The sequence below is a fragment of the Wenzhouxiangella sp. 15190 genome, assembly GCF_003417465.1.
GTDB lineage: Bacteria > Pseudomonadota > Gammaproteobacteria > Xanthomonadales > Wenzhouxiangellaceae > Wenzhouxiangella.
The window spans coordinates 1-57467 of sequence record NZ_QVMV01000028.1 but is presented as its reverse complement, the minus strand read 5'-3'; the positions used below and the strand labels follow the sequence as shown (position 1 = coordinate 57467).

The following is a 57467-nucleotide window of genomic DNA, read 5'->3' as shown; positions in this document are numbered from 1 at the left end:
CCGTGTTGCGCGTATCGGTCGGCTTCACGTGAAGGAACTCCTTCGGGTCGCCCTCGTGGGCCAAGCATACATAAAATCGCCCGAGCGGACCAGAGACGGCGACATTCCGGCGTGGCCTCAGCCGCCGCCTTCCTGTTCCTCCAGGTCACGCTTGTGCTTGTCGGCCGCATCCTGAAGCTGGTCTTCGACGTTGCGAGCCTTGTCGAGCGGGCGCTGGTAGACGCCCCCGCCCTCTTCCCGCGATTCGGAGTCGTTCGCCTCCACCCGGTCGGGCGCGGTGCCGTCGCTGCACGCGCAAGCCAGAAGCAAACCGAGGGCGGCCACTAGAGCGGTCTTGTTGATCATGGCGGTACCGGTGTGTCTGAAAGAAGGCTTCTTCTCCGTTATCGGCAAGCGTACCGCAATTCCTCTTGCCCGCACAGGCGTTCCGATGCTCGAGCGCCCGCCATACTTAATGACGGGCGCCAATATCGCCGACCCTCAGGGTGTGACGCGTTCGACCTCTCCGTTGACGGTACCGGCAACGATCAGCTCAACCCGGCTGTCGATGCGAAGGTTGCCGGTCACGACGGCGTCGCTGCCGATTTCAACCGTGGGCATCGCTTCGTCATAGTCGGCGTCGAGCACGAGCACAATGTCGCCATCGACTTCGCTGCCATCGAGAACGCGGATATCGCCGGCCTCGGGCCAGGTCTTGCTACCCCCCAGACCGAAAAAGCTGCCGCCGCTGCCCGCGTCATTCTTCTTGATCTCGATGACCAGATCACCGCCCGAGCGACTGCCTGCCTCGAGCAGGATGTCACCGGTCAGGGTCTGGATGCCCTCTTCTGCCGTGGCACCGCTGAGTTTGACGCGACCGTTGCGCGTGGCGATGCGTCCGGTAACCCGGCTGCCCTTCTCGAGCGAGATGCCGCCATTGCGCGTCTCGGCCGTCCCTTCAACGACAGCTTCGGAAGCGACGTTGATGCCGCCGTTTCTGGAGAGCAGCTTTCCGGTTCGGGCCCGGGAGCCGACCACGATGCTGCCGTTGCGCGTCTCCAGTGCGTCGGCGGTTGTGCCGTCACCCAGCTTGATCTGTCCGTTGCGGGACTCGACACGGCCGTATTGGCCGTTCTCGCCCAGGACGATGGACCCGTTGCGCGAATAGACATCGCTCGCGGTAACCGACTTGCCGGTTGTAATGTGGCCGTTGCGGCTGTCCAGGGAGCCCTCGATGACTGCTTCATCGCCAACCCGAATGGCGCCATTGCGGGTCTCGAGGTTGCCCTCGTGCGTAGCACCGGGGGGAATGGAAATGCTTTCATTGGACGCTGCCAGTGAAGATGTGGCCATAAGGATGGCCGCGACCGTAATGAATGTTCTGTGGATGGACATGGGACTGCCTCTTTTGAATGATCAGTACGCCTGTATTCAAGCACAGGCTGGGCCCGGAATACACGTGCCAGAGGTCATGTCCCGGTAAGTGGTACAGCGATCGTTCCCGCTCGTTTGACCTGTATCAATGCGTCATGGCCCGACTCGGCGTATCGTGAGAATTGCCGGCTCCAATCAATGCTGGCTCCAATCAATGCTGGCTCCAATCAAGGAGGCTTGATTATGGCACTTCCCCGCAAACGCACACGCAGCAACCAACCCACCACGGGCAACGCCCTTCGACACTTGATGTCCCTGGCCGACTGGCCGTTCGAGGAACTTCCCGATGAAGCTTTCTTCGGCGAGGCCTGGGCCCCGGCCGTTGATCTCAAGGAAAACAAGAAGGGTTATGTCGTCCAGGCCGATATCCCCGGTGTCGATCCCAATGATATCGACGTCACTCTGGAGAAAGGTGTTCTGACGATCCGGGGCAACCGCAAGGAAGAGCACCGCGACGAAGGTGACGATTTTCACCGCGTCGAGCGCTTCTCCGGAAGTTTTTCCCGCCAGTTCTCGCTGCCCGATGCCGACGAAGACGGCGTCGAAGCCAGGATGAAGGACGGCGTACTGGAAATCCACGTTCCCAAGTCCGAGAAAGCGGCGGCCCGCAAGATCGAAATCAAGGGCTGACGCAATCATTAAAGGACACCACTCGCACCGAGGAGATAGATCCATGAGTGTCGCAAAGGTCGTAGAAATTACATCCGACTCCAACGAAAGTTTCGAGGACGCCATTCGCCGTGGTATCGAGCGCGCCGAGAAGTCGCTGAAGAACGTGCGCGGCGCCTGGATCGCGGAGCAGAAGGTTATGGTCGAAGACGGCAATATCATCCGCTACAGGGTGAACATGCGCGTCAGCTTCGTTCTCGAATAGCGCGAGTGCACCGCTGATGAGCGATTGTTGGGTCGTCGTTGCAGACAGTTCGCGCGTGCGGTTATTCCGCAAGGGTTCGGGACAGGCACTCGAGGAATTCGATGTGATGCTCAATCCGGACTCGCGCCTGCGTGAACAGGATCTCGTGACGGATGGGCCCGGCCGGGGCTTGAATCGTTCCCGCGCCGGACGTTTTGCGATGTCCGAGTCGGAAAGCCAGCGCGAGCATTCCGAGAAGGCGATGGCGGCGGAGCTGGCCGGGCGACTACGTCAGGCTCGCCTCGACGGCAGCCTGGACCGGCTGCACGTGCTGGCTGCCCCGCACTTCCTGGGTGAACTTCGCAACCACCTGGACGACGAAACCCGCGAACTCATTCGCAGCGAGACCGACAAGAACGTTTCGAGGCTGGATCCCGCGGCCATTCGCGACCAGTTGCCCGAGTACCTGTAAGGGCAGCTGGTCGCTCACTCGCAGTGATGGCCCAGCATCTCGAGCCCTTCGTTGAGGTGGTCGGCTAGCAGCGGATGCGCCAGCAGGTAATCGGCCGTGTACTCGGTCCACTGCGCGTCGGCCTCCGCAGCCGCGTCGCTCCATTCGACCAGGTCGTAATCACCGCGTCCGACCCACAGCAGCGTGACAAGCTGCACCTGCTGGCCACGATCCAGATCGGCGATGATATTGCGAAATTCGCCGACGATGGGATCTTCACCGTGCTGCTCCAGCGCATTGAATACCAGGTCGTCGGTCAGGCTGTCTGGCTCATCCTCGACCACGACCGAATCCTGAGCGTGAAAATCACGCGCGAGCTGAATGAGCTGGCACACGTCATCGGGATTGACCCGGAGCGTCGGTGTCGTCTCGTTCCTGTCGGCGGATTGTTTCCTGCCGTCCATGACAGACTCCTCCTCGCATCGATGCGTTGTTGCACAACAATTCCATAATAATCGCTTCCCACTCGAGCCGATTTGACCTCGATCACTGAACCGGAACCTTCTTCGCGCGACAAGCCGCGATATCGCCAGCCTGGCCCGTCATGAAAGTCAACGGTGTCGGGGACAGTGTCAGGAAATTGCGCTTTTGTTGATTTATGTCACGAGCCTGAAGTCGAGTGAGACCTAATATGGGTGTTTACCCATCATTTTAAGAGGGTCCAAAACAGTGAAGACCATCTTGTCAGTCTTCGTGCTGACGCTGATATTGACACTTCCGGGTTGCGCCACCGGCCCCAAGGAAGAAGTGGGCATGGTCATCGGAGGGGTGCTCGGCGGGGTCCTCGGCAGCCAGGTCGGCAGTGGTCGCGGCCGGACCACGGCCACCGTCATCGGCGCCCTCGCCGGCAGTGCTATCGGCGGCTCCATCGGCCGCGAAATGGACGAACTCGACCGCATGAAGATGTCTGCTACGCTGGAGACCACCCGCACCGGTGTGGCCACCACCTGGACCAATCCCGATACCGGCTACGACTACCGCATGGAGCCCACCCGAACCTACGAGTCGGCCGAGGGCCCCTGTCGCGAATACGTCCTGGACGCCGAAATCGGCGGCCGGACCGAGCAGGTCTATGGAACCGCCTGCCGCCAGGCCGACGGGAGTTGGCGGATTGTTGATTAGGGCAAGAGTCGCAAAATCACATCAAGGAGAAATTTTAGGTGACTGAAAGTCGAATCGCATTTTCTGGAAAAAACGCCACCTCGTATACGCCACCCGGGATGCGGGGTCGAACCTGGACCAGCAAAGTCTTGGTCGGTCTTCTGACCTGGCTGGTGGCTTGCGGCGTATCGGCCCAGGAACCCGAACCCGAAACTTACGTCGACGTACCGGTTCCTCGGCTCACCGAGTGGAACAACGTCAATGCACGAACCGTCATCGAGGACACCGCATCGACGACCGCCATCTTCCGCCATACGCGACAGGCCGAGGAAGTGCTGGGCCGGACCTACATTTATCCGGACCAGGCCACCAAGGACGCGGATCCCGATGGCACTGGCGCGGGCAGCGTGGCATTCATCGGCTGGGCGCTGGATGACGGCAGCGGTCGCCCGCCAGGGATCCAGGCGGTCACCGACGATTACGAGTTTCCCGTGGCCAACTGCATCATGGCCTCGGGCGAGCGGATCGACGAGGAGTTCGGTGAACTCGTTCCCAAGACCTGTAGCGATCCCCAGGGCAGCTCCAAGCGCTACTTCCTGGAAGTGACCCAGGCCGATGTGCCGATCGACCTGGTCTTCGACACCGGCATGAAGGATATTCGCTACAAGGGCGTCAAGGACCCCGAAGACGACGGTGGCGCAGCACTGGAAGCGTTCCGTGAGGAATACGGCATCGGCCGCATCTACCGGGTCATCCAGAAATTCATTAACAATACCGACGAGCGCATCGTAAGCCTTCGCGTGGAACTCGGCACCGGTGTCGGTGACGATTTCGTGCCGCTTTCCTTCGAGGAAGATGGCGTCGCCTTCGAGATGCGCCCCCTGGTACCGCGCGAGTTTTTCGAGGGTGAAACCGGCGCCCCGGATCGGGAAGTTTGGCAGGAGAATCGATACGCCACATTTGCACCCAAGCTGTTCGACGACGGCCTGCGGCCGCGATTCGATCCCGGCTTCTTCAGCGATGCAGCTGCCGGCATCTTCCCGCCGCAGGATGTGGAGGGCCCCGAAAAGAGCCAGTACATCGAAAGTGGCTACCAAGTGACAGACGGTCGTATCGGCGCCATAACCCTCAACTACTTCGACATGCCCAACCAGCAGGCGGCCGGTGCAGGACTGACTGGCAACCTGTTCGGCTACATGATGCCCGACCTGCTGGTACCCACGGTAATCGCCTTGCACGAAGACGGCGATCCGGAAACCGAGTCGGATGCCGTGGTCGCCTGGTGGGATGGCAGCGACTGGCGCTATGGCCAGGCCGGTGATCCGGATACCGGTGCCGACCCGTGGTCCGTGGTGCCTCTGGATGAGCTCGAACAGTGGGCATCATTTCTGCTGGGGCAAAACATCCCGGACTCCGATCCGGGACGCTTCGAAAGTCTCCTCAGCGACGATCTCAGCGGCGCCAACATGGACACCTACATTTATATCGGCGAAGAGATTGTCGACGAAACGACGGGGATGCCGCGCTACGACAGTCTCACCCTGCGCTTGATTCCGACATCCGTCAGTAGCCTGGGACTGGGCGACATCGCCGGCAGCGAGGATCCGGAATGGACACTGCCCGGCAACGAGCCGCCGACGCTGGAAAGCTACATGCCGGCAACGGGTGAACCGGTGGCCATCAACGATATCGCCGTCACCGATTTCGAGCAGCCGGTAACCATCAATATTCTGGCCAATGACCTGCTGGACGGCGCGCTGATCGATCCCGACCCCGCGGTATCAACGGTCGTGATCACCTCCCAGCCGGCCAATGGAACGGCCACGCTGGATGGCACCGACAATACCGTGGATTTCGTGCCGGATGCTGGTTTCGAGGGTGACAACACGTTCAACTACACCGTCGAGATCGACGGCGTGGTCTCCAACGAGGCGACGGTCAAGGTAACGGTCAATCCCGAGCCGGTGCCGAATGCGCCGGTGGCCGAGAACGATTTTGCCGAGACCTTCCGGGAGATTCCGGCCACCATCGATGTGCTCGCCAACGATACCTTCCAGGACGGACCGATTCCCGTAGACCTCTCGACCATCACGATCGTTGATCAGCCCCTTTCGGGTACGGCCTCGGTCGAGAACGATGCCATCGTCTACACGCCGGACGAAGGATTCCTGGGCTTCGAGCGCTTCACCTATCGGGTGACCACCGACGGCAACGATTCGAACCTGGCCCTGATCACCGTGCGCGTGGATGAATGGCCGGCAGACTTCGACTTCATCTTCAGCGATCGTTTCGAAGCCGTAATCGAATGATCAGGCAAGGTCTCCCGCCCCGCGCGGGCGGGAGACCGCCCTGCTCTGGTCTTGCCGGAGTCATGACCGTGCATGTCCGTTTCGTGGTGCTTGCTTGCTGGCTTTTAGTGCCCGCTCAGCTTGTTCATGCCAACTCCTACGGCGTCATCAACACCACTCTACGACCCGGCGATTCGGGCAATGGTTGTGCAAGCTGTCACGGTGCCTTACCCGGCGTGGTCGACGTGCAAGTCCAGGGTGACAGCGGCGTGCTTCCGGGAGCGAGCGCACGTTACTCGGTCATCATCGACAACATCAGCAATGCGTCGGCCCGGGGCGGCTTTACCGCTGCCGTCACGGAGCAAGGTTCCTGAACTGGATGTCTACTCCGCCGGCAGCAGCCAAGCCGTCTGGATCGAACTGATCCATGCCGATCGCTTCGAGGACGCACCTTGACGGGGCAAGATATCTGTAGTTCTATCGGGTGAAAACCCAACACTGGGAGGATCGACATGGGAATCTGTGCAACCTGTGGCAACGACTACGAAAACACGATACTGGTCGTCAAGGATGGCAAGGAATACGAGTTCGACTGTTTCGAGTGTGCCGTCCAGGAGTTGGCCCCGGTGTGCGGCCAGTGCGGCGTCCGAGTGATCGGACATGGTGTGGAGCACGAAGGCAACATCTTTTGCGGTGCTCATTGCGCCCATCGGGCGGGCATCACGGTGTTGGTGGACCACGGCTGATCGACATTCCCTTCCGGACGACTGTGAACTGAACCATGTCGACCGGCCGTTTTATTCTGGGCACCTCGGGCTGGGACTACGGGCACTGGTCGGGGGTCTTCTATCCGGACGGCCTGCCCCGCCGGGAATGGTTCGACTTTTACGCCGGGCAGTTCCAGACGGTGGAAATCAACAATACCTTCTATCGCCTGCCCGGGGAAGCCACCTTCGACAGTTGGCGCGACAAGGCGCCTGCAGGCTTTGCCTATACGCTCAAGTTCAGCCGCTACGGCAGCCACATCAAGCGCCTGCGCGATCCGGCCGACACCATCAGCGTCTTCATGGCGCGTGCCGAACGCCTGGGCAGCCATCTTGGAGCGATTCTGGTGCAACTGCCGCCACATTGGCGGGCCAATCCCCAGCGCCTGGATCGATTCCTCGCTGCGACACCCCGTCACCGGCGCTGGGCTGTCGAGTTCCGGGATGCCGACTGGCTGCGGCCCGAGATCTTCGAGGTGCTCGAACGCCACGGAGCTGCCCTGTGCATTCATGACCTGCTGCCCGACCATCCATGGGAACTGACGGCCAACTGGGCCTATCTGCGTTTCCATGGAGCGACCGGGAACGGCGATTTTTCGCCGCAGTTCCTCAGCGCCCGGGCCGATCGCATCGCCAGGCTGCTGCGAGCGGGTCGCGATGTGTATTGCTACTTCAACAACGATTCAGAAGGCTTCGCGCCAAAGAACGCCATGGCCCTCGGGCGTTATGTCCGGCATCGCCTGGAAGGCTGAGCGAATCGCTGCCCCTGTGCAAGGGAAGCGGTTGCTTCTAGGATTCATGCGCACTGCGTTTGCGGATGGCCTTGTAAGCCTCGACCACGACGATAACGGACAGCGTAATCAGGAGGAGGACGCTCCAGGTCTCGAGCGAGACGGGTTGCGTGCCGAGAACGTCGCTCAGGCCCGGAATATACATGGATGCGATGTGTACGCCCTGTGCGAGCACGACCGTGATGATGAGCAACCAGTTTCCGGAAAGGGGAACCTTGAACGCGGAGCGCTCCTCGGAGCGGCAGTTGAAGATATGGATGTTTTCAAATAGCACCATGAGAAGAAGGATGATATTGCGCGCTTCATCCGTCCCCATGCCGACGTGCTGGATCAAGTAGTAGAAGACGCCGTAGCTAACCACGCCGATCCATGCGCCGGACAGAAGCACCTGTTCCATCATGCGCCGGTTGAAGATGGGTTCGTCCGGCCGGCGTGGACGGCGCTTGAGGACGCCCGGCTCGCCCCGCTCGAATGCGAGGGCGACATCCTGTATGCCGTTCGTCACCAGGTTCAGCCAGAGCAGCTGCGCCGCGAAGAGCGGTAGTGGCAATCCGCTGGCCAGTGCGAGCGCAAACAAGGTCAGCTCTGCCACGCTCGTGCTGATCAGCAGCCACACCACCTTTCGCACGTTGTCGTAGGCGATCCGGCCTTGCTCGATGCCCTTGACGATGGAGGCGAAGTTGTCGTCACCGAGAATCAGTTGTGCGGTGCGGCGGGCCACATCCGTGCCGCCCTTGCCCATGGCCACACTGATATGCGCGGCGTTCAGGGCGGGGGCGTCGTTGACGCCGTCGCCGGTGACCGCCACGAACGCGCCGCGATCCTGCAGGTACTCGACGAGACGCGTCTTCTGATGCGGTTCGATGCGGGCAAAAACATGGCTCCGGTCGATCGTGTCGGAAGCCTTGCCGTGTTCCTTTTCGGAGCGTTCCTCGCCCACAGCTTCGATCAGCTCCGGCCCGGTGACCGATTCCTCGTCCTCCTTCGCGATGCCAAGCTTGCGCCCGATTGCGATGGCGGTATCGGGATGATCGCCGGTGACCATGCGGACGTCCACGCCTGCATCGTGGCAAGCGTCGACCGCATCCGGCACTTCGGGGCGCAGCGGATCGATCAACCCGACGAGGGCCTGGAACTCGAGATTCTCGAGAGCGGACTCCTCGCCCTCTTTCGCCGCGTTCTCGTCTTTGACCGGGCCACCCGCGACGGCCAGGACGCGGTAACCCTCGGCTGCCAGCTTTTGCGCTTCCCGGTGGATGGCGTCGCGCTGGTCTTCGGCGCACATCTCGGCAATCGTTTCGGCGGCGCCCTTGACGTGGGCGTGGATCTCGTCGCCGCGGCGGTTGAAGGAGGCGGCGAATTTGCGCTCTGAACTATAGGGAATCTCGCCGACTTGCTCGCGCCCGTCCTCCTCGATCAGGGATTCCCGCCGGATATCCAGTTTTCGACCGGCGATGAGAAAAGCCACATCCAGGGTGTCGCCCTGCGTCTCGAGCGAGCCGTCCTCGCCCTTTTCGATTTCCGCTTCGTTGGCGAGCACGGCCGAGCCGATTGCCTCCGCGATGCGTTCTCCGGACTTGTCCGGGGGCGGTTCGTCGGAATCGCCCTTGCGGAGTTCCCCCTCGGTTTCGAGGCCCTCGCCGGTGAGGTCGAAGACACCCTCGTCGAGGAGAGCGAAACATTTCACGGTCAGGCGGTTTTCCGTCAGGGTGCCGGTTTTGTCGCTGCAAATCTCGGTGCAAGAGCCCAGCCCCTCGACCGCCGGCAACTGGCGGATGATGACCTGTTGCCGGGCCATGCGGTAGGAAGCGACCGAGAGTGCGACCGTAACCGCGACGGGCAGTCCGGCCGGGATCGCGGAGACCGCGAGCGCAACGGCAAGCAGGAAGGTCTCCCCCCAACTGCTGCCGGCCGCGATCTGGGCCGCTCCGAGCGCAAGGACTGCCACGACGATGAAGACCGCGATCAGGCGCGTGAGCCGGCGCATCCGCTGAACCAGCGGCGGGTCCTCCGACTCCTCGGTGAGGGAGCGCGCAATCTGCCCGACCTCCGTCCGCCCGCCGGTGGCGCACACGACACCGCGCCCGCGCCCGCTGGTGACGGTAGTGCCCGCATAGAGCATGTTGTCGCGGTCGCCGAGCGGGGTGTCTTCCGCCAGCTCCGTTTCGCTGTCCTTGTCGACCTGTTCCGACTCGCCCGTCAGCAGGGACTCGTCCACACGCAGTTCGTCTTCGTCCGCCAGTCGAATGTCGGCGGGCACGGCGTCACCGGATGTGACCGCCACGATATCGCCCGGAACCAATTCCTCGGCATTGATTTGGCGCTTCTTGCCCGCCCGGATCACCCGGGCCGTCTTCTGGATCACACCTTGCAGGGACTGGGCGCTGATCTGCGCCTTGTACTCCTGGATAGTGCCCAAAGTCGCGTTGAAGGCGAGCACCGCGAAAATGAAGATCGCATCGCTCCAATGCTGAATCGCGAGCGAGACCGCGCCGGCGAACAGCAGCACGTAGATGAGCGGATCGCGGAACTGCTTGAGAAACACGATCAGGACACTGTCCAGCTTTTTCTCGGGCAGCTTGTTGGGGCCGAACTTTTCCTGCCGTTCGGCAACCTGGTCTTGGGTCAGCCCCTCACGATCGCCGTCGAGCCGGTCGAGGCAATCCTCGTATCCGAGGGCATGCCAGGCCTCGTTCTTGTTGCCTTCCCGCTTGGTGTTTGCCGCCATCGGCTGGTCCCCGTTCAGGAAAAATTTCGCCACTGCGGCGCCGATCGGACATCAGAGGTTCACCGCCTTACCACTCTGACATAATGTGATCTGTGGAGCTCGAATAGTTGCACTTTAACCCGACCCACCCGGAGGGTGTCATCAATGAAAAATGTGTTCGTCATGGGGATGGATCCCTTCAATCAGGAGCTGCTCGAAACCATTTCCGATTCCCGGGATGGCGACGAGAAATACCGTTTTCACTGCCTGTTCGATTACTCGGAAATCGTCGAACCCGAGGACGGTGAATACCCCTCCCTGGACGATCTGCGCAAGCGGGCCAAAAGCCGGTTTGCCGAAGTCGAAGGCGGCCCTGACGCTGTCATGGGGTACTGGGATTTTCCCACCAGCGGGTTTGTTCCGGTCATTGCCCACGATGCCGGTTTGCCGGCACAACCGCTGGAATCGGTAGGGCGTTGCGAACACAAGTACTGGTCGCGCCTGGAGCAGAAGGCCGTTCTGCCGGACATGGTTCCGAATTTTCAGGCCTTGAATCCATTCGCCGATGATCCGGTCGCGGATATACGCATTAACTATCCATTCTGGCTCAAGCCGATCAAGTCGCATTCCTCATTCCTGGGTTACTACATCAAAACCCCGGACGACCTTCGCTCGCACCTGCCGGAAATTCGAGACAACATCGGCATATTCGGCCGTCCCTTCAATGAGTTCCTGAGCCTGCTCGAGATGCCCGAGGAGGTCGAGGCGGTCGACGGCTATCATTGCATTGCCGAGGAAATCATATCGAGCGGAACCCAGGCCACTGTGGAGGGCTATTGCTGGAACGGCGAAATCCAGATCTTCGGTGTCATCGATTCGATCAGGGCCGGCCGTCATCATTCCAGTTTCTCGCGCTATCAATATCCGTCGAAACTGCCACCCGAAGTGCAGGAGCGCATGATCGGAGCAGCACGCCAGGTCATGCGCCAGTTCGACTACGACCAGGGCACCTTCAATATCGAGTTTTTCTGGAACAAGGCTGACAACAGCATGAAATTGCTGGAAATCAATTCCAGGATCTCCAAGTCGCATTCGCCGCTATTCCTGCTGGTGGACGGGGCGACCAATCAAAAGGTGGTTCTGGACCTGGCGCTCGGTCGCGAACCGGAGTTTCCGCATCGCCGGGGCGACTACAGCCTGTCGGGCAAGTTCATGATGCGCGTATTCAAGGACGATATCAGTGACGGCGTGATCAAGCGCGTGCCCGACAAGGACGACATGGAACGGGTGAAGCAGGCGTTTCCCCATACCTATATTCACCTGTTGGCTGAAGAAGGCATGCGCCTGAGCGACCTGAACTTCCAGGACAGTTACAGTTACGAGATTGCCGTGGTATTTGTGGGCGCACACTCCCAGAAGGAACTTCTTGACCACTTCGATGAGATCGAAAAGCTCTTGCCTTTCGAGTTCGACGAGGATTGAAGCCTGTGGAGCAAGGCTGGCCCGTTTACTCGCCGGCGGCGGCGACCAGGGCTTCGTTGTCGATGATGTGAATCTCGCGGTTGTCGACCGAAAGGATGCCACGCTCCTGGAACCGGCTGAATGTCCGCGACAGGGTTTCGGGTGCCAGGCCCAGAAAACAAGCCAGGTCGCGACGGTTGAAGGGAAGCATCAGGTCGTAATAGCTTCGGCCCCGTTCGCCTTCCTCGCGTGAAAAATCGAGGAGAAATTCGGCCAGTCGCCGTTCGGCCGGGTGGCGGTCCATGTACAGCAACCGGCTGAACCGCTGCAATTCGCGGTACATGCCCTCCAGGACGCTCATGTAGCCGGCGGTGCCCGCGTCCCCGACCTCACCCCGACCCAGATCGACGAGTTCGAGACTGGCGATCTCCAGCGCCACGACGCTGCAACTGGCGGGGCGGCCGATCAGGATATCGAATCCCAGCACATCGCCCGGACCATGCATGCCCAGGATCTGCTCCTCTCCATCTCGATGAACGCGATAACTCTTGAGGTGACCACTACGGACGATAAAAGCGTCGCTTTGTGCGTCGCCCGCCTCGAACAAATGGTCCCCGGTCTGGAGAATCCGGCGCGGGGCGATCCCGTTCCGGAAACGTCCAGGCCAAGTCGCCGGTCGTGCCGAGGCTGCTTTTGCCTTCCCCCCCAAAGCCCGTAGACTCTGATCCATCTGTGCTCCCTCCCGGGGATTGCCCGGATGGTGCCAACCGAATGCCTGCACCCGTCATGAACTGGGTGCTTCCGGGTCAATTTAACGGATCAGGGGAAACCTACAAATAAGGGAACCCCCTTATGCGGGGATCAGTGATTCCTCGACCGCGTTCAGCCAGTCTCTGGGAGAAAAGGGCTTGGCGAGTATGCGTCTGGCGCCGGCTTGCGCGGCGCGGCGGGCGAGATCACCATCTGGCCAGGCCGTCAGAACCACCGCGGGAGGATGTTTTCCGGACGAACTGAGCGTCTCAAGGAGCTCCGCGCCGTTCATGCCCGGCATCTGAAGATCAAGAACGAGGCATTCCGGCCGCCCTTCCCCCGAAAAAGAGGTGGCCAGGTAATCCTGTGCGCTGGCATAGCCTCTGACACGCCAGCCGCGCGCCTCACCCAGCAGCGTCAGACTGCTTCGCACGGCTTCGTCATCATCCACGACATGGATCAAGGGCTGTACCCGCCAAGTGTTCATGTTCGTTTCCCGGGTGGTTACACCAACCAGCAGGAATGGCAGTCAATTGGAGCATAATGCACGGAACAGCTTCATGATGCTGGTCAACGATTTCTTATTTTATTTCACTTTTATGAATCGGGCGCGCTGCTTTCGAATGCCGGTTTCATTCGCGCCAGGTCGGCGGCCGTGCGCAAAGCCAGCTTCTTCATGGCGCGGCCGCGGTGAATTTCGACGGTCCGTTCGCTGATGCCCAGCTCCAGCCCGATCGCCTTGTTTGTCAGCCCCGAAGATGCCAGCTGCGCCACTTCGAACTCGCGCACGGTCAGCCGGGAAATCCTCTCCTTCTCGCTATTGCTGGCTTCCAGGTCGAGCATTCGGCGCTTGTGCTCGGCCACGCCCTTTTCAATCCGGTCCAAAAGGATTCCGGGCTTAAGCTGGTTCTTCTGCAGGAAATCCACCGCGCCGGTCTTCAGGGCATTGACTGCTGCGGGCACGTCACCGTGGCCGGTCAGGAAGACGATCGGGATACTCCAGTCCGCATCCGCCAATCTCTTCTGTACCTCGGTGCCCTTCATCCCGGGCATTTCAAGATCCAGCAACAAGCAGGCCGGACCGTCCGGCGGTCCGCAATCGAGCAAGTCCTCGCCGCTGCGATGGCAACGCGTATCGAATCCGGCTGTATCGAGCAGTAGCGACAGCGATTCCCGCACCGGCCCGTCGTCGTCGACGATCACGACGGTACCCTTTTCACCTCGCGCTTCAGTTGCCATACTCGTCACTCAGGGGAACGGTAAAAATGAACACTGCGCCCCCTTCCCGACTGTTGACGGCCTCGAGCTCACCGCCGTGACGATCGACGATCGAGCGGCAGATCGACAGCCCCTGCCCCAGCCCCTCGGCTTTGGTGGTGTAGAAGGGATGAAAAAGCTGCGGGATGGCTGCCTCGTCCAGCCCCTTACCCGAGTCCGTAACCTCGATGCGACATCGATCGCCTTCGGGAAGCCGCCGGCTGCGGATGACGATCCGGCGATCGCCGTCGACATCGCGCAGCGCATCGATGGCGTTGCGGATCAGGTTGAACAGCACCTGCTCGATCTGGACGCGATTGACACGAACGTTTTCGATGGCGGGATCGATGTCGGTCTCCACTTCCACTTGCGCGCCACACAGTTCCGATTCCAGCAACAGCAACACGTGGTCCACCAGGGCCGCGGGATCGCAGTCGTCGCGGGAGTCTTCCAGATCTTTGCGCAGGAAATTTCGCAGCTGTTCGATGATCTGACGGGCGCGCTGACCCTGGGCGGCGATCTTCTCCAGGACCGGTTTGAGCGACTCTGTCGCTTCCGGATGATTCTCGAGCCTCATCAGCGAGGCCTCAGCGCTGGCTGCAATGGCGGTCAGCGGCTGGCTGATTTCATGCGCCAGGCCGGTGGCGATTTCGCTCATGGCCGAAAGGCGGGTGGTATGCGCCAGTTCGAGCAGATGTGACTGGGCCTCCCGCCTGGCCCGGTCGCGTTCCTCGCGCAAGCGCTGCTGATCGGTCAGATCAACCGTCACGATATAGAAGCCGTCGATGCGGCCGTTTTCTTCAAAGTTGGGAATATAGCTGCCGTGGATAAAGCGCGGGGGACCGTGCAGGTAGGTGATTTTCCCGTGATAGATCGAGCGCTTGCCGGCCAGGGCATTACTGAAATGAGGCCGCAATGTTTCGAAGGCTGCCTCGCCGATGATCGAGACCAGATGCTCACCGAGCAATTTTTCGGGTTTCAGGCCGAACCATTGCCGGTATCCGTCGTTGGCAAATCGAATGCAGAAGTCAGGGTCGACGTGCGCAATCAGCAGGGGCAGCGAGTCGAGCAGGTAGTGCCTTTCGTGCTCCCAGTGCCACTGCGCCCTCAGCGCGCGCTCGCGGTCGGTTACGTCGATCCCCGTGCCGACGTAACCGAGCGGGGGGCCCACTTTATCCCGCAGCGAGACATTACGCCACTGGATGAGCCGTTTGTCGCCTTTTATCGTGAGCCAGTGATTGATGTGGACATTGCTTGCCTCGCTTTCGCAGAGCCGGCCATGCACGTCCTTCACATCCGGAAGCTCATCTTCCGGAATCAGGCATGACCAGATGGGTTTTCCCAGCACATCAGCGGCCCGAAATCCGGTCAATTCTTCGCAGGCCCGATTGAACAGCTCGATCCGTCCCCTCTCGTCGAGCATGACGACGAGCAGGCCGGAAACATCAAGTAATGCGTCCAGCAAATGCGGTTTGTAGGTCTGCTCGATCTGTTTGTTGTCGGTCTGCCGGTCCATTCAACACGCCTTGCAGCCACTCTCCATGTGACCCCCATCACATCACGGAGTATATCAATGTTTATTGATTTGGATCAGTCGGCTATGACAACTGCAAAACGGCGGCTCGCTGCTTTGCCCTAAACCAGATCCCTGGGAATGGACTCGTCCCAGTTGTCGCTGTAGACGCGTTTCTCGCCTTCGTCGGAAAGCTCGTAGGCGTCGATGTTGGCATGCAGCAGGAAATGCGTGGCAGTCGAGGTGATGAACGTGCGTGTAACGGTTCGAATCTGCCAGTCGCCGCGCGCGAGCGTTCGTTCGGAAACGACTTTAGCCCGGGGTGAATGAAAATCGTCGGCCACCGTGGTGTATGTCTCCACGGTTTTCTTGGCCACCGTCATATCGATGTCGTCCAGGTGAAAGCAGCCGTCGTCATTGATGACCTCGAGCGTCGACTTGTCCAGTGCCAGATCGCGATGCACGAGCCAGTTGTGGTGTCCGGCTTCGATGTGCGTGACCGGACTCGGCGCCGTCCCCTCCGGCGGGTCGAACTCCGGCAGCGCCGCGTCTGCTTGGGTCGGTTGTCGTTGCGGCAGAACCAGGCAACTGTTTTGCGTGTGCACATGCAGGCATACCGGTTCCGGCGGTGGCCAGGCCAGTGGCCAGTAGGAGGTGGAAAGCGACAACCGCAGGCGATGGCCGGCCGGAAAGACCTGGGCGATGGCGTTCAGGGACACACGGACGCGATAGACCTTCCCGGGTTCGAGCGGCTCGGGACACTCGCTGCTGTCGCGATGGGTGAGATTGAGCAAGCCGTAGGTGATGCGCGTGGCCTTGTCGTCCGGCGCCATGTCCGACAGCCGCGCGGCAATCATCGCCACCGGCCGGTCGGATGAAATCTCGAGATCCAGATAGGGTTCACCCATGATCTCGAAGGTTTCCTCCAGCGGCTCGCTCTGGAAAACCAGGGCGCCGCCGTCTTCCTCGCGCTGGTCGTGTGCGAGATCCGGCCCGGCGGCGTAGGAACACCATTTGCCCGCGAACAGGCCCACCGTCAAAGGTGAACGAACGGTGGTCGCGTAAGGTTCGGGTTCGTCTCTAGCCGGCACCAATCCTTCACTGGATAGGGCGAGATGCCGCTCACTCACCCGCTCGGCCGGCCATTCGGACTCGGCTACCCAGCGCCCGGGGCGCTGCTTGTAGTAGGTCACCGGGGGCACGCTGTCCTGCATCCACACGCGCAGCATGGGCTCGTCCATGATGCCGCTGTCCGTATCCTTGAGCCACTGATCCCACCAGCGCACCACTTCCTGGACGAAGCCGATGGCCGGTCCCGGAACGCCCTGGTGCGGGTATTTGTGGCTCCAGGGCCCGATCAGGCCCTTGCGCGGCACCTGGAGATGCTCCATCAGCCGGAACACCACGTTGGAATAGCCGTCCGCCCAGCCGCTGACGGCATAGACCGGGCACTGGATGGCCGAATAGTCCTCGCAGACGGAGGCGTGCTGCCAGTACTCGTCGCGTCGCTGGTGCTGCAACCACTTTTCCAGCCACAGTCCGCTGCCCTCGAGCCGATCGAACCACATCTCGCGCCAGCGATCGCCCACCAGGTCGGGATCCGGCGGCAGCGAGTTGTAGGCGAACATCACCGAGGCCCAGGAAATGTTGTCTCCCAGCAGGCAGCCCCCCATGTGGTGCACGTCGTCGGCGAAGCGGTCGTCGGAGGCGCATACGGCCACCACCGCCTTGAGCTCGGGCGGTTGCAGCGCGGCGATCTGCAGGCCGTTGAATCCACCCCAGGAAATGCCGATCATGCCGATCTTGCCGGTGCACCAGGGCTGGCTCGCCAGCCACTTGAGCACTTCGCAGCCGTCATCGAGTTCCTGCTGCAGGTACTCGTCCTCGAGCACGCCGTCGGATTCGCCCGAGCCGCGCAGGTCGACCCGCACGCAGGCATAGCCGTGACCGGCGACGTAGGGGTGCATCACCTCGTCACGCTGGGCCGTCCCGAAACGCTTGCGGTAGGGAATGTATTCGAGAATAGCCGGCACGGGCTCGCCATCGCGTGGGCGCCAGATGCGCGCGGCGAGTCGGGTGCCGTCGGACATCGGGATCCAGACGTTGGCATCCTCACGGATGGGCCGTGGCAGTTCGTCGATCGTTTTCATCAGCAGATCGTCCTTATTGTCGGCACCAGGAAGAGCCCGTCGACATTCCTGTCGCCGGGGATACGTTCGATGATACCTTCATATTGCAAAATTTACGTCCCTGAAGGTGCGTTCGAAAGATGACTGAAGCGGCAACGATTGCGCAATTGGCCCTGCGACTGATGGACTTGACACGCCTGGAAGCCGACGACGACGAATCGGCGGTCCGGTCCCTGTGCCGCCGTGCGGGAACACCGTTTGGGCCGGTGGCGGCGGTCTGCGTCTATCCCCGCTTCATTCACGTTGCACAGGACGTGCTGAGCGAGGAGAAACTGGCCGGCCGGGTGCGGGTTGCCACCGTCGTCAATTTTCCGGGCGGGAGCGAGAGGCCCGATCGGGTAATCGCCGAGATCCGCGAAGCACTCGAAGCCGGGGCCGATGAAATCGACCTGGTCTTTCCCTGGCGCTCACTTCGCGAAGGCGATGCGGAGGCCGGCCGCAAGCTGGTGATGGCCGCGCGGAAAGCATGCGGCGAACATCTCCTGAAGGTGATTCTCGAAACCGGCGAGCTGGCCGACGCCCAATTGATCCGAAAGGCCGCCGAAATCGCCGTCGAGGCCGGCGCCGATTTTCTCAAGACCTCGACCGGCAAGGTGCCCGTCAACGCCACGCCGGAGGCCGCGCGCATCCTGCTCGAGACCATCCATGACAGTGGAGCCGAGGTGGGCTGCAAGGTCTCGGGCGGTATCCGGACTGCCGGGCAGGCCAGGGAGTATCTGGAAATCGCCGCCGGCATCATGGGGAAGAACTGGATAACCCCCGAGCACTTCCGCTTCGGTGCCTCGGGCCTGCTCGACGATCTGCTGGCCACTCTGGAAGATTGATGCAGTTTCGCGAGATACTCAGACAAAAACGTGATGGCCGTGCGCTCGATGCCGCAGCCATCGAACAACTGGTCGAGGGCATCACCGACGGCTCGCTCGGCGACGAACAGCTCGGTGCTTTTGCCATGGCCGTGTTTCTCAACGGCATGGAAGACGGCGAATGCGTTTCCCTGACCCGGTCCATGCGTGATTCCGGGCAGGTCTTGCGATGGGATGACCCTGCCCTGCCCGGCCCCGTGCTCGACAAGCATTCCACCGGCGGGGTCGGCGACGCGACTTCCTTGCTGGTCGCACCCATCGTTGCCGCCTGCGGCGGGTTCGTGCCCATGATCGCCGGGCGCGGCCTGGGCCATACCGGCGGGACCGTTGACAAGCTGGCGGCCATACCCGGCTACGAAGTCTCGCCGCCCACCGCTCGTTTCCAGGAGATCGTACGTGACATCGGCTGTGCGATGATTGGCCAGACGGCGGACCTCGCGCCGGCCGACCGTCGCCTCTACGCGGTCCGCGACGTCACCGCCACGGTGGAATCGGTGCCCCTGATCGTCGCCTCCATCCTGTCGAAGAAACTGGCCGAGGGGCTCGAAGGCCTGGTGCTCGACATCAAGACCGGTAACGGTGCGGTCATGACCGACCCCGACGAAGCGCGTTACCTGGCCCGTCGGCTGACGGAAGTCGGCACACTCGCCGGCGTGCGCACGCACGCCCTGCTGACCGACATGAGCCAGCCGCTGGCCGACAGCGCCGGTAATGCCCTGGAACTTGCGGAAGTCGTCGATTGCCTGCGCGGCCAACCGCGCCGGGACACGCTCATGACACTGAGCCGGGAGCTGGCGATCGAGACGCTTCTGGCCGGCCGCCTGGCCGAAGATCGTGACACGGCAAGGCAGCAAGTCGAATCGGCGATCGAAAGCGGTCGCGCCGCCGAACGCTTCGCCGCCATGGTCGGCGAGCTCGGTGGACCTTCGGACCTGATCGAGCGGCCGGACAAGTATTTGCCCGAAGCGCCGGTCGTCGAAGACGTGTACGCCGATCGGCCGGGTTTTGTAGCGTCCTGCGACGTTCGCGCCATCGGCATGGCCGTGGTGGATCTCGGCGGCGGGCGCCGCAGTGCCGACGACCGGATCGATCCGGCGGTCGGTCTCAGCGGCCTGGCCCAGATCGGCGACGATGTGGGTACGGATCGTCCGCTGGCTCGAATCCACGCGCGCAGCGCAGACGACGCTGAACGCGCCGCAACAGCCGTTCGAGATGCCTGCCGAATCAGCGAACAACCTGCCGAGCGACCGGAACTGGTCTCGGAAAGACTGACCCCCGGAGAATCCTGATATGCCGCGTGCCCTCGTGATCGTGCTCGACTCCTTCGGCATCGGTGCATCCGCCGACGCCGAACGCTTCGGCGACGCCGGGGCCGACACGCTCGGTCATATCGCCGAGTATCGAAGCCGGAACGGCCGGCCGCTGTCGTTACCCAACATGGCGCGGCTGGGGCTGTTCCATGCCCATCGCGCCAGCACGGGGCAGCTTGCCGCCGGCGTCACCCTGCCGGACCGGGTGGACGGCGCCTGGGGTTATGCAAAAGAGATCTCCAGCGGCAAGGACACGCCCTCGGGCCACTGGGAAATGGCCGGTGTGCCCGTCCGCTTCGAATGGGGCTATTTCAGTGACAGGGAGAACAGTTTTCCGCCCGAGTTGCTCGAAGCCCTGATCGAGCGCGCCGATCTGCCGGGCGTGTTGGGTAATTGCCATGCCTCCGGCACGGAGATCATCGCCAGGCTCGGTGTCGAGCACATCGAGACCGGCAAGCCCATCGTCTACACCTCGGCCGATTCCGTCTTCCAGATCGCCGTCCATGAGCAGTTTTTCGGCCTCGAGCGGCTATACCGGCTGTGTGAAATCGCACGCGAGTTGCTCGACGACTATTGCGGCGACAATCCCATCGGGCGCGTCATCGCGCGTCCTTTCGTGGGCAACCACGCCGGCGACTTCAAGCGCACCGGCAACCGCCGCGACTTCAGCGTGCCGCCGCCCTCGCCCACCGTGCTCGAGCGCCTGGTCGACGACGGCGGCGAAGTCATCGCCGTTGGCAAGATCGCCGACATCTTTGCCCATCGCGGAATCAGCTCGACGATCAAGGCCGACGGCAACGCGGCCCTGATCGAGGCCACGCTCGAGGCGATGGATAAGTCCGCGAATCGCAGCCTTGTGATGACCAACCTGGTCGATTTCGACATGGTCCACGGCCACCGCCGTGATCCGGAAGGCTACGCTGATGCCCTCGAGTACTTTAATAAGAAGCTCCCCCATCTCATTGAAAAAATCGATGATGATGACCTGCTTATCTTGACCGCCGATCACGGCTGCGACCCGACCTTCGCCGGCAGTGATCACACGCGCGAGCACGTTCCGGTCCTGGCCCGGGGCGCGGGCCTTCCTTCGGGGTGTATCGGCGAACGGGCGACTTTTGCCGACATCGGCCAGACGCTGGGGGCATTCTTCGGGCTCGCTCCTCTCCCCGACGGCGAGAGCTTTTTGACAAGCGCCGAGCAGGCAATGGAGACGCCATGAGCGAAGCGATCGAACAGCAGTTGCTCGAAGAACTCAAGCGATTGCGAAAAAACGCCTATGCCCCCTACTCCGATCACCCCGTAGCGGTGATTGTCGAAGCCGCTTCGGGCAAGCGATTCGGTGGCAGCAATGTCGAGGTGGCCCACTTCAAGAGCGTCTGCGCCGAGGCCTCGGCCATTTCGGCAATGATTGCCGCCGGCGAACGCTCCATCCGCAGCGTCTGGGTGCTGGGTCCCAACGATCACCCGTGCACACCCTGCGGGGACTGCCGGCAGAGGCTGCGCGAGTTCGGTGCCGGAACGATGGTCATTCAGGCCGTCGACGAGCACGGCACAGTCACTCGGACCCATACGCTCGATCAACTTCTGCCGGAGGCTTTCGGGCCGCAGAACATCCCCGTCTGACGGACTGGCGGTGCAACTGGATTCCGGGGTACGCTGGAGCCGTAAAAGCAAGGGAGAGCAAGCATTGCGTTGGATGGCAGTTCCTTTACTGCTGCTCTGTCTTCAGGCCGCGGCGGAGGAGGTCGTCGTGGTCGGGGGAGAAGACGGCTACCGCCCCTACGAAACACTCGACAATCGTGGACGCCCGGTCGGATTCAACATCGACCTGATGCGCGCCATTGCCGAGGCCGGCGATTTCGAGGTGCGATTCGAACTCGGCGAATGGGACGAGATGCGGGATGCGCTGGCCACCGGCCGCATCGACGTTCTGGGCATGTTCGTGTCGCCACGACGAGAAAACACCGTGGATTTCGCGCGTCCGCACGTCATCGTCCACCACCGGATCTTCATTCCGAGCGGCGGCACGCCCATCGCACGGATCGAGGATCTCGAGGGCCGGCAGGTCATCGTCCAGCGCCGGGCCTACAGCCATGAATATCTGCTCCAGCACCATCCAGACATCGAGCTCACCCTGGTCGACAGCGATACGGAAGGTCTGGAATTGCTGGCCGGCGGCGAGCACGATGCCGCCCTGCTGACGGAACATCGCGGGCGCTATACGCTCGAACGGCAGAATATCGAGAACCTGGCGGTTTCCGGTCCACCCGTTTTGCCGGTCGAGTACGCCCTGGCCGTCAAGCAAGGCAACGATGAGCTGCTGGATAGGCTCAACGAAGGGCTCGACCAGGTCATGTCGAGTGGTGAATTCGATCGCATCTACGCGCGTTGGTTGCGGCCGTTCGAGGAAGAGGAGCAGGCCACCAGCCGCACGGTAATGGTCACACTCATAATTGTCGCCCTGCTGGCAGCGCTGGCGCTCGTATGGTTGTCCAGAAGGTTGCTGGTTTACCGCCGCGAGATCCATGCCGCACGGCAGCAGCTTGCCTACCTGCGCGAGCACGACACACTCACGGGATTGCTTTCGCGGCACGCCCTGGAGCGGCGCATCGATGAACTCTGCCGCAATCCCGGATCAGGCGAGCACAGCCTGCTCAATATCAACGTCGACCAGTTTCGTCTCGTCAACGAGCGGCTCGGGCATGCCCAGGCGGACAAGCTGTTGCAGAGACTGGCTCATCGCCTGAAGGCGCTGCTGCCGATCCATGCGGAAATCGCCCGCCTCGGCGCCGACGAGTTCGCCGTTCTCCTGACCGACACCGACCAGGAGTCGGCCCGCGAATCGGGTCACGAGATGATTTCGGACCTGGCTTCCCGCCCGCTATCCGATGGCGACGATCATCAGTCGGTCACGCTCAGTATCGGCCTGGTGACCTTTTCCGACGGCGAAGACAGCATCGAACGCATCCTGCGGCGAGCCGATTGCGCCTGTGTGGCAGCCAAGGAGGATGGCGGTAACCAGATCCATGCCTGGCATCCGGAAGACCAGCGACTGGCGGAGAAATATGGTGAACTCGGCTGGGTGCACCGTATCCAGTCGGCCTTGAATGAAGGCCGAATGCTGCTCTACTGGCAGTCGATCGTGCCGACCAGCGAACCCCCTTATCGAACAAACAGTATCGAAATACTGATCCGGATGCAGTCCGAGGACCCGGACGAGGCGACCATTACAGCTGCACAGTTCATGCCCGCAGCAGAGCGCTATTTCATGACTGCACAGATCGATCGCTGGGTTGTAAGCTCGGTGCTTGGCTGGATGGAAAACAATCCCGCTGTGGTCGAGATGCTCGAGCGCGTCAATATCAACCTTTCCGGTCGAAGCCTGGGTGACGCCCGTTTCCTGAACTTCCTCGACCGGCGCACACGAGAACACGCCAGGCTGCTACCGAAGCTGTGCATCGAAGTGACCGAAACGGCATTGATCAGCAATATCGAGGCGGCCAGGGAGCTTCTGGAGCGACTGCACCGTAGCGGATGCCGTATCGCACTCGATGACTTTGGAACAGGCGTGTCGTCGATGAATTACCTGCGTCAGTTGCCGGTGGATTATCTGAAGATCGACGGCAGCTTCGTGCACGGTATCGACCGTGATCCCGAAGCCTTCGAATTCATCAGCGAGGTCAATCGCCTCGGCCATGCCATGGGCAAGATCACGGTTGCCGAATGTGTCGAGTCCGAGTCTCTCGCGCAATGTCTGATGCGGGCCGATGTCGACTACATGCAAGGCTATCTGATCGATTATCCGCAACCACTGGACGATCTCGAGTCCCACCTTTCATCGCAACGAAGCACTGCATCGAAGCGGTCCTGACCTGAACAAAAAATGGCCCCGCCGAAGCGGGGCCCGAATGCTGCAATGGGTCTGTCTGAAGAATGAAGCTTGTGCTTACTGGCCCAGCGGTGCGGTGCGGTCGAGACCGACCGTCCAGCCCCTGGTCCAGTCAGCTCCCGTGCCCGAAATTGCACCGGCGTAGTCGACGTTGTCGAAGAAGTCGTCTTCGAACGGGACGGCGCCGATGCCGATGGCCGGCGAGTTGGCGTTCGGGGCGTAGTTCGACAGTCGCGGGTTGGCTTCGACGTTGCCCGGGAAGCTGAAGAACCAGTTGGAAACGCTGAACAGGTCTTCGCCATCTTCGCTGAAGGTTTCGCCGCAGCCGCCGACGACGCTGTTTTCGATGGTCAGGTTTTCTTCGTTCTCGAAGGTCGACTCGTTGTCGATATCGAGACAGAACTCGCCGAAGCCGGTCACCACGGTGTTGGCGATGTTGGCGCCGGTGCCTTCACGCAGCAGGATGCCGATGTCGGTGTTGGACTGGCCGATGTAGGTCATGTTGGCCAGCATCGGCTTGGCGCGCGGAGTCGAGTCGTTGGCGTCGCCGTTGTTGTCGGCCTCGATACCCTGGTCGCCGTTGTCGGTGTACTGCTTGGCGAGAACGAACTGTGCCTTGCCCTGCCAGCCCTGGGTCCAGTCGAGGCTGTCGTCGCCGATGCCGGTCAGGACCAGGTACTTGGCGTTGACCGTGCCGCCGAAGAACTCGACGCCGTCGTCTTCGTTGAGGTGGACCTGGATGTACTCGACCGTGGTGCCGTCGCCCACGCCCTGGAAGGCGATGCCGTTGAGCTCGTTCTCTTCGCTGAACTGGCGGCCGGCGTTGGAGACGACCATGTAGCGCATGACGCCGCTGTTGTCGTGCGGGTCGTTACCGCCGTAGGTTCCGGAATTGCCCTCGCCTTGCGCGGTGCAGGGATCGGTGCCTTCCGAGCAGCCGTTGATCGGGGCGAAACCGTTGATGACCACACCGCCCCACTCGGCACGCGTGGCGGCGTCCGGGCCGCGCATGATGATCGGGTTGCTGGCCGTGCCTTCGGCAAAGATCTGGCCGCCCTGCTTGACCACCAGCGTGTCGGTATCACCCAGGGTGCCGCCGACCAGTTCGGTGTTGGGCTCGATCGTCAGAGAAGCGCCGTCGTTGATGATGAGCTGGCCCTGGATCAACCAGGTGATTTCGTTGCTCAGTGCGATGTCGGAATTGACCTCGCCGCCGACGATGCACGAGCCCTCGAGCGGCCCGGCGCTGGCAAAATCGGGACAGCCTTCGAATTCACGCTTGACGATACATTCAGCACCCTGGGAAACGGGTGAGAGATCCAGCGTGCCGGTTCCATCGTCACCGTTATAGTCCAGGGTCAACTGGTCGCAGCTGTCGAAGCTCAGCGTGCCGGTGCCCCAAATTTCCTGGCTGGCGTCATCTTCGGTGAACTCCGGGCCAAAACTGCCGCCCTCGAGCTCGTAGAAGTCGAGCTCAGCGATATTGGTGTTCTGATCGATCGAGCCGAAGCCCGTCAGCCACAGCGGAGCTCCATCACGGAAAGTGAACCACTGGGCAATCACGGCATTTCCAAATTCCTGGTTGTTGGAGGGAACGATATCAACGATCACCCCACGGCCACTCTTGCCCTCTTCAAAGTAGTTACCGGTGAATTCTTCATTGACTACGAAAGCGTTTGCCGATCCGATCAGCATTGATCCGGCCGCAAACGCCACAAGGTTGCGCTTCATATGTTTGAGCATGCTTGTTTCCTCTGCTTTCATTTCGCGAGTGAAGGACGATGAACTACCGTCATCATGCTCAGCGTATTGGGCCTGGGTGTCAGATCCGTGACCTGTACATGACCGATTCTTTACAGCCCTTGGGATTTCAGTATTCCCAGCTGACACCCAGGCTGAATTCGCGGCCACGCTTGTAGCGTTGCGTGACCTCCTCGCCCTGGCGGATCTCGAACTCGGAATCCAGAAGGTTGCCGAACTCCGCCTTGAAGTCGAACAGATCGAACCATCGCCACTGAAACACCAGGTCAAGGTCGGGCGCAGGTTGTTCTATCTTGTCGGGCGCGCCCAGCACGCCGACTTCGACGATGCGCTCGCCCACCGTGTTGAGCAGCAGGGTGGCAGAGAAGTCCCGTTCCTCGTCGTCGTAACCGATCTGGACGTTGGCCACATAGGGCGACTGTCCCTGCAGCGGGCGGGATTCATTGGTCAGGATGCCGAGATCCTCGATGAAGATCTCGGACTCGACCCTTGAGTAGTTGCCGGCCAGGTAGAGCCGATCCCACACCGCTTCGTTACCGAGAAAATTGCCGAAGAAGCCGAGGCTCTTGCGCCACTCGAGTTCGACACCGTAGTTTTCGGCTTCGTCGGCATTGGCGTAGGTCAGACGCTGCTCGACGCCGGCTTCGACGGTTACTTCGATCGGGTTGGCGATGGACTTGTAGAAGAGCCCGAGCGAAATCAATTCGGAGGGCTCGGGATAGTATTCCCAACGCAGATCCATGTGCTCGATCCGGGACGGTACGAGTTCGGCGTTACCGATCACTTCGCGATTGAGGACCGGGTCGGTAAACGGTGCCGGTGAGAGCTCCTTGAAGTCCGGGCGCACGATCGTTTCGGCGTAGCTGGCACGAAGTTGCTGGTTTTCAGTCATGTACCAGGTTGCCGAGTAGGCTGGAAGCCGGTCTTCGTCGGACAACTCGGCAACCACCGGAGTGGCGCCGGGGTTGAGCAGCTGGAACGTCGTGACGTTCTGCTCCCAGTCCTCGACGCGAACACCCCCGGTCAGGCGCAGACGTTCGAAGAAAGTCATGTCGAGGTTGGCGTAGCGGGCATCCACTTCGAGCAATGCCGTGTAGTTGTCCGTCTCGCGCGTGGTTTCCTTGAGCACCAACCCGCCCGGGCCGATGAACTCCGGGTTCAGGAAGGTTTCCGGGTTTTCATCACGGCGCAGATCGAACGGCAGGCGGTTCGTGCCATCGAACTGGAAGCGGCGAATGCTGGAGTCGCGTGACTTGTCCAGGCGCCGAGCGCCGAAACTTATGTTGCCGGTCATCCAGTCGAAACCGAACGGCACTTTCAGGTCGATGCCGTAATCAGTCGCATCGTCCTCCAGCTTGGAGAAACGCCGGACGAGATTGTCGGAACGACGCGAAAAGATGAAGTCGGACTCGTTGTCCGGATCGTATCGATAGCGCCGCTGGTCGGGCACGTCACGCCTTGCGCGCGAGTCCGCGTAATCCCACTCCAGCTTGGTCTTTCCCAGTGATTCAAACGTATGTTCACCACGCAGCTGGTGGGAAAGCAGTTCGCGCTCCTCCCACTCCAGTTCGGTGAAGCGGACGATGCCATCCTCGTCCAGGTTGTAGCCTTGCTGGATGAAGGTCTCGTCCTGAGTCTGCCGCAGCAGCATCGAGGTCAGATCGATGCGGTGATTCTCCCTGTACTGCAGGCCGGCCGTGAGGAAGCCACTGAGCTCGATATCGCGCGTGGAGCGCTCGACTTTGTACTCGTCATTCGAACGCAGGCTACCGTCGCCCAGGGGAATGAAACTCCGGCGTTCTTCGCTGCGGGTCTGCCAGGAATCGGACCACATCACCGCCGTGGTGATGCCCGCCGTCCAGTCGTCACTGAATTCGAACAGCTTGCCGCCTTCGACCGACAAGCCCAGGTCCGGCCCGACCTCCTCGCGTTCCGCCTGGTAGATGGCGGGGAAGGATTCGCCGAGCATCTCGAGCTCTTCCTGCGATATACCGTCGGGGTTGAACGGCCCCGCGGCCGTCAGTGTTCCGCCGTCCTCGACGGCATCGGCGATGGCCGACGGCAGTTCACGGGTTCCGTCGTCCATCCCCAGGAAGTCGCGATCGCCGCCTTCATAGGTCAGGCCGTCGGTGAATGTCGTGCCCTGCCGCCCGCCGACGGAGACGCTCATCTCGAGAAAGTCCGCTTCCGGGATACCGCGCGTGCGGATTTCCACAACGCCGCCGCCGAAATCCCCCGGCAGGTCCGGCGAATAGCTTTTCTGCACGCGAATCGACTCGATCACGCCGGTCGGGAAAAGGTCGAGCGGCACGACCTTGCGCGTCGGGTCCGGGCTGGGCACGTTGGCGCCGTTGAGCAGCGTACTCGAGTAACGTTCACCGAGACCGCGAATGAAGATGAACTCCCCGCCGACCAGGGTCAGCCCCGTCACGCGGGCCAGCGCGCTGCCGGCATCGCCGTCGCCCGAGCGCGAGAACTGCTCGGTGCCGATGATATTGGACACACCCGAGGTGTCCCGCTGCTCGGCGATCACGGAGGTCACGCTGCCCTGGATATGCGGCTCGACCACGACGTATTCGGCCAGCTCCAGGCCGGACGGCGGAAGCTCGAAGTCTCGCTGCGTTTCGCTTTCACGCTGGATCCGGACGCCATCGACGGTGCGCGTGGCGAACTCGCTGTGGAGAACGGACACGGCGTATTCACCGGTCGGGACTTCGATGCGGAACTGACCATCCTCGTCGGTGCGCGCCTCGACGGGGGTGCCGCTGACGAACACGCGCGCGCCGGTCACCGGCGAGCCGTCTTCGGTCGAGACGACGCGGCCGGTGAGCAGGCCACTGCCCTGCTCGCCCGCCGGCGCTTCCGGTGCGCCCCGCGGCGCGGGCTGCCGATCGCCCTCGTGAGAACTCTCGATGCTGACCCGGGCCTGCCGGTCCGGGCCGGCCAGGGTGATGATGTAGCGGGCGACTTCACCCTGGCGCACTTCCAGCGGCAGGGCCGCCAGGGCCAGGGCGTGTTCGTAGACGGCCAGACGCGTGCGCCCGGGTTCGACTTGTCCGCGCCAGGCGCCGTCGGCGTTGGTCAGCCCGAACTGCTCGCCGATTTCGACGCGAAGGCCGGGCACCGGCCGCCCGTTTTCGAACACGAGCACGCTGATATCGCCCGCGCTGTCGTCCTGGGCGCTCGCCTGCGCGGCAATCAACAGAAGGAGCACTGTCGCCAGACAGATTGCCCTGGGCAGCATGATCATCGAATACCTCGGAAACATTGGCGGATCAGGTACACAGCCACGGCTCGTCGCGGCACTGCTCCATGGCTCGTCTGAGCTCGTTGGCCTTGCGGAACAGGTCGTCTTGCGTCAGCCGGGCCAGGTGGGATTCGGCCTGCTCGTAACGGCCGGTCTTGAACAGGGCGTAGGCCAGCGCATAGCGAATGTCTTCTTCGTTGAGCAGGCCGGTACGGACCAGGTCCGACTCCATGCCGGCTGCCTGGTCGAAACGGCCCAGCTCGATGAAGATAGCCAGGCGCTGCTTGAGCTTTTTCGACTGGTCGATGACCCGGGCGTTGAGCGTGAGCGCCTGCATCAGCCAGCCGGCCCGGCGATAGAGTTCGGCCGCTTCGGCCATCAGGGCGGGATCCAGCCTTGCGGCTTCGTGAAGGATGTCGGCGGCCGGCAGAACCTTGTCGAGCTCCAGCCAGGTCTGGGCTAGCACCCGCGCCAGGCGCACGTTGTCGCTGTCCTCGAGCCTGGCCGATTCGAGAATGCTCAGCGCCTGCTCGTATTCACCGGCTTCGCGCAGCGCGTTCCCGATGGCCAGGGCGTCATTCGCCGTGGCCTCGCCCTGCGCCATGAAACGCTGGCCGAGCGCGGCCGCCTCCTGGTAGAGCCCCTGCTCGACCAGCAGATGAACCTGCTGGCGCGTGAAGTCCCCGGCGCGATCCGGAAAGCGCCCGGCACCCTTCGAGAGCACCTGCCAGGCGGACTCGAGATCGCCCATCTGCCAGTGCGACTGGGCCCGCATGAGATAAACCGAAGGCAGGTCGGTGGTTTCGGAATCGGCGCCGTCGAGCGCTTCGAGGGTGCCGGCATGATCTTCCCGGCCGAAGCGGGCCTGGGCCAGGTAAAGCCAGACCACGTCGGCGGGCGGCTCCTCGCGCTCGCGCCCGGCCTCGAGCGCGCGCTCGAAAGCGGCCTCGGCCCGGGACAGTTCGTCGAGGTTGAGCGCCACCAGCCCGTCGAGGCTGTGGTACCGGACCCGATCGACATCGGGATCGTCCACGTCGATTGCCGCCAGTACGCCGCGTGCTCGCTCATAGTTGCCGTCGCCGATCAGCAGCGCTGCCAGCGACAGGCGCTCGACTTCGTCTTCCGGCTGTGATGCGGGTTCTTCCTGGGCGCCTGCCGTATTGCCAAGCACCAGGATCAAAATCAGCCACAACATGCGCATGATGGCGGGAATCTCCTTGCCGGCGCCTAGCTGAGATCGAAGCGAATGCGCTGCTTGGCCCACACGCGCACGTTACGCCCCTGGTACTGGGCGGGCTCGAAGCGCCAGTTCTTGATGCCCTGGACCGCCGAATCCTCGAAACGGTCGTCCGGCCCCGATTCCAGCACCTGGACCTTTTCGATCTCGCCGGCGGCGCTGATCAGCAGCGACAGCACCACGTAGCCTTCAACGCCGTCCTTGCGCGCGGAGGACGGGTAAGGCAGCGGTGTCTGGCGGGTCGGCCGCGGCGGCTGATCGACCGAATCGTCGGTCATGACCACGTCCCGGGTGTCGCCCAGCAGCTCATCGCGCAGACTGCCGAGGTCATCGGACGTGATTCCCGGAATGCCCATGTCGATGCCCGACAAAGAGGTATCGAGATCCACCATCGGCGGGTTGATATCGCGCGAGCGCCGGGGTTCGGGCTGTTCGCGCTTGACCACCTTCTTCGGCGGCGGCTCTTCCTTGCGATCGACCTGGAAGCTTGTCTGTTTGGTCAGTTCTTCCGCCTCCGGCCCCTTGGCCAGGCGATTGATCATCAGCAAGGTGCCGATGATGAGAACCGACCCCAAAAACATGAAGGTCAGGCCGTAGGTCCATTTCCTGATTTCTGAAGTCATGCGTCATCCTCCTTGGTATTCAGTTCAACCACGACCGGCTTCTTCGACAGTGGCCACGCCGACGTCGGCGGCGCCGGAGCGGCGCGCCTGGTCGACCACCTCGACCAGCTTGCTGGCCGGTACATTGCTGTCGGTGACGACCAGCACGGATTGGGAAGCAGCGCCCTGCAGCATGTCCCTGAGCTTGCTCTGGATCACCCAGGTACGTATCGGCTGGCCGTCCAGCCAGGTCTCGCCGCTGTTGTCGATGTAGAGACGAATGGCCTTGGTCGACGCCTGCTCCGAGCTCGTGGCACTCGGGCGCTCGAGATCGAGCTTCATGTCCTTGACGAAAGTCGTCGAGACCATGAAGAAGATCAGCAGGATGAACACCATGTCGATCAGGGGCGAAATGTCGACGGCCTGTTCGGTGTTGGCGCGTTCGCGAAATCTCATGCCGGGCTGCCTTTCTGCACGTTGGCGCAGAGGATGTCCTTGACCTGGGCCAGCTCGATGCGGATCACGGTGGCGCGCTTTTCGAGCATGCCGCCGACGATCAGGCCGGGAATGGCCACGGCCAGGCCCATCTGGGTGGTGAAGAGTGCCTGGGAAATGCCGCCGGCAATGCCGCCCGACTGGGCGAACAGCGACATGTCACCAAGCGAATCGAAGGTTTCGATCATGCCCACCACGGTGCCGAGCAGGCCCATCAGGGGGGCGACGGCAACGATGGTCATGATCAGCTTGTGGAAACGCTTGATGTCGCGCTCGATCGGCCAGAAGGCATCGTCGAGCAGTCGCCTCAGGTCGCCGTGATTCGAGCGTGCGATCCGCAGCCCCTGCTCGATGGCCTTTTCGATCACGCCGCGTGGTGGATGACTGAGACCTACGGGGTGCTTCTGGATGATCCGCCGCACCGATCGCAGGTTGCCCCGCTTGAGCGCGGCGAACCGGTAACCGATGGCGAACCACAGCACCACCGTGGCCAGCACCAGCGGCGGCATGACGTAGCCGCCCACTTCGAAGTAGAACCGGAAGTCATTGACCAGTTCGTCGAACATCAGCCGCCGACCTGCTCCGTGTCGCCCCGGGCTTCGAGGTACTGGTTGGTCACGCGAAGCGTGGCCTTTTCCATGTCGTCCTTGATGCGCTCGGCCCAGCTCGAGAGCAGGTTGCCGAACAGCAGCGTCGGGATGGCCACGATCAGGCCGAGCTCGGTGGTCACCAGCGCGATCGAGATACCGCCCGACAGCAACTTGGGATCGCCGGTACCGAACTCGGTGATGACATCGAAGGTCGAGATCATGCCGGTGACCGTGCCGAGCAGGCCCAGCAGCGGCGAGACCGCGGCAATCACCATGATGAAGGCGCCGAAGCGGTTGAGATGCCCGGACTCGTGCAGGATCGACTCGGACACGATGTCTTCGAGATGCTCGCGATCACGATCGAGGCTGCGGATGGCCGAGGCCACGACGCGAGCGGTCGCGCCCTTGCGCTTCTTGAGCATCGACAGCGCGGCTTCACGGTCGCCACGGCGGACCGGTGCGGCCACGTCATCGAGAATTCGGCCGGTCGAGGTGCCGGCACGCCACAGGAACACGGCCCGCAGGGCGACCAGCGCGGCGGCCAGCAGACCCAGGAAGAAGATGATCCAGCCGATCACGCCACCGCTGGAGATGGTCTCGAATACGTCCTTGCTGCCCTTCTCTTCGACTTCCGAGCTGAGCGTTTCATAGATGAAGACCGGCAGGGGCGAGACCATCTTCCCGGCCGCCAGGGCACGGGCAGCCTCAGTCGACTCTTCATTCCATAGCTTGAGTTCGCCCTCGCCGGCCGGCGCCAGGGCGCCCGCACCGCGCTCGCTGACGCCGAAACTGGCGATGCGGCCCACGTGGATGATTTCGCCGTCCACCCGCGTGCCGTCGGCCAGGAAGAACTCACCGCTTTCCCGCTGAACTGCACCGCGCCGGGCCAGCTCCGCCCGGACGTTTTCGAACATCGCAGCCACGTCATCGGCCTGCGGCACCTCGTCGCCTTCGAGCTGCGGGGCTTCCCAGCCATCGATCGTTGCCTCGGCCTGGAGAAAGGTGTTGGCCAGCAGGTTGACGTTGTCGCGGGCCGACTCGACCGAGCGCTCGGACTCGAGCACCTGTTCATCGAGGCGATCACCGCGGCTGGTCAGCTCGACCACCCGACGCTCGAGTGACTGGATATCCGACTGCAGCTGTTGCCGATCGGCTTCGCTGGTTTCCTCGAACTCGGCGATGCGCCGCTCCAGGTCGCGCTTTTGCCCCTGCAGGAAGGCGAACTCCCGCTGAAAGGCCTGTTCCAGCGAAGGGGCCTGGGCTGCCACGGGCGGTGCTTCGGTTTCGGTCTGCTCGGTCTCCGGCTGCACCGGCTCGGACTCCTGCGCGGTCGCCGGCGCCGCCAGCCAGGCGGCGGCGAGCAGGATCAGAATGTGAAAGATGCGGATGCTCATTGTTCGGACTCCAGCCGGATGGCGCCGTTGGGCAGTTCGAAATAGCCGGTGCGGATCTGCTTCTTGAGGGACTCGAACAGCTTGTCGATGCGCTGGATGGCCGCCCTGTCGTCCAGGCGGGCGAAGCGCCAGTCCTCGCCGCTGCGTTCGGCCTGACCGTACTCGCCGTCGCGTGTCTTGAAGTACATCGCCACCGTGCCCAGGCGCGCCACGTCCGCCAGGACCTGTTCGCCGTCGAGCTGGATAACCTGGCTGTGGAGGCCGTTCTCGCGCGTCAGCCGCAGTTCGTCCTCGTAGAAGCCCCAGAGTCGATTGACGGCCCGCGGCGGCGCCAGGGAACCGGTTTCGAGCTGCGTCTGGATTTCCTCCAGCGCATCCATGCGCTCCTGAGGCTTGAACGGCAGGGAGGTTTCGATGTGTCGCCGCAGGGAGGCAATCGCTTCCTCGGCTACGGGCACCAGCGATTCGCCGGCGATGCCCGCCTGCTCGGCACGCTCGCGGTTGGTTTCGAGATCGGCTTCCAGCTGGTCCACGCGCAACTGCTCGCGCCGCAACGTGGCCTCCAGCTCGCCCTTCTGGGCGGCCAGCGAACTCATTTCGTTTCGGTGCCGGTCCTGTTTGCGGTTGAGCTCGGAATTGAGCGATTCGACCTCGCCGCGAATGCGCACCAGCTCTTCGGCCAGTGCTTCCAGGTTATCCCCGTCGCCCGCGGGCTGGGCCGAGAGAATCAGGGGAAACAGCAGCATCCCCACGATTAACCCGGGCTGATAGACTCGCCTGTACATGAAAGCTCTACCCGTGATGTGTGTGGCGTTGAACTAATGTCGGCTACGTTAGCGATGCTTCATTGCACATCGGTGACGCGAATATGACGCCTCTGTTTCAAGTGCTGTCATCGAACTGAAATCATCCGTTTGACCATTCATGAACGTGGAGCTACAAGTCATCGCAAGATCAAGGACTTCAAACGAGTAATGGAAAGAGACTTCTGGCGTGAACGATGGAATCGTGGCGAGATCGGTTTTCATCAATCCGACATCCACTGGGCACTCAAGCGTCACTGGGATGAAATAGCGGATGTGCATGCCGGCCGCGTGCTGGCCCCCCTGTGCGGCAAGAGTCTGGATTTGCGCTGGCTGGCCGAGAATGGTCACGAGGTGACCGGCATCGAGCTTAGCGCCAAGGCAGTCAAGGAATTCTTCGAAGAATGGGGCAAACAGCCAACGCAATCAGCCGTCGCGGAGCTCACGTACTGGCGCGCCGGGGGTGTCGAGTTGGTCGAGGGCGATTTCTTCGCCTACGCGACCAACGAACCTTTCGACCTGTTCTATGACCGTGCCGCCCTCATCGCCCTGCCCCATGACATGCGGCCCGCCTATCTGGACCATTTGCGCACTCTGCTGACTGACAAGGCCCGCGGTTTGTTGGTGACCTTCGAGTATGACCAGACCGAAATGGACGGCCCGCCTTTCGCCGTCCTCGAGGATGAACTGACGGACTATCCCGGCCTGCAGTTCCAGCTGCTCGAACGCCGCGACGTATTGGCTCAGCATGCGCGCTTTGCCGAACGCGGGCTGACCGCCCTGCACGAATGCGCGTGGCTGGCGATGCCGTGACCTCTAGAAAAACCGAGTATGAGTCGACCAGGCACTGTTGTCGTTCACCTTCATTCCTGTCGCTCGATCAGTCGCTGATAGAACACCACTCCGCGGGCGAGTGAATCGATCGGCAGGCGTTCATTCGTGTCATGCGGGTTAAGGGAATCGCCTTCCCTGATAACAACCGGCTCGAATTTCAGCAGTGCATCCGCAATGGGTGCGTAATGCCTGGCATCAGAGGCCGCCAGTCCAAAGCCCGGAATCAGTGGATCGATCGACCCGTAGACCTCGCCGATCACTTCCTTGAAATGTGTCACCTGCGGTGCGGACGGATCGGTCGCCGGGGGCGCTTCAAACGCACGTTCCTGGTGTATGGAAACCTTGATGGAATCATCATTGATTGATTCCCGGACCCAATTTCGGACGAACTCGATGTCGTCGCGTGGATGCACTCTGAAATTGATGAGAGCGTGTGCCGTCTTGGGAAGCACATTGTCTTTCTGGCCACCATCAATCACGGTCGGCGAATGCGTGGTGCGCAGAATCGCGGCGCCTCCCGGCATGGACTCGATGATCCGTTCGACCACTGGTTTGGTGATCCACGTGTTTGCCACGAGCAATCGTTCCAGGTAGGACCGACGCTGCACCCTGGCCTTGACCATTTCCAGCGCGAGGCCCTGCAGACCGCCCGGCATCGTCGAATCCGACAGCCGCATGAGCGCTCGTGAAAGGCGAAGAATTGCATTCGGTCTGAGCGGGAGCGCAGAATGTCCACCGACCCCGGTGGCCTTCAGTTCCAGGGTCACATAGCCACGCTGGGACAAGGTTACCTGTGCCCATTTTCTTGATCCGTCGGCATGGATCGAACCACCACCTGATTCGTCGAGAACCCAATCAAAGTGGATGCCCCGCTCTGCGAGCCTTTGCGACATGGCGCCAGCCCCGTTCGAACCGCCAATTTCCTCGTCATGTCCGAAAAGCAGATAGATATCGCAGGACGGTGTATAGCCGTCCTCGGCAAGTCGCTCCACGGCTTCCATGATCATGACGAGATTCGACTTGGTGTCGACCGATCCACGTCCCCAGACATAGCCGTCGGTGACGGTGCCGCCAAAGGGTGGGTACGACCATTCCTCGATGCTCTCCTCTTCAACCGGAACCACATCGAGATGGCTGATGAAGCCGACGGGCTTGCAGTCGGATCTTCCGGGCCAGCGATAGAGCAGCGACAGTTCGTTGACTCGCTCACGCTCCATCACGCCATGGGCGTCTGGATAAGTCGCCTCGAGCCAGTCATGAAACGCCAGAAAGGGTTCGGCTTCGTTCGGCAGCTGCGTATCGCTGGATATCGTACGAAATCGCACCGCCTCGGCAAGGTGGGTGGCAACCTCGGCCCCATCAATGCCGCTCACCCGCTTTTCAATCTCCTCGCCGGGTGGTTCCGCATCGATTCGCGTCGACGGCATTCGTGCCGTATTCCAGACCATGACGGCAATCAGTCCAAAGCAGGCAATCGTGATTGCCGCCAGGATTACTTTCCAGGGCATCATTCCCTCCTGTACTCATCTCTGAGTACTCCGGCAATCACGTATCCGGTGAAGCGCCTCTGCTGGCCTCGCCCTCGGGCAAGGCGGTCTCATCGCGGTAATGGTTTTCAAGCTTGTTCCGAACGTGCCTGGCGCCATCTTTGGTCAGGTGCCCCAGCTCATCACGAAACTGGCGGCAGCTTTTCACTCTTGCCTCGGGCCCGGCTTCCACCATGCCCCGCTGTGTAACTCGGCGGATGCCTTCGACAATTTCGGGATGGTTGCGGGCCGCAAGAACCTCCTGGCACTCCCCTTCGGATGCCCCCACCACGGGCTGCATCACGATCTGTCGGACGGCCGGGAAGTTCTTTCGGATCAGCTTCGCGACGGATTCAATGACGCTTGCCCACTCGTCCGCTGACCGGGCCGCGCCGGAGACGTTGAAGACCACCCGGTCGACCTCATCACGGTCGCAGTGTGCTGTCTTCTCGTGTGTCGTGGCGGGAGTTGCCGACCAGGCCGGAAATTCGGGATCCGTCCACTTCTCGACGGCCGCGCCCATGTAGAAACCGCCCTGCCACTTAGGCAGGAACGCCCCGGCCTCCAGCGTTGGAGATTGCGGCGGCCCGTCGCCTGCCATGTAATCCGCCAGCGACAGCCCGCCGTACCACTCCAGTGACTGGGAGAATCCGAGTACCTGGGTGCATGAAAATTCATCCGGCGTTTTCTTGCGGCCCCACCGGGCCAGCCCGTTTTCCCACTTGTCGTGGGTCAGTCGAACGGCATCGCCGCCTTCGACTGGGATCGTCCAGAGCTCACCGTAAGGTTGCGGTGCCGGGGCCAGAAGGCGCTCATCGTTCATTCCGCCACGGCCGGATATAAACAGAATCCACTTGCCGTCCGGCGAAAATCTTGGATGCATGTCGCGCCCCGGAGCGCCGACCAGATCCGGCTCCAGGAATCGCCGCTCGCTGCCGTCGAGTCGCTGTATAAGGAGCCGATAGCCGGCACCGCCGCCGTAGCCTTCCTGTCCAATCTGTTCGAGTTGTTCTCCATCTTCGGACTCAAGACGCTCCCGGCCGGTGGCGAATACGATCCACTCGCCGTTCGGTGAAATGTCGGGTGCGGTATCGGTGGCTGGATGACGGGTGAGCCGGCGCGGATTGGCGCCGTCGTCTTCCATGATGTAGATCTCCTTGTTGCCGTCGCGGCCGCTGCGGAAGACGATGTGTTCGCAATCCGACGACCATGCCGGAAAGGCATCGTTGGCGGTCTCGTCATCGGTCAGGTTCTTCAGCTCCGTGCCGTCTGGCTGCATCGTCCAGATATCCACGGGTGCATCCACCGGTGCGAAATCGGGCCCGGCGTTGAATGCAATACGTCCGTCGCGCCGACAGGTGGATGTCGCCCAGCCACCGAGTGAATCGCTGTCGAGCACCACCCGCCGCCCGGAGCCATCAATTCGGGAAGTCACGATCGGTGGAATGCCGTGGTCCTCGACATAGCCCGTCTGCGGGAGGGATTCGCCGTAGGCCAGCCGGCCGTCAGGCAGGAAGTCGGGAAAGTAGCCATGCATGCCGACCAGCTCGACGGTTCTGTCCGGCAGCGGCACGGTGGCCTGTGTGCCGGGCCTGAGAAGAGGATTGCCGTCGGCCTTGGGGCTCAACCTCTCGATGGGGCCCGGGCCGTGACAGGCGACCTGTCCGTCGGGACCGACGGCGGGGGCGAAACAGACCGGTTCGGAGTCGGTGCTCGAAAGTATTGAAGGGTCGGAGCCGCCGGCCGCCAGAGAGTAAATCGTCCCCGATTCGTCCGACAGGGACTGCCGGGGCGGCAACGCCGTCTGGCCGTGGAAAATGACCCGGTCATTTCCGCCGACCGCAGGCGTGAGCATATGCAAGGAATCGGATTGGACCAGGGGACGAGCGTCGTTGCCGTTGGCATTGACTTGCCAGATATCGGCTGACCATTCGGGGCCGGACATCATGCCTGCGATCTCGGCGGTGTGGAAATGGACGGCGTCCCCATCCCGCGACCAGGCCGGCGCTCCGAAGATACGCGCGCCGGGCTGCATGCGAAACGGAACCTCGCCCACCAGCCGCCGCCTGTTCGATCCGTCGGCGTCCATCAGATGGATGTGGGTCACGATCGATTGCGCGCGAGCGGCGCGGGCAGGATTGTCCAACTGGACGTCGGATTGCTCCAGCTGGCGCGAGAACGCGATGGTCGAGCCGTCCGGCGAGAACGCCGGCTGGAAGTCGCCGATTGAATCCCGGGTCAGGTTCACGGCAGCTTCTTCCGCCTCGGCCGGGGCATCCGGCTTAAACGGCATGACGAAGATGTCGGCATGACCATCGCGGGTGCTGACGAACACGATCCTGTCGCCGTCTCTCGAGATGTCGGCGGCATCGTCCATTCCACGACTGCGGGTGAGGCGAACCGGATCGCCGCCATTCTTCAGGTCCAGCGCATGTAGATCGGCGTTGCCGCTTCGCTCGGATGTGAAGACCAGCCACCGGCCATCCGCCGAGAATGCGGGGTTGTAGTCCAGTGCGGGATGATCGGTGATTCGCCTGGGTTCGCTGTCCTTGCCGTCGACAAGGTAGATATCCTGATTGGCCGGGCGAAGGGTGGTGAAGACGATGGTTTCTTTCGGGTCTTCAGGGGGCGAGGCCAGACATGGCCAGCCCGGACCCAGCAAGAGCAGGACAGTCAGGTGCTGGAGGATTTTCGGCATTGCAACGCCTCCCAGCCAAGCCGCAATCCGAGGGTAGCGCCCGAGACTGGCCGGTTCAAGTTTCGGCTTTTCTCCCGTTTACGGAGGATTCGTGCTATTGTGCGTCCCGCACTCGGCCGCTGCGCTTACCTGTAGCGGATGAACCGGTGCCCTCTCGCGGATTGCATTTAGACCAAGGCCTCTCCCCGATTTGTAGCTCGCCCGATTGACGGGCTCTTCTTCGCCTTGGTTTAAACAAGGAACATCCATGAATTTCGATTCCCTCGGCCTCAAGGCCGAATTGCTGCGTGCTGTCAGCGAACAGGGCTATACCCAGCCCACACCCGTCCAGGTAAAAGCCATTCCGGTCATTCTCGAAGGCCGTGACATCATGGCCAGCGCCCAGACCGGCACCGGCAAGACCGCCGCCTTTACCCTGCCCTTGCTGCATCGACTGAGCGAACAAGGCGGTCACCAGCGCCAGCCGCGCGCGCTGATCCTGGCGCCGACGCGCGAACTGGCCGCGCAGGTCAACGAAAACCTGCGCGCCTACGGCCGTCACGTCAAACTGCGCTCACTCGAGATCTTCGGCGGCGTGAACATCAACCCGCAGATCTCCAAGCTGCAGCGCGGCATCGACGTGCTCGTCGCCACGCCGGGTCGTTTGATCGACCACATGCAGCGCGGCACCGTCGATCTGTCCAAGATCGAGTACCTGGTACTCGACGAGGCCGATCGCATGCTCGACATGGGCTTTCGTCCGGCCATCGACCAGATCGTCAAGGCCCTGCCGAAGCAGCGCCAGACCCTGCTGTTCTCCGCCACGTTCTCGAAAGAGATCACGCAGATGGCGCACAACTTCCTCAAGAATCCCGAGCGTGTCGAGACCGCCGCGCCGAACTCGACGGTCGATGCCATCGCCCAGCAGGCCTTCCGCGTCGACCAGAAGCAAAAGCGCGAAGTGCTCTCGTTCCTGATCGGCTCGAACAATTGGCAGCAGGTCTTGGTGTTTACCCGCACCAAGCATGGTGCCAATCGCCTTGCAAAACAGCTCGAGACCGACGGTCTGCCAGCCGTCGCCATCCATGGCAACAAGAGCCAGGGCGCGCGTACCAAGGCACTGAGCGAATTCAAGAAGAACAAGGTGCGCGTGCTGGTCGCCACCGACATCGCCGCGCGCGGTCTCGATATCGATCAGCTGCCACACGTGGTCAACTACGACATTCCCAACGTGCCGGAAGACTACGTGCACCGCATCGGTCGTACCGGTCGCGCCGGACGCGACGGCCTGGCCGTCTCGCTGGTGGCCGGATCCGAGCATGGTCTGTTCGAAGACATCCGCAAGCTGGTCAAGACCGAGATCCCGACTTACGGGGTCGACGGGTACGAACCCACCGAACCGCTCTCGCGGGAAGCCGGCAAGACGCCTGCCCGCGGTGGACGCGGCAAACCCGGCGGAAACCGGGGTGGCGGTGGCGGCAACCGCGGTGGCGGTGGCCGGGGCAACAACGGCGGCAATCGCGGCCAGAAGTCGGCCCGCGGCAACAATCAGAGCCGCAATCGCGGCCGGCGCGGACAGCAATCCAGGGCCGCGTAATCACGGGAAATTGCTTTGGCGACGGGCCTCCGGTCCGTCGCCGCTGTAACCGTGACCCAAGCTGCCCTACGGAATGGAATGCCTTGATTTGAGACAAGGACTTTCCCGGCTCCTTCGTTAGCATGCATCGCTTTACCCGGTAGGAACCCACCCCTGACCATGGACAAATTCCGCCGCGAGCGCGTGTTGAGCGTGCATCACTGGAACGACGGCCTGTTCAGCTTCCGGACCACGCGCGATCCCGGCCTGAGGTTCGAAAGCGGCCAGTTCATCATGATCGGCCTGCCCGTCGACGGCAAGCCGCTGATGCGTGCCTACTCGTTTGCCAGTGCCGCCTGGGAGGAAGAACTGGAGTTCTTTTCCATCAAGGTGCCCGACGGCCCGCTGACCTCCCGCCTGCAGCACCTGCAAGTCGGCGACGAGATCCTGCTGTCGAAAAAGCCCACGGGCACCCTGCTGATCAGCGACCTGCATCCCGGCAAGCGCCTCTACCTGCTGGGAACGGGCACCGGCCTGGCGCCGTATCTGTCCATCATCAAGGACCCTGAAACCTACGAGCGCTTCGACAGCGTCATCGTTGCCCACGGCGTGCGGCTTGTCGAGGATCTGGCCTACCGGGAACACATCACGGATGAACTGCCAAACCATGAGCTGCTTGGCGACATGATCCGGGGGCGCCTACTCTACTACCCCGCCGTTTCCCGGGAGCCGTTTATCCACAGCGGTCGGCTGACGGACCTGCTGGATTCGGGACAAATGACCAGCGATCTCGGGCTGCCGGATCTGGACCCGGAAAACGATCGCGTCATGCTCTGCGGCAGCATGGCCATGCTGAAGGACTTCCGCGAGCTGCTCGATGAGCGCGGATTCCAGGTCAGCCCTTCAATCGGCCAGGCGGGCGATTACGTCTTCGAGCGGGCGTTCGTGGGTTAGGGACCGCCGCCACCAGCCCCGCCCTTGGGCGGAGGTGCCCATCCTCGCAAACGAGCCGTGGCGCCGAAGATTCCCAGTACCGGCAGCAGCACCTCCAGCCAGGAAAGCTTCGTGGTTTCCGCCAGCCAGCCGGCCAACGCCACCGCAATGATCGCCACGCAAGCGGCGATCAGAATCCAGCAGACAACGGCCTCGGATCCGCGGGCCGGGCTGTATTTCATTCGACGACCCGCCCGTCCGGGATCACGTCTCCGAGCGCCTCGAGATACGCTTCCGGCGCCTCGATATGCGGCAGATGGCCGATGCCCTCGAACCGCACGACCTCGACGTCGGGGATCATTCCGGCCACCTTTTCGGTCAATGCCGGGTAATCGCCCATCTTCTCGGCCAGTGCCTCGTCGACCAGGTTGCGGCCGATGGCCGTGCGATCGCGCAGGCCGATCATCAACACGGTGGGTACGGCGAGCTGGTCGAACTGGTACACCACCGGCTGCGACAGCACCATGTCGGCGGTCAATGCCATGTTCCAGGCGAATCGTTCCCCTTCGTCACCTTCGTAGGCTTCGGCCAGCATGCGGGCCCAGGGCTCGTAGCGCTCTTTCCAGTCGCCGTCGTAGTAGCTGGCCCGCTGGTACGCCCGGATCGATTCGAAGTCCTTCTGCAACTCGGCTCGGTAGATCCGCTCGATCGGCACGTACGGCACGCCCATGGCGCGCCAATCTTCCAGACCAATGGGATTGAGCAGCACGAGCTGATCGGCAAACTCGGGATACTGAAGGGCAAAACGCGTGGCCAGCATCCCGCCCATGGAATGTCCGATCACGTGCGCCGCCGACACATCCAGATGCGCCAGCAATGCACGTGTATTGGCAGCGAGCTGGTCGAAGGTGAACTGGTAGTGTGCCGGCATGGATGAGCGGCCGAAACCAATTTGATCTGGTACTACGACGCGAAAGCCGCGTTCGGTCAGGAAGTCGATGGTCTGGTGCCAGTACGCGCCGTTGAAGTTCTTGCCGTGCAAGAGAACAAAGGTGCCGCGGGGCTCGACATCCGGCATCACGTCCATGTAGGCCATCGACAGTTCCTGACGCTGGCTGTCGAAGTCGAACGATTGCACCGGGTGGGGGTAGTCGCCGGCATGAGACAGGCCGATGACGAACAGCAGAACGGTAGCGGTGGCTATGCGCATGAGAATGCTCCGGGGAGAAATCTTCTAGACCGTCGCACAGTCTACAGCCTGTACGCTTACCCTCGGGCCGGCCCCTCGCCAGCCCTTCCCCATTTGCGGATACCCCCTGCAATGTCATGAAACGTTCTATATACGACCTGAAATATGTTCCATAACATCCTGAATAAACAGAATATATATTGACCTCAACCCTTTTCGAGTTGCATAGCATACCCCCTAGGGGTATCATGTTTCCCCATGACTCGGCACCCCTCCCATCATGAACAGCTGCGCCGCCTGAATCGGGCGCGGGGGCAGCTCGACGGTGTCGTCAAGATGATCAACGAGGAGCGCTACTGCGTCGATATCCTCACCCAGCTCCGGGCGGCGCGGTCGGCGTTGCGGGCGGTGGAGGACGGCGTGTTGCGCACGCATGTTCAGCACTGCATTCAGGACGAGCTGGCCAAGGGGCGCACATCCGAGCCGAACGAGCGTATCGACGAACTGGTCGATGTGCTGACCCGTTACGGGCGCTGAGGCGCCCTGCCCCATCTCCTCTTTCTTTCCAATCAATTCGCGAGCTTTGCAATGAGTGAAAACGAGCACCACTGCTGCCACTCGGAACACGAGCATCATCACACCGACGGCAATCAGCCTTCGGGCGACAAGGCGTATTACTGCCCGATGTGCCCGGGCGTGGAATCCGACGAGCCGGGTACCTGCCCCAAGTGCGGGATGGCGCTGGAGAAGGCGCAGTCCGGTCCGTCGACCAAGACCGAGTACACCTGCCCGATGCACCCGGAGATCGTGCGCGACGAACCCGGAGACTGTCCGATCTGCGGCATGGCGCTGGAGCCGCGGACCGTGACTGTCGAAGAAGAGGACAATCCCGAACTGGTCGACATGAGCCGACGCTTCTGGGTGAGCGTGCCGCTGTCGGCCATCGTGCTGTTCCTGGCCATGGGCAAGATGTTCATTCCCGGCCTGGAGGAAGTAATTCCGCATCAGCTCGGCATCTGGCTGGAGCTGGTTCTCGCCACGCCGGTGGTGCTTTGGGCGGGCTGGCCGTTCTTCGTGCGCGGCTGGTTGTCCGTTCGCACCATGAACCTGAACATGTTCACGTTGATCGCGCTGGGTGTTTCGGTCGCCTACATCTACAGCGTGGTCGCAACCGTGGCGCCGGGCATCTTTCCGCCAACCATGGTCAACGAGCAAGGCACGGTGGGCGTGTATTTCGAGGCGGCGGCCGTGATCGTCACCCTGGTGCTGCTCGGCCAGGTGCTGGAACTGAAGGCGCGTTCGAGGACCAGCCAGGCCATTCGCGCCCTGCTCGGCCTGGCGCCGAAAACCGCGCGGCGCATCGACTCCGACGGCAACGAGGAAGACGTCCCGCTCGAGGACGTGCAGATCGGCGACCGGCTGCGCGTGCGTCCCGGCGAGAAGATCCCGGTCGACGGCGAGGTGGTCGAAGGCCGCTCCAACGTGGATGAGTCGATGATTACCGGCGAGCCGGTCAAGGTCGAGAAATCTTCCGGCGAGAAAGTGATCGGGGCGACGGTCAACGACTCGGGCACGCTGGTGATCGAGGCCAAGCAGGTGGGCAACGACACCGTGCTGTCACAGATCGTGCAGATGGTGGCCGAGGCGCAGCGCTCGCGCGCGCCGATCCAGAACCTGGCCGACGTCGTGGCAAAGTATTTCGTGCCGGCGGTCGTTGCGGCAGCGGTGATCGCGTTCTTCGCCTGGCTGAGCTTTGGCCCCGAGCCGAGACTGGCCTACGCCGTCGTCAATGCCGTGGCCGTACTGATCATCGCCTGCCCCTGCGCGCTGGGCCTGGCCACACCGATGTCGATCATGGTCGCCACCGGCCGCGGTGCAGGCATGGGCGTGCTGTTCCGCAATGCCGAGGCGATCGAAGTCTTCCGCGAGGTCGACACCCTGATCGTCGACAAGACCGGCACGCTCACCGAAGGCAGCCCGAAACTCGCCGACATCAAAACCGCCGAAGGCGTGGATGAAGCCGACCTGCTCGGCGCCGTCGCCTCGCTCGAGCGCGCCAGTGAGCACCCGCTGGCCGAATCGATCGTGGAAGGCGCCAAGGCCCGTGATATCGAGCTGACCGATGTGTCCGATTTCGAGTCCGTCACCGGCCAGGGCGTGTACGGCCGCGTCGGCGAGCAGCAGGTCGCCCTGGGTAACCGCAAGCTGATGGACACGCTCGACATCGACGTCGAAGCACTGATCGATACGGCCGAAGAACTGCGCGGCAAGGGCCAGACGGCCATGTTCGCCGCCGTCGACGGCAAGGCTGCCGGCCTGATCGGCGTGGCCGATCCCATCAAGGAAAGCACGCACGATGCGATCGAGGCCTTACATGAAGAGGGCCTGGAGATCGTGATGGTCACCGGCGACAGCGAAACGACAGCCAAGGCGGTGGCGAAGGAGCTGGGCATCGACCGGGTCTTTGCCGACGTCGCGCCGAAGGACAAGGCCGAGAAGGTCAAGGAACTGCAGGAGCAGGGACGCACCGTGGCCATGGCCGGCGACGGCATCAACGACGCCCCGGCCCTGGCGCAGGCGCAGGTCGGCATCGCCATGGGCACGGGTACCGATGTGGCCATGGAATCGGCCGGCGTCACCCTGATCAAGGGGGATCTAAACGGCATCGTCCGCGCCCGTCGCCTGTCGCGCGCGACCCTGGCGAACATCAAGCAGAACCTGTTCTTCGCCTTCGTCTACAACAGTCTGGGCGTGCCCGTCGCCGCCGGCGTGCTCTACCCGTTCTTCGGCCTGTTGCTCAGCCCGATGATCGCCGCGGCCGCCATGAGTTTCAGCTCGGTGTCGGTGATCGGCAATGCCCTGCGGTTGAACAAGGTATCTATTTGAGCGAAACGCCTGCGCGGCCCGGGACCCTCAAGTGATCCACTGTCGGTGGCGCACCCTGAATGCGTTGGGCCCTGGAATCACGGCCTATTCGCGTTCGTCTTGCAGCGGTGGCCATTGGCGATGAGTGTGGACCAACCCGAGAATCCAAATGCGGTCACTCTTCGAGTCGACTTCGTAGATCAAACGGTAGCTTTCGTGAACGATGAACTCCCTTGTACCCGGCACCAGACCATCCTGTCCCAGTTGCGGGTGATCACCGAGCCGATGCACTGCCGTCCCGAAGCGCTCGTCCATTCGGGCCGCAGCGAAAGGGTCCTCCCGTGCAATCCAGGCCCAGATTTCGAATCGGTCTGTCCGCGCCTCCGGCGTCCAGACGACTCTCACGGCTCGGCAACCTTCATGGCCTCGTTTCGAAGGGCGGCAAATTCCGCTTCCACCTGCTCGGTATCCAGCGCGCGGCCGGCGCGCATGGACTCGCGTGCCCGTTCCACCTTGCGCTCCAGCCAGGCTTGGTAATTCTCATGCGCTGTCTGCTTCTCGATATATTCCCGCATCAGTTCGCGCATGACTTGTGATGCCGGACGGCCCTCCTCGCCGGCCGCCGCCACAAAGGCCTCGCGCAGTTCGGGCTCGAGCTTCATTGTGAAAATGGCGTCCTTGCTCATATGAATGCTGCCCAATTGAAGTAATTACTTAGTATATACCTCAGGCCGATCACGGACCAACAACTCGGTTTCGCACAATCCGGACGCCCAGCCTGGGCGTACCCGTCGCCACCGGCGCGCTCCACCCCTTCCTTGGCCCACGGCCTGGAATTCCGGGCTACCAGACGCAGCTTCATTCCAGCTGCATTCGGGACTCGAACTCGCCCTGGCTGCCGCGTTCCAGCGGCGCGATCTCGTCGCGGTCAAACAGCCGCTCGAAATAGCCCTCGGGCCACTCGGACACCTGATCCTTTAACTCTCTATCCATCAATCAACTCCTCCCACACGCGCCGTGCCATCCCGCTCGGCCATCAGCCGCAGCACGGCCCAGGCCAGGCCGTTGAGGTTGTTGTCGGTCTCGAGCGCCTTGGTGGCCAGTTCCTCGTGGTCGGACATGGCGTCGAGCACGATCTGTTCGAGCAGGCGCGGAAACCGGCCGTGCATCACCTGCTCGGGGGTGTGGCTGCGGATCTGATCGACCACGCCCTCGTCGCGGCTCATGCGATCGGCCAGGTTGTCGGCGAACTGGAGCTGGTCGCGGTCGTCGACCTCGGTACCGAACAGGTCGTTGAGCCGCTCGATGATCTCGGCCAGGCGTTCCTTTTTGGGATCTTTCGGCTTTCCGCTACCGACTTCCGAGACCGGATCGAGGCCGTACTCGCCCTGCTCTTCCCCCAGCCGGATGCTCTGTTCGTTCTGCTTGTTGAGCCGGTAGTGGGTCAGGTCCAGTTCGGACAGGTCGAGATCCTCGTCGTCGAGGCGCTCGGTGCGAAGTAGCGGATGCAGATGGCGGGCGAACACGCACAATGCCTCCAGCTCCCGGTCGTCGTAGTCGACGATCTGGGCGAGAAACTCGTAGGTGCGATAGAAGCTCTGCAGGTCGCGCCGGAACAGATCGAGCGCATCGCGCCGTTCACCGGCCTCGGCCAGTTCGTGCTCGGCGCGCTGGCGCCCGTCGCGGTTGCCATTTTCCTCGGCGCGGCGCTTTTCGGCCTGCCAGTGGCGCAGGTCGGCCAGCGCATCGTGATAGCGCTTCCTGAACCGCTCAACGGCCGGCGCCGTGTAATACGAAAGCGTCGAATTCGACGCCTTCTTGTCGTGAAAGGCGCGAAAGAAGGACTCGACCTGGTGCCACTCGTAGACGCGCGCCTCGTTGAGCTTGCGCTGCAGGTCGAAGACGATGTCGGGGTCGGAGACGTCGGTCAGCTCGGCGGTGTTGTAGTAAGGCTCGAAGGACGCGCGCACGTCCTCGGCATCGTTGACGAAATCGAGCACGAACGGCGCTTCCTTGCCCGGGAAGCGGCGATTGAGCCTTGAGAGGGTCTGCACACAGTCGACGCCCTGCAGTTTGCGGTCGACGTACATGGCGCACAGCCGCGGCTGATCGAAACCGGTCTGGAACTTGTTGGCGACGATCATCACGTTGAAATCGCCGGTGTTGAAGGCCTCGCGATGATCGCGCCCCTTCAGCCCGGGGTTCAGTTCGCCACTGGTCTCGGTAACTTCCGCCGGAATGTACTCGTCGGCCGGCACCGAGCCGGAAAACGCCACCAGCGGATGCACGGAATCGTAGTTCTTCTCGTCAATATAGCTACGCATGGCCAACTGATAGCGCACCGCTTCCTGGCGGCTGCCGGTGACCACCATCGCCTTGGCCTGCTTGTCGAGCAGCGGATAGACCTTTTCGCGGAAATGCTCGACGATGACCTCGACCTTCTGCTCGATGTTGTAGGGATGCAGGCGCACCCAGCGCGCGATGCGCGTCGAGGCGCGGCGGGCGTCGACCTCCTGATCATCGGCGTCGGGATGGGCCAGGCGAAAGGCGGTCTTGTAGGTCACGTAGTTGTGCAGCACATCGAGAATGAAACCCTCCTCGATGGCCTGGCGCATGGAATAGACGTGAAACGGCACCGGTTTGTTGTCCTCGGCCGGCGGGCGCTCGGGATCCGGCCGGGTGCCGAACAGCTCCAGGGTCTTGCCCTTGGGCGTGGCGGTGAAGGCGTAGTAGCTGATCGTCTCCGAGGGCTTGCGCGCGGCCACGGCGGCATCGAGCAGTTCCTCGGCACTGAGATCCTCGCCCTCGGGCCGGTCGACGCCCAGCAGCGCCTTGAGTTTGGCCGCCGCCTGGCCGGTCTGGGACGAATGGGCCTCGTCGGCGATGACGGCATAGGTGCCGGCCTTCAGATCCGGATGCTGGTCCAGCGCCTCGAACAGTGCGGGGAAAGTCTGGATGGTCACCACGATGATGCGCGTGCGCGCCTCGAGCGCCGCGGCAAGCTGATCGCGCTTGCTCCGCCCACCCTCGTCGCGGCTGATCGGTTGCACCACGCCGGTGGCATGCTCGAACTGGTAAATGGTGTCCTGCAGCTGGTCGTCGAGCACGGTGCGATCGGTCACCACCACCACCGAGTCGAAGCGCTTGTTGCCGTCGTCGTCGTAGAGCGCGGCCAGTTGGTGCGCCGTCCAGGCAATCGAGTTGGACTTGCCCGAGCCCGCGCTGTGCTGCACCAGGTAGCGCTTGCCCGGACCGTCGCCGCGGGTGGCGTCGAGGAGCTTGTTGACCACGTCCCACTGGTGATAGCGGGGAAAGATCATGGTCTCCTTCTTGTGCCACTTGCCGTGGAAGTCCTGCTCGGACTTGACCTCCAGGTGCAGAAAGCGCCCGAGAATCTTCAGCCAGTTGTCCGGGGCGAAGACCTCGTCCCAGAGATAGCCGGTGGCATAGTCGTCCTCGCTCGCCGGCGGCGGATTGCCCGCCCCACCGTCGGGCGTGCCCTGGTCGAAGGGCAGAAACACCGTGTTGTTGCCGGCCAGCTTCGTGGCCATGGCCACCTGCGCCTGGCTGACGGCGAAATGCACCAGCGCACCGCGCTTGAAGGTCAAAAGCGGCTCGGGCTTGCGGTTGGTCGGGGCGCGCACCGGGCGGTCGCGGCGATACTGGCGCTGGGCGCGTTCCAGGGCCTGCTTGAACTCGCTCTTCAATTCCAGCGTGGCGGTGGGAATGCCGTTGACGAACAGCACCAGGTCCAGGCGCGGGTTGTACTCGCCGGTCCGCGCGTGCGGTGAGTAGGACACCTCCGGCACCACGCGCAAGCGGTTGGCGCGATAGCGCGCCAGGGTATCCTCGTTCATGCCGTGGTCGGGTTTGAAGGTGCACAGGCTCACCCGCGCGCCGGGCACCTTGAAACCGTGACGCAGCACATTCAGCGTGCCGGCCTTGTCCAGTTCGCGCGCGACCTTGTCGAGCAACGCCGATTCCGGGTCGCGCTCGTTGCGCTTGCAAAACCGCTCCCACTGATCCGGATGCGCCTCGCGGTAGTAGCCGACCACGTCCTCGGCATACAGCGCCCGGGCGCGGTCGTACCCCTCCGAACGACCCACCAGCCACCCGCCGGCGGCCATCGCATCAACTATGTCCTGCTGGAATTGCGCTTCGCGCGGATCGGCCAACGTCCCGCCCTTCTTGTTATGGAGGCGCAGCCCATGCTAGCGGGCGCGGACGCGGGGCACAAGCTGGCCCACAGCAACGGGAAGGTACTGTCAATCTCCTGTACATGCAGGGACGATCTAACCCCATGAAATAATGATGATTTCTGGATTTTTGCCCGGCATTACTGTATACTTGTATAGCATTCAGAAGAGGGCCTCATCATGGCGTTGACAACCCCCATCACCCCCACCCTGCCGCAATCGGAAATCCGCCAACTCGAGGACCGGATCACCGAGCTGGCGGCCCATATTCACGCAGCAAACTACCGGCTGCTGACCCTGATCCGGCAGTTCGACGAAGCCGCCGGCTGGGCCGAACCGGATATACGCTCCTGCGCCCACTGGCTCAACTGGAAATGCGGCATCGGCCTGAACGCGGCCCGCGAAAAGATTCGCGTGGCCCATGCGCTCGGCGATCTGCCCAGGATCAGCGCATCGTTCGCCAAAGGCGAGATCAGTTACTCCAAGGTGCGCGCCGTGACCCGGGTGGCGACACCGGAAAACGAGGAATTCCTGCTGATGATCGCACTGCACGGCACGGCGTCCCACGTCGAACGCGCCGTGCGCCAGTACCGCCGGGCAAAGCGCAACGAAGCGCTCGAAGCGGAAAACGATCGACACGAGCGCCGGCGCGTGATCTGGCGGATGGACGAGGACGGTTCCTTCCTGCTCCACGGCCGCTTCACGCCCGAACAGGGCGAGCGCATCATGAAGGCCGTCGACGCCGCCATGGACGAGACCGAGGCCGAGCACCGGGACGTTTCCGCTGAAACGTCACCCGAGCCGGATATGAACAAGCCCCTCCCCTGCCCGATCGAGCAGCGCCGGGCCGATGCGCTGGAACGCCTGTCCGACGCCTTCCTGTCCGGTAACCAGGGCACGGTCAGCGGCGGCGACCGCTGCACGGTGCACGTGCATACCGACGTGGATACCCTGCGCGAGGATGGCGAGGGCGCCGAATCCACGCTGGAAAATGCCGGAAACGTTTCCGCGGAAACGTCCCGGCGCCTGGCCTGCGACTGCGGCGTCGTGCCGTGGACGGAATCCGGCGACGGCGAAACCCTGGACGTGGGCCGCAAGACCCGCTCGATCCCGCCGGCGATTCGCCGCGTACTACAACGACGCGACGGCGGCTGCCGATTTCCAGGCTGCACGGCGCATAAGTACGTCGACGCCCATCACATCATCCACTGGGCCGACGGCGGCGAGACCAAAGTCGACAACCTGGTCACCCTGTGCCGACACCATCACCGCGCCGTGCACGAAGGTGGTTTCGGTGTCCGCATGGGTGCCGACGGGCAACCGGAATTCACCGATCGCCACGGCCGGTACATTCCCGAGGCGCCAAAACCACGTTTCCGCGGTAACGCCTTCGCGCTGATGACGCAGAACCGCCGCGCGGGCGTCGACGTTTCAGCAGAAACGTGTGTGCCAGCCTGGGACGGCGAGCCGATGGATGATGATCTGGTGGTCGAGGTGTTGTACCAGATGGAATCGGCAAGGACTGGCTAGTCGTTCAAGCCCCTTTATTGACGGACAGCGTGAATCGGGCCAGGAGCACGGCTCGGAGGATCGCGACGCCAGCAGCCAGACCGCCGCCGATGGTCAACAACCAGGCCAGGTCCGGTGCGAACAGAAATACGCCCCAAAGCGTCGTGTCATTGAAGTTGGGCAGGACCACCAGCAAGCCATAGCAAATAGCGAGCAGCAGACCGATGGGAACACCCACTCGCCAGAGCAACTCCCGGACATCGAACGGATATTTCAGCGCGCTCAGGGAACCGGTTGCATAGCTTCGAACGAGCCTGATCGCCCATACGGCCAGGGCGCCTATCAGGATCACGAGAAACAGCAAGGCCGCCCAGTCCTTGGGGCCCGGGCCGTCTTTGGCCGGCTCGCTTCCGACGATCATTTGCAGCGGGCCCTGGGTCAATGCTCCAACTCTCGAAAAATGAAACCCGCCACTGCGAGCATTGGCCATGACGGCCAAAGCCGTCCTTTCCTCCGGAAAGATCGCCATGACATTCGTGGCGCCCGGGCATTCTCCGCTATGCCAGAAGGCCGCATTGCCATTCGGCTCCGAGTACCGCCACCCCATTTCACCCGGGCCGGATCGATGCTCACGCACGGTACTGAAAAGCAGCTCGAACGTTTCAGCGGAGAGCAACCGCGAATCCCGATTCATCATGGCGAGCAGATACCGGCCCATATCCCCGGCAGTCGAATAAATCCCGGTCGGCCCGACGGGCCCCTCATCGACCTGGGCATCATATTCAACCGGATAACCAAACCAGAACCGGAAAGAAGCGGCCGGATCCGGATGATCACCGCCCTCCCCGCGCACAAAGCTCCGGTTCATTCCCAGAGGCCCGAAAATGTTTTCCCGGAAATACCGCGCATAGGACATGCCGCTCACTTGCTGAACCAACTGCGCGAGCACCAGGTAATTGGCGTTCGAATAGTCCGCCACACCACCCGCTTGTCTCACGGGCTCCATCCTGGCTATTTCCTCGACCAGCGCTTCCAGGGATTCAGGCTTCGCAAGGTCGAGCCTGCTGGTCTGAATAACCTGATTGCCCTGCAGCGTCGAGAAACCACTGGTATGAGTCAGCAGGTGAAATACGGTAATGGGTTCGGAAGTGCCCGAGCTTGACTGGAAGGAAGAAACATAACGGCCAACCGGCTCATGCAACCGTATCTTCTCGTGATCGATCAGCTGCATAACGGCAAGTGCCGTAAAGGACTTCGTCAAGGACCCGATACACATCGGCACCCGGGAATCAAGCGCGCCCTGCCCGCCACCAGCATGCCCATATCCTTTCTGATAGGAGATGCCGCCGTCATCAACGATCACAAGCGATACGCCAGGAACACCGGAAGATTCCATGCGATCGGTTACGAAAGAATCAATAGTGCTTGTGTCCACTGAAAATGACTGCGCCGCTGGCATCGGCACTGCCAGCAGGCAAAACAGGACTGCGGATAACCCTTTTAGGTACGTGCTAGCCATTCTCATGCAGAGGCTTTGATTTCCTCGCTGCTACTGCGGCCACTGTTGCTCAAAGTAGCGCAAAATCTGCGAAAATTTCAACTTCGGAGCGAGTGGCAATCCGATTTCCTCGACCGCCGTGGCCGGCGCATTCCCCAGGCGCCAAAACCACGTTTCCGCGGTAACGCCTTCGCGCTGATGACGCAGAACCGCCGCGCCGGGGTCGACGTTTCATGACCTTTACGGGATGGACTTCCTGGCGATGTATACACCGTAGCTGAAATATGCCTTGTATTTTTCATAAAGCTCAATTTCATGGCGCTCTGCCTCAACAATTCTGAGGGCCTCTTCGCTATCTCCGTGCCGGTTCAGGAAAGCGCTGAAGTTCCTACGCATTGGCTCGTAATAATTATCGAGCCAGCAATGCTTTGGCAGAATGAAGTAGCCGATAGGTGTATAACCGTTTTCTTCCAGTATCTTTATCTTTGCTGATGCCGTATCTATTTCCGGATATTCATCGTCCCAGTGGTTTTGAAGCTCCGAAGGGCGGGATATAGTAAGCCAGGTAATCTCTGAGGCAATAAGCAGACCGCCTGGCTTCAAGTAGCGCTTCCAATCCGCGACACCTTTTTCAAAACCAATGTTGTAGATGGCGCCTTCAGACCAGATAACATCGAAGTTCTCGTCCTCAAATGGGAGTTGCTCCATCGATGCGCAAAGAGGGGTGATTTTGTCCTCAACACCGTCACTCTGAGCCCTGGCCATCAGAACATCCATAAAGTCCTGAAGGAAATCGACAGCCGTAATCTTTGCATTCAACGATCGAGCCAAAGCCAGCGTAGAGGCACCAGTGCCGCAGCCAATATCGGCAATTTTCAACGGCGCATCTCGATCTATACCGGCGAGACCAATCGCCTTTTCAGTCTCAGCATCGCCTCCGGGCCCTTGACGGTTAGCGCCCTTGTGCAGATCTACAAGTAATTCAAATTCGTCCACTATCGTATCCTACGATGCTTGTAACCGTAACGAATTAGCTAAGCGGCGCGCGTAGGCGTATCCGGTGGAGGCCCGTCAGGGCTAGAGCGTACTTGAGCGGCTTATTAAAGTGCATATCCAACGATGCGCGATTGCAGCCCTTACTCAGGGCAGGCTATTCTGAGTTCCTTCCGATTAAGACCCGCTTTTTCTGAAACTGTCTCATATCCGTCGGGACATGTTTCATTGGCTTCTCTATAGCAAATACCCCAACCCGTACTCGCCCCACACGCAATTAAATATTCAACTCGTCCATCAGGCCGATTGATTTTCTGCGTGGTGGTGCAGGACGCGAGAACAAGCGGTGCTACAAGAAAAATGAAAACGTAGATCAATTTCATTTGCGAATCAATTACTATACTTTAATGTTGGCGCTCTTCCGCGTTTGACGGCGACCAACCGGAACGGTAGCGAAGGATGGAAGCTGTAAAGCATCGGACTATAGTGTCCTTGTTAGAAGGCATAGTTCGCACGCTTCAAACCCCCGGCAGGGCTTGCTTAGGCGGATGATTAAAGATTTCACAAATGCATACAAAATGAGCAGATTCCTTCTTCTCAAAGCTAGACGCCGCTTTCACCGTTCGACGAACGTGGTACACCCCCGCCGTTTCTGGAATTTCGTGCGCGTGAAGTCTTGACTGACCTTTTTCCGGATCGACAAATCTCCCAGGTAACTTTGCTTCGGATGCGACGATCAAGAAAGCACGAGCTCCATGGCGGCACATCTCCTTGAAATGCAACAAGCGCCGTAGATCTTGATCGATTTCTGCCGGTGGCGCCGTCGCGCGCTTTACCTCAAATACGAACTGTACAGCATCCCAAACGTGCTCTTTGTATGGATCGGGACAGGCCGCATCCAGTATTGCTAGGTCGGCCCGCCAAAGGTCCCCAAGCTCGTTCCTGCCGGCAGTATCGGCAAGCCGACGGTACAACAGCTCCGGGTATAACTTTTGGTCAGATGTGATTTTGGACTGAATGAGATTGCACGATTCAGCGACGAGCGAGGCCTCCGCAAGTGGATAGTTTCGAAAATAGGCCCTACGGTAACCGACCCAAAACGCCAGTCCTTGGAGCGCGTCTTCTAGAAATGGGAGCCGTTCAGGCATTCTGTATCCCATACGATTAGCCTTCTAACCTAAAAGCATTGATCGGCTGTGCGCAGCATGGCGGATAAATGCCTGTTCCACTGAGCCGCGCATCAGGATTGCGTACTCTTAACTAATGGGCCTTGCTTTTGCAGGCTCGGAAGCCGGAGCATAATCTGGCCGTTCACCTGGACCGCCGGTTGCGGTTTGCATTCGAATTTCGCCAACTCCTCGCTACCACTGGGTTCCCTGAGGTGCAATGTATCGCGAAATACGCTGAAATTCCAACATCTGGCCGTGGGGTCGAGGGGCAACCCTTTTCCCTCAACCGCCGGGGCCGACCCATTCCCGAGGCGCCAAAACACGTTTCCGCGGTAACGCCTTCGCGCTGATGGCGCAGAACCGCCGCGCCGGCGTCGACGTTTCCGCGGAAACGTGTGTGCCAGCCTGGGACGGTGAACCGATGGATGATGAGATGCGGGTCAAAGCGCTGCGAAAACCAGGGGTCAACGGCGCATGGCTGGGTATCAAATGCAGCACTCTGGCGCTACCGACCGAAACAATTGAGCTGCGTCACTCGGTTGCTTTTTGGGGTAGATATGTCCATTGCCAATGGTTTGTGAAAGAATATCCTCTGCCCAGGCTCCAACTTTATTTCGTTCATCAGTGTACTTCGCTTCATCTAACCCCGTCTCAAGCTCAAATTGACGACGAAGAATGAAAGCATATAGGTCCGCGACCTGCACCAATTCGACTTGCTTCGAATCAACGAAATGCGGAACATCAACTAATTGATCAAGAGCTTTCCTTCCCCTTTTCCTTTCATAGTACTCATCGGTCCATTCAGGTGGGTTTAGGATTAGGTCAGTAAACCTGTCTTTCTCCTTAACTTGCTCGTCAAACACCAATACAGTGTGGCCCTTGTTTTTAGATTCACCTTGGTGCCGACGCTGCACACTCAGGGCGACATGAAGCGCCATTGTCCTCCAGGCGCTCAAACCTTCAAAACGAGCATCTTCATTTCGCTTTTCCTCATAGCGCTGAATATCCAATGCCGAATAGACCACTTTGTGCTTTCGGTCCTTCATCCACTTGACGATAGCCGATATAATGCTCGCGCGATGAGGTCCATCCAATCCCTTCCAGATGCCTGAACCAGAATAGAATTTCCGGGAATGGAACTCCCGAACAGGCTGCCCTACTATATCCGAAAGTTGACCCAATAAACCTGACCACGTATCTTTGGTCAAGTGCATTCGGTGAGCATCAGCAACAACACCAGCCATTACCGAAATGGGCTGATCTCCCGTTCCACTTTCATCAAAGTAGCAAAATTTCATAGAATACCTACCGATTTATATAAGCGGTACGCGTAAACGTGTCCAGTAGAGGCGCGCCAAGCCTGAAACGCACTTTAGTATTTTATTATCGAAGTTTCCACATTTGGAAAGCACGATTCAGTTCATCCCTTAGAGGATCGATAAAGAATTTCTCATTTAAAAGCACAAGGCAGTTCGCGTCAGTATCAATTAGCTTAAATACTTTTCCGAGTGGATCGTCGGCGATCGTGTGAGAATCGAGCATCGGCGAAGGGAAGAACATTCCGCCATCGTTCGATAAAAGGTATTCGTCTAGTCTTTCGTCGAAGTGTTCCCGGATATTTCTCATCCTTCTGTCGGCCAGTGGGGAATCCTTCTTAATCTCAAAATGTCGCTTCAATACGTCGGCTCGAGCAAATCGCAATGACTTCCGATAATTTTTGAGACCAGATCGAGAAGGAAAAAAGAACCTTGACAGGGCGGCTATGTGGGAGACCGCTTCTTGTGCTGCTGAGATCAGCTCCTCGGCGTCATCGCTATCAGATACCAACTGATCATATCGCTGAAATGCGGCTTGAGCTCGATCGTAGTTGTACTTGATGGAAACCTGATAGAAAGCAAGGTGCATCGCTTGGAGCCCGCCCGATTGCTGCACCGTAATCTCGGCTCGCATCTCCAACTCCTCGTCTGTGATATTTCTCACGTCTCCGGCTTCCATATTGTCTAGCGTAACGGGCTTTCTTTGTAGCGCAGCGGCAGAAGTCGGTCGGCGTTGGCGATTCCGTCAGAGGAGCCCTGCCGCATGGTCTTAGCCGGCTTTGTCAGCCCCAAAGTTACCCGGAGTCGGAATCCGGGCCCTTCTCGGTGTCGGCTGCAAGGTTTTGTTAGTCGATCGTTCCAAGGAAATCCACCAATCGGTTCACGGCTTTCTGCGCGGATCGCTGCTTTATCAACCCTTCTTTGGCGGCACCGCTAACCAGAAGTAGGCAGCAACCAGTGTCGATACCGATCACTTCGACGTGTACCAGCGTGGGGTTCATATTGAGAAAACCGGACCCCAAGATGCCGGATATCTTAGGGTACTGCGACGGGCCTGCTTCGCTGTCGTTCGCGAGTCGTCCTTCCTTCAAAAGATATGAAGTCAACTTGGTGAGAGTTGTCCTGACATCCCGCGGCACGCTCACTTCTTTTAGATATTGCTCCGTGGGCAAAAATCGGGCTGCAAGACTTGCTCCCAATGAACCGCCAGCTGCCCCAGCAACCCCACCGCCGATCTTGCCTCCAAGTGATCCGACTTTGCCAAGTTCCCTGGCAAGTATTTGATCTTGTTGACTGCTCATCTTCCTTCCTCAGACTAACGATTTAGCTGAGCAGCGCGCGTAAGCGCGTCCGGTGGAGGCCCGACAGGGCCGGAACGTACTTGAGCGACTTGTTAT

Annotated in this window: 52 protein-coding genes (1 of these 52 running past the window's edge); 20 read left to right on the top strand and 32 right to left on the bottom strand. The window is 61.3% G+C overall.

What is annotated here, in order from left to right:
- From DZK26_RS07370 to DZK26_RS07360, 3 genes are all read right to left on the bottom strand, one after another.
- Positions 1–28, bottom strand: partial view of an FAD-dependent oxidoreductase gene (locus tag DZK26_RS07370; protein WP_116898825.1) — the 5' end (the start) only. The gene continues 1781 nt to the left of window position 1, outside the view; only the first 28 of its 1809 coding nucleotides appear in the window; it begins with the start codon at positions 26–28; its stop codon lies off the left edge, out of view.
- Between the two features lie 89 nt (positions 29–117).
- Positions 118–345 carry a hypothetical protein gene (locus tag DZK26_RS07365; RefSeq protein WP_116898776.1) on the bottom strand — a complete coding sequence of 76 codons (228 nt, stop codon included), beginning with the start codon at positions 343–345 and terminating at the stop codon, positions 118–120.
- 135 nt (positions 346–480) lie between these two features.
- Entirely contained in the window at positions 481–1374 is an 894-nt protein-coding gene (locus DZK26_RS07360) for a hypothetical protein (protein ID WP_116898777.1), read from the bottom strand.
- Between the two features lie 222 nt (positions 1375–1596).
- Between DZK26_RS07360 and DZK26_RS07355 the strand changes: the two genes are divergently transcribed.
- From DZK26_RS07355 to DZK26_RS07345, 3 genes are read left to right on the top strand one after another with little or no spacing between them, the layout of a single operon-like run.
- Positions 1597–2043, top strand: coding sequence for an Hsp20/alpha crystallin family protein (locus tag DZK26_RS07355; protein WP_181918445.1), 447 nt, complete (start codon positions 1597–1599; stop codon positions 2041–2043).
- A 43-nt stretch (positions 2044–2086) separates the two neighbouring features.
- Positions 2087–2287, top strand: coding sequence for a dodecin family protein (locus DZK26_RS07350; RefSeq protein WP_116898779.1), 201 nt, complete (start codon positions 2087–2089; stop codon positions 2285–2287).
- Between the two features lie 16 nt (positions 2288–2303).
- On the top strand, positions 2304–2738 hold the full coding sequence (locus DZK26_RS07345) for a host attachment protein (RefSeq protein ID WP_116898780.1): 435 nt from the start codon (positions 2304–2306) through the stop codon (positions 2736–2738).
- A 14-nt stretch (positions 2739–2752) separates the two neighbouring features.
- Here the strand turns inward: DZK26_RS07345 and DZK26_RS07340 are convergent, their stop codons facing one another.
- The gene (locus DZK26_RS07340) at positions 2753–3181 is read right to left on the bottom strand and encodes a DUF3775 domain-containing protein (RefSeq protein ID WP_116898781.1); all 429 of its coding nucleotides are present in this window, start codon (positions 3179–3181) and stop codon (positions 2753–2755) included.
- A gap of 265 nt (positions 3182–3446) precedes the next feature.
- Between DZK26_RS07340 and DZK26_RS07335 the strand changes: the two genes are divergently transcribed.
- The 5 genes from DZK26_RS07335 (at position 3447) to DZK26_RS07320 (ending at position 7682) form a co-directional block, all read left to right on the top strand.
- Positions 3447–3899, top strand: coding sequence for a glycine zipper 2TM domain-containing protein (locus DZK26_RS07335; protein WP_258918357.1), 453 nt, complete (start codon positions 3447–3449; stop codon positions 3897–3899).
- A 128-nt stretch (positions 3900–4027) separates the two neighbouring features.
- The gene (locus DZK26_RS07330) at positions 4028–6187 is read left to right on the top strand and encodes a choice-of-anchor F family protein (protein WP_181918446.1); all 2160 of its coding nucleotides are present in this window, start codon (positions 4028–4030) and stop codon (positions 6185–6187) included.
- 62 nt (positions 6188–6249) lie between these two features.
- Entirely contained in the window at positions 6250–6540 is a 291-nt protein-coding gene (locus tag DZK26_RS14175) for a hypothetical protein (RefSeq protein WP_147306695.1), read from the top strand.
- A 138-nt stretch (positions 6541–6678) separates the two neighbouring features.
- Positions 6679–6912: a hypothetical protein gene (locus tag DZK26_RS07325; protein WP_116898783.1), complete on the top strand. Its 234-nt coding sequence runs from the start codon at positions 6679–6681 to the stop codon at positions 6910–6912.
- 35 nt (positions 6913–6947) lie between these two features.
- Positions 6948–7682, top strand: coding sequence for a DUF72 domain-containing protein (locus DZK26_RS07320; protein WP_116898784.1), 735 nt, complete (start codon positions 6948–6950; stop codon positions 7680–7682).
- 37 nt (positions 7683–7719) lie between these two features.
- On the opposite strand, the gene DZK26_RS07315 is transcribed toward DZK26_RS07320, so the two are convergent.
- The gene (locus DZK26_RS07315; protein WP_116898785.1) at positions 7720–10449 is read right to left on the bottom strand and encodes an HAD-IC family P-type ATPase; all 2730 of its coding nucleotides are present in this window, start codon (positions 10447–10449) and stop codon (positions 7720–7722) included.
- Positions 10450–10593: 144 nt separating this feature from the next.
- Between DZK26_RS07315 and DZK26_RS07310 the strand changes: the two genes are divergently transcribed.
- Positions 10594–11910, top strand: a complete 1317-nt coding sequence (locus DZK26_RS07310) for an acetyl-CoA carboxylase biotin carboxylase subunit family protein (protein ID WP_116898786.1) — start codon at positions 10594–10596, stop codon at positions 11908–11910.
- Between the two features lie 25 nt (positions 11911–11935).
- Here DZK26_RS07310 and DZK26_RS07305 read toward each other — a convergent pair whose 3' ends face one another.
- The 5 genes from DZK26_RS07305 to DZK26_RS07285 all read right to left on the bottom strand — a co-directional run bounded on the left by DZK26_RS07305 (position 11936) and on the right by DZK26_RS07285 (position 17559).
- Entirely contained in the window at positions 11936–12619 is a 684-nt protein-coding gene (locus DZK26_RS07305) for a Crp/Fnr family transcriptional regulator (RefSeq protein WP_116898787.1), read from the bottom strand.
- A 120-nt stretch (positions 12620–12739) separates the two neighbouring features.
- Positions 12740–13126, bottom strand: a complete 387-nt coding sequence (locus tag DZK26_RS07300) for a response regulator transcription factor (RefSeq protein ID WP_116898788.1) — start codon at positions 13124–13126, stop codon at positions 12740–12742.
- A 110-nt stretch (positions 13127–13236) separates the two neighbouring features.
- Entirely contained in the window at positions 13237–13878 is a 642-nt protein-coding gene (locus DZK26_RS07295) for a response regulator transcription factor (protein WP_116898789.1), read from the bottom strand.
- Positions 13868–15412 (bottom strand): PAS domain-containing protein, encoded by a 1545-nt coding sequence (locus DZK26_RS07290; protein WP_116898790.1) that lies wholly within the window; start codon positions 15410–15412, stop codon positions 13868–13870. The genes DZK26_RS07295 and DZK26_RS07290 overlap by 11 nt, the downstream gene beginning before the upstream one ends.
- A 119-nt stretch (positions 15413–15531) precedes the next feature.
- Positions 15532–17559: a CocE/NonD family hydrolase gene (locus DZK26_RS07285; protein ID WP_116898791.1), complete on the bottom strand. Its 2028-nt coding sequence runs from the start codon at positions 17557–17559 to the stop codon at positions 15532–15534.
- 119 nt (positions 17560–17678) lie between these two features.
- On the opposite strand from DZK26_RS07285, the gene deoC reads away from it, so the two are divergent.
- The 5 genes from deoC (at position 17679) to DZK26_RS07260 (ending at position 23642) form a co-directional block, all read left to right on the top strand.
- A complete protein-coding gene (gene deoC / locus DZK26_RS07280) occupies positions 17679–18422 on the top strand; it encodes a deoxyribose-phosphate aldolase (RefSeq protein WP_116898792.1) in 744 nt (247 codons plus the stop codon).
- Entirely contained in the window at positions 18422–19750 is a 1329-nt protein-coding gene (gene deoA / locus DZK26_RS07275) for a thymidine phosphorylase (RefSeq protein WP_116898793.1), read from the top strand. The genes deoC and deoA overlap by 1 nt, the downstream gene beginning before the upstream one ends.
- 1 nt (position 19751) lies before the next feature.
- The gene (locus DZK26_RS07270) at positions 19752–20990 is read left to right on the top strand and encodes a phosphopentomutase (protein WP_116898794.1); all 1239 of its coding nucleotides are present in this window, start codon (positions 19752–19754) and stop codon (positions 20988–20990) included.
- Positions 20987–21394 carry a cytidine deaminase gene (locus DZK26_RS07265; protein WP_116898795.1) on the top strand — a complete coding sequence of 136 codons (408 nt, stop codon included), beginning with the start codon at positions 20987–20989 and terminating at the stop codon, positions 21392–21394. The genes DZK26_RS07270 and DZK26_RS07265 overlap by 4 nt, the downstream gene beginning before the upstream one ends.
- Before the next feature lie 73 nt (positions 21395–21467).
- A complete protein-coding gene (locus tag DZK26_RS07260; RefSeq protein ID WP_116898796.1) occupies positions 21468–23642 on the top strand; it encodes a bifunctional diguanylate cyclase/phosphodiesterase in 2175 nt (724 codons plus the stop codon).
- 75 nt (positions 23643–23717) lie between these two features.
- Here the strand turns inward: DZK26_RS07260 and DZK26_RS07255 are convergent, their stop codons facing one another.
- The 8 genes from DZK26_RS07255 to DZK26_RS07220 all read right to left on the bottom strand — a co-directional run bounded on the left by DZK26_RS07255 (position 23718) and on the right by DZK26_RS07220 (position 33771).
- Entirely contained in the window at positions 23718–25403 is a 1686-nt protein-coding gene (locus tag DZK26_RS07255) for a hypothetical protein (RefSeq protein WP_116898797.1), read from the bottom strand.
- 127 nt (positions 25404–25530) lie between these two features.
- Complete coding sequence (locus tag DZK26_RS07250) at positions 25531–28665, bottom strand: TonB-dependent receptor (protein ID WP_181918447.1); 3135 nt, start codon at positions 28663–28665, stop codon at positions 25531–25533.
- 31 nt (positions 28666–28696) lie between these two features.
- Entirely contained in the window at positions 28697–29863 is a 1167-nt protein-coding gene (locus tag DZK26_RS07245; RefSeq protein WP_181935619.1) for a lipopolysaccharide assembly protein LapB, read from the bottom strand.
- Between the two features lie 32 nt (positions 29864–29895).
- Entirely contained in the window at positions 29896–30528 is a 633-nt protein-coding gene (locus tag DZK26_RS07240; protein WP_116898800.1) for an energy transducer TonB, read from the bottom strand.
- 24 nt (positions 30529–30552) lie between these two features.
- Entirely contained in the window at positions 30553–30963 is a 411-nt protein-coding gene (locus tag DZK26_RS07235) for a biopolymer transporter ExbD (RefSeq protein ID WP_116898801.1), read from the bottom strand.
- Entirely contained in the window at positions 30960–31568 is a 609-nt protein-coding gene (locus tag DZK26_RS07230) for a MotA/TolQ/ExbB proton channel family protein (RefSeq protein WP_116898802.1), read from the bottom strand. The genes DZK26_RS07235 and DZK26_RS07230 overlap by 4 nt, the downstream gene beginning before the upstream one ends.
- Positions 31568–32986: a MotA/TolQ/ExbB proton channel family protein gene (locus DZK26_RS07225; protein ID WP_116898803.1), complete on the bottom strand. Its 1419-nt coding sequence runs from the start codon at positions 32984–32986 to the stop codon at positions 31568–31570. The genes DZK26_RS07230 and DZK26_RS07225 overlap by 1 nt, the downstream gene beginning before the upstream one ends.
- On the bottom strand, positions 32983–33771 hold the full coding sequence (locus tag DZK26_RS07220) for a DUF3450 family protein (protein WP_116898804.1): 789 nt from the start codon (positions 33769–33771) through the stop codon (positions 32983–32985). Before DZK26_RS07220 ends, DZK26_RS07225 begins: the two co-directional genes overlap by 4 nt.
- A 189-nt stretch (positions 33772–33960) precedes the next feature.
- Between DZK26_RS07220 and DZK26_RS07215 the strand changes: the two genes are divergently transcribed.
- Positions 33961–34602, top strand: a complete 642-nt coding sequence (locus DZK26_RS07215) for a thiopurine S-methyltransferase (RefSeq protein ID WP_116898805.1) — start codon at positions 33961–33963, stop codon at positions 34600–34602.
- Positions 34603–34652: 50 nt separating this feature from the next.
- Here the strand turns inward: DZK26_RS07215 and DZK26_RS07210 are convergent, their stop codons facing one another.
- Together DZK26_RS07210 and DZK26_RS07205 are read right to left on the bottom strand one after the other, a co-directional pair.
- Positions 34653–36131: a M20/M25/M40 family metallo-hydrolase gene (locus DZK26_RS07210; RefSeq protein WP_181918448.1), complete on the bottom strand. Its 1479-nt coding sequence runs from the start codon at positions 36129–36131 to the stop codon at positions 34653–34655.
- A gap of 37 nt (positions 36132–36168) precedes the next feature.
- Complete coding sequence (locus tag DZK26_RS07205) at positions 36169–38847, bottom strand: PD40 domain-containing protein (RefSeq protein WP_116898807.1); 2679 nt, start codon at positions 38845–38847, stop codon at positions 36169–36171.
- Between the two features lie 247 nt (positions 38848–39094).
- On the opposite strand from DZK26_RS07205, the gene DZK26_RS07200 reads away from it, so the two are divergent.
- Together DZK26_RS07200 and DZK26_RS07195 are read left to right on the top strand one after the other, a co-directional pair.
- Positions 39095–40423, top strand: coding sequence for a DEAD/DEAH box helicase (locus DZK26_RS07200; RefSeq protein WP_116898808.1), 1329 nt, complete (start codon positions 39095–39097; stop codon positions 40421–40423).
- 159 nt (positions 40424–40582) lie between these two features.
- Positions 40583–41356 carry a ferredoxin--NADP reductase gene (locus DZK26_RS07195; RefSeq protein ID WP_116898809.1) on the top strand — a complete coding sequence of 258 codons (774 nt, stop codon included), beginning with the start codon at positions 40583–40585 and terminating at the stop codon, positions 41354–41356.
- On the opposite strand, the gene DZK26_RS07190 is transcribed toward DZK26_RS07195, so the two are convergent.
- On the bottom strand, positions 41353–41577 hold the full coding sequence (locus DZK26_RS07190; protein WP_116898810.1) for a hypothetical protein: 225 nt from the start codon (positions 41575–41577) through the stop codon (positions 41353–41355). The genes DZK26_RS07195 and DZK26_RS07190 overlap by 4 nt on opposite strands.
- Positions 41574–42545 (bottom strand): alpha/beta fold hydrolase, encoded by a 972-nt coding sequence (locus DZK26_RS07185; protein WP_116898811.1) that lies wholly within the window; start codon positions 42543–42545, stop codon positions 41574–41576. The genes DZK26_RS07190 and DZK26_RS07185 overlap by 4 nt, the downstream gene beginning before the upstream one ends.
- Positions 42546–42782: 237 nt before the next feature.
- On the opposite strand from DZK26_RS07185, the gene DZK26_RS07180 reads away from it, so the two are divergent.
- Both DZK26_RS07180 and DZK26_RS07175 read left to right on the top strand, forming a co-directional pair.
- On the top strand, positions 42783–43061 hold the full coding sequence (locus tag DZK26_RS07180) for a metal-sensitive transcriptional regulator (protein ID WP_116898812.1): 279 nt from the start codon (positions 42783–42785) through the stop codon (positions 43059–43061).
- 51 nt (positions 43062–43112) lie between these two features.
- Positions 43113–45410 carry a copper-translocating P-type ATPase gene (locus DZK26_RS07175; RefSeq protein WP_258870885.1) on the top strand — a complete coding sequence of 766 codons (2298 nt, stop codon included), beginning with the start codon at positions 43113–43115 and terminating at the stop codon, positions 45408–45410.
- 84 nt (positions 45411–45494) lie between these two features.
- Here DZK26_RS07175 and DZK26_RS07170 read toward each other — a convergent pair whose 3' ends face one another.
- The 4 genes from DZK26_RS07170 to DZK26_RS07160 all read right to left on the bottom strand — a co-directional run bounded on the left by DZK26_RS07170 (position 45495) and on the right by DZK26_RS07160 (position 49564).
- The gene (locus DZK26_RS07170; protein ID WP_116898813.1) at positions 45495–45794 is read right to left on the bottom strand and encodes a type II toxin-antitoxin system RelE/ParE family toxin; all 300 of its coding nucleotides are present in this window, start codon (positions 45792–45794) and stop codon (positions 45495–45497) included.
- A complete protein-coding gene (locus DZK26_RS07165) occupies positions 45791–46090 on the bottom strand; it encodes a CopG family ribbon-helix-helix protein (RefSeq protein ID WP_258918356.1) in 300 nt (99 codons plus the stop codon). Before DZK26_RS07165 ends, DZK26_RS07170 begins: the two co-directional genes overlap by 4 nt.
- A gap of 157 nt (positions 46091–46247) precedes the next feature.
- Positions 46248–46382, bottom strand: a complete 135-nt coding sequence (locus DZK26_RS14565; protein WP_258870887.1) for a hypothetical protein — start codon at positions 46380–46382, stop codon at positions 46248–46250.
- Complete coding sequence (locus tag DZK26_RS07160) at positions 46382–49564, bottom strand: type I restriction endonuclease subunit R (protein WP_181918449.1); 3183 nt, start codon at positions 49562–49564, stop codon at positions 46382–46384. The genes DZK26_RS14565 and DZK26_RS07160 overlap by 1 nt, the downstream gene beginning before the upstream one ends.
- Positions 49565–49765: 201 nt before the next feature.
- Here DZK26_RS07160 and DZK26_RS07155 point away from each other — a divergent pair, with 201 nt between their 5' ends.
- Positions 49766–51115 (top strand): HNH endonuclease signature motif containing protein, encoded by a 1350-nt coding sequence (locus DZK26_RS07155; protein ID WP_116898816.1) that lies wholly within the window; start codon positions 49766–49768, stop codon positions 51113–51115.
- 4 nt (positions 51116–51119) lie between these two features.
- Here DZK26_RS07155 and DZK26_RS07150 read toward each other — a convergent pair whose 3' ends face one another.
- From DZK26_RS07150 to DZK26_RS07120, 6 genes are all read right to left on the bottom strand, one after another.
- Positions 51120–52613 (bottom strand): serine hydrolase, encoded by a 1494-nt coding sequence (locus DZK26_RS07150; protein WP_181918450.1) that lies wholly within the window; start codon positions 52611–52613, stop codon positions 51120–51122.
- A 219-nt stretch (positions 52614–52832) separates the two neighbouring features.
- The gene (locus DZK26_RS07145) at positions 52833–53588 is read right to left on the bottom strand and encodes a class I SAM-dependent methyltransferase (RefSeq protein WP_116898818.1); all 756 of its coding nucleotides are present in this window, start codon (positions 53586–53588) and stop codon (positions 52833–52835) included.
- A gap of 515 nt (positions 53589–54103) precedes the next feature.
- Positions 54104–54733 carry a hypothetical protein gene (locus DZK26_RS07135; RefSeq protein WP_116898820.1) on the bottom strand — a complete coding sequence of 210 codons (630 nt, stop codon included), beginning with the start codon at positions 54731–54733 and terminating at the stop codon, positions 54104–54106.
- Positions 54734–55239: 506 nt separating this feature from the next.
- Positions 55240–56052: a DUF3800 domain-containing protein gene (locus DZK26_RS07130; RefSeq protein WP_116898821.1), complete on the bottom strand. Its 813-nt coding sequence runs from the start codon at positions 56050–56052 to the stop codon at positions 55240–55242.
- Positions 56053–56137: 85 nt separating this feature from the next.
- Positions 56138–56734 carry a hypothetical protein gene (locus DZK26_RS07125; RefSeq protein WP_117238641.1) on the bottom strand — a complete coding sequence of 199 codons (597 nt, stop codon included), beginning with the start codon at positions 56732–56734 and terminating at the stop codon, positions 56138–56140.
- A 181-nt stretch (positions 56735–56915) separates the two neighbouring features.
- The gene (locus DZK26_RS07120; RefSeq protein ID WP_147306696.1) at positions 56916–57371 is read right to left on the bottom strand and encodes a hypothetical protein; all 456 of its coding nucleotides are present in this window, start codon (positions 57369–57371) and stop codon (positions 56916–56918) included.
- Positions 57372–57467: the final 96 nt, after the last annotated feature.

What these genes read in the sequence shown, in the direction of transcription:
- DZK26_RS07365 (WP_116898776.1), bottom strand. Translation starts at nt 345, where the DNA reads ATGATCAACAAGACCGCTCTAGTGGCCGCCCTCGGTTTGCTTCTGGCT.
- DZK26_RS07360 (WP_116898777.1), bottom strand. Translation starts at nt 1,374, where the DNA reads ATGTCCATCCACAGAACATTCATTACGGTCGCGGCCATCCTTATGGCC.
- DZK26_RS07355 (WP_181918445.1), top strand. Translation starts at nt 1,597, where the DNA reads ATGGCACTTCCCCGCAAACGCACACGCAGCAACCAACCCACCACGGGC.
- DZK26_RS07350 (WP_116898779.1), top strand. Translation starts at nt 2,087, where the DNA reads ATGAGTGTCGCAAAGGTCGTAGAAATTACATCCGACTCCAACGAAAGT.
- DZK26_RS07345 (WP_116898780.1), top strand. Translation starts at nt 2,304, where the DNA reads ATGAGCGATTGTTGGGTCGTCGTTGCAGACAGTTCGCGCGTGCGGTTA.
- DZK26_RS07340 (WP_116898781.1), bottom strand. Translation starts at nt 3,181, where the DNA reads ATGGACGGCAGGAAACAATCCGCCGACAGGAACGAGACGACACCGACG.
- DZK26_RS14175 (WP_147306695.1), top strand. Translation starts at nt 6,250, where the DNA reads ATGACCGTGCATGTCCGTTTCGTGGTGCTTGCTTGCTGGCTTTTAGTG.
- DZK26_RS07325 (WP_116898783.1), top strand. Translation starts at nt 6,679, where the DNA reads ATGGGAATCTGTGCAACCTGTGGCAACGACTACGAAAACACGATACTG.
- DZK26_RS07320 (WP_116898784.1), top strand. Translation starts at nt 6,948, where the DNA reads ATGTCGACCGGCCGTTTTATTCTGGGCACCTCGGGCTGGGACTACGGG.
- DZK26_RS07315 (WP_116898785.1), bottom strand. Translation starts at nt 10,449, where the DNA reads ATGGCGGCAAACACCAAGCGGGAAGGCAACAAGAACGAGGCCTGGCAT.
- DZK26_RS07310 (WP_116898786.1), top strand. Translation starts at nt 10,594, where the DNA reads ATGAAAAATGTGTTCGTCATGGGGATGGATCCCTTCAATCAGGAGCTG.
- DZK26_RS07305 (WP_116898787.1), bottom strand. Translation starts at nt 12,619, where the DNA reads ATGGATCAGAGTCTACGGGCTTTGGGGGGGAAGGCAAAAGCAGCCTCG.
- DZK26_RS07300 (WP_116898788.1), bottom strand. Translation starts at nt 13,126, where the DNA reads ATGAACACTTGGCGGGTACAGCCCTTGATCCATGTCGTGGATGATGAC.
- DZK26_RS07295 (WP_116898789.1), bottom strand. Translation starts at nt 13,878, where the DNA reads ATGGCAACTGAAGCGCGAGGTGAAAAGGGTACCGTCGTGATCGTCGAC.
- DZK26_RS07290 (WP_116898790.1), bottom strand. Translation starts at nt 15,412, where the DNA reads ATGGACCGGCAGACCGACAACAAACAGATCGAGCAGACCTACAAACCG.
- DZK26_RS07285 (WP_116898791.1), bottom strand. Translation starts at nt 17,559, where the DNA reads ATGAAAACGATCGACGAACTGCCACGGCCCATCCGTGAGGATGCCAAC.
- deoC (WP_116898792.1), top strand. Translation starts at nt 17,679, where the DNA reads ATGACTGAAGCGGCAACGATTGCGCAATTGGCCCTGCGACTGATGGAC.
- deoA (WP_116898793.1), top strand. Translation starts at nt 18,422, where the DNA reads ATGCAGTTTCGCGAGATACTCAGACAAAAACGTGATGGCCGTGCGCTC.
- DZK26_RS07270 (WP_116898794.1), top strand. Translation starts at nt 19,752, where the DNA reads ATGCCGCGTGCCCTCGTGATCGTGCTCGACTCCTTCGGCATCGGTGCA.
- DZK26_RS07265 (WP_116898795.1), top strand. Translation starts at nt 20,987, where the DNA reads ATGAGCGAAGCGATCGAACAGCAGTTGCTCGAAGAACTCAAGCGATTG.
- DZK26_RS07260 (WP_116898796.1), top strand. Translation starts at nt 21,468, where the DNA reads ATGGCAGTTCCTTTACTGCTGCTCTGTCTTCAGGCCGCGGCGGAGGAG.
- DZK26_RS07255 (WP_116898797.1), bottom strand. Translation starts at nt 25,403, where the DNA reads ATGCTCAAACATATGAAGCGCAACCTTGTGGCGTTTGCGGCCGGATCA.
- DZK26_RS07250 (WP_181918447.1), bottom strand. Translation starts at nt 28,665, where the DNA reads ATGCTGCCCAGGGCAATCTGTCTGGCGACAGTGCTCCTTCTGTTGATT.
- DZK26_RS07245 (WP_181935619.1), bottom strand. Translation starts at nt 29,863, where the DNA reads ATGTTGTGGCTGATTTTGATCCTGGTGCTTGGCAATACGGCAGGCGCC.
- DZK26_RS07240 (WP_116898800.1), bottom strand. Translation starts at nt 30,528, where the DNA reads ATGACTTCAGAAATCAGGAAATGGACCTACGGCCTGACCTTCATGTTT.
- DZK26_RS07235 (WP_116898801.1), bottom strand. Translation starts at nt 30,963, where the DNA reads ATGAGATTTCGCGAACGCGCCAACACCGAACAGGCCGTCGACATTTCG.
- DZK26_RS07230 (WP_116898802.1), bottom strand. Translation starts at nt 31,568, where the DNA reads ATGTTCGACGAACTGGTCAATGACTTCCGGTTCTACTTCGAAGTGGGC.
- DZK26_RS07225 (WP_116898803.1), bottom strand. Translation starts at nt 32,986, where the DNA reads ATGAGCATCCGCATCTTTCACATTCTGATCCTGCTCGCCGCCGCCTGG.
- DZK26_RS07220 (WP_116898804.1), bottom strand. Translation starts at nt 33,771, where the DNA reads ATGTACAGGCGAGTCTATCAGCCCGGGTTAATCGTGGGGATGCTGCTG.
- DZK26_RS07215 (WP_116898805.1), top strand. Translation starts at nt 33,961, where the DNA reads ATGGAAAGAGACTTCTGGCGTGAACGATGGAATCGTGGCGAGATCGGT.
- DZK26_RS07210 (WP_181918448.1), bottom strand. Translation starts at nt 36,131, where the DNA reads ATGCCCTGGAAAGTAATCCTGGCGGCAATCACGATTGCCTGCTTTGGA.
- DZK26_RS07205 (WP_116898807.1), bottom strand. Translation starts at nt 38,847, where the DNA reads ATGCCGAAAATCCTCCAGCACCTGACTGTCCTGCTCTTGCTGGGTCCG.
- DZK26_RS07200 (WP_116898808.1), top strand. Translation starts at nt 39,095, where the DNA reads ATGAATTTCGATTCCCTCGGCCTCAAGGCCGAATTGCTGCGTGCTGTC.
- DZK26_RS07195 (WP_116898809.1), top strand. Translation starts at nt 40,583, where the DNA reads ATGGACAAATTCCGCCGCGAGCGCGTGTTGAGCGTGCATCACTGGAAC.
- DZK26_RS07190 (WP_116898810.1), bottom strand. Translation starts at nt 41,577, where the DNA reads ATGAAATACAGCCCGGCCCGCGGATCCGAGGCCGTTGTCTGCTGGATT.
- DZK26_RS07185 (WP_116898811.1), bottom strand. Translation starts at nt 42,545, where the DNA reads ATGCGCATAGCCACCGCTACCGTTCTGCTGTTCGTCATCGGCCTGTCT.
- DZK26_RS07180 (WP_116898812.1), top strand. Translation starts at nt 42,783, where the DNA reads ATGACTCGGCACCCCTCCCATCATGAACAGCTGCGCCGCCTGAATCGG.
- DZK26_RS07175 (WP_258870885.1), top strand. Translation starts at nt 43,113, where the DNA reads ATGAGTGAAAACGAGCACCACTGCTGCCACTCGGAACACGAGCATCAT.
- DZK26_RS14565 (WP_258870887.1), bottom strand. Translation starts at nt 46,382, where the DNA reads ATGGATAGAGAGTTAAAGGATCAGGTGTCCGAGTGGCCCGAGGGCTAT.
- DZK26_RS07155 (WP_116898816.1), top strand. Translation starts at nt 49,766, where the DNA reads ATGGCGTTGACAACCCCCATCACCCCCACCCTGCCGCAATCGGAAATC.
- DZK26_RS07150 (WP_181918450.1), bottom strand. Translation starts at nt 52,613, where the DNA reads ATGGCTAGCACGTACCTAAAAGGGTTATCCGCAGTCCTGTTTTGCCTG.
- DZK26_RS07135 (WP_116898820.1), bottom strand. Translation starts at nt 54,733, where the DNA reads ATGCCTGAACGGCTCCCATTTCTAGAAGACGCGCTCCAAGGACTGGCG.
- DZK26_RS07130 (WP_116898821.1), bottom strand. Translation starts at nt 56,052, where the DNA reads ATGAAATTTTGCTACTTTGATGAAAGTGGAACGGGAGATCAGCCCATT.
- DZK26_RS07120 (WP_147306696.1), bottom strand. Translation starts at nt 57,371, where the DNA reads ATGAGCAGTCAACAAGATCAAATACTTGCCAGGGAACTTGGCAAAGTC.